Genomic DNA, 57,671 nt, shown 5'->3' with positions numbered 1-57,671 from the left:
AATCCTTGGTACAACTCATCATCATAGAAGTACTCTAAGAATTTTAATGCTGCTTCTTTTTTCTTACCAGATAGCTCAGCATTTAGAGCGATACCGCCACCCGCTGCACCAGAAATTTTTGCAGTATCTCCTTCTCCGCCAAAGCTTGGGAACGGAGCAACGCCGATATTATCAATATTTTCTACACCTTCTAGGATTGGTCCAATTGCCCAAGAACCTGCGAAGTGCATGGCAGCTTTTCCACTATTAAATATTGTTCTAGATTGTGCTTCATCAATAGTATTGAAATCTTCATTAAATGCTTTAAGCTTCGCCAAGTCTTCAATTACGGATAATGCTTTTACAAAGTTCTCATCCGTAAAGGACCCTTTACCACTCAAAGTGTTTGGTAAGAATTCACTGCCTGTAAAACGATCTGCAATGGTTGAAATATAAACGGATTGTAGAGGCCAAATGGATTTATTCCCTAATGCAATTGGTGTTACCTTTTGGTCATTTAATGCCTTGATTAGATCTTTTAACTCATCATACGTTTTTGGAAAATCTTCAAATCCTGCTTTTTTCACTGCATCTTTATGATAGTAAATCAAGCTAGTTTCACTAATGTTTGCAGGAATCGCGTACTGCTTTCCGTCGACTGCATAATCCTTCAGGATACCTTCCGGAATTTTCCCTTCCCACGTATCAAGAATTTCATTTAAAGGAAGTAACACCTTTCCTTCAACTAGAGGCTGAATACGTGCACCAGGCCACACGCGGAACATATCCGGCAATTGCTTTCCTGCTGCCTGTGTTCTTAGCTTTGTTTCATATTGATCATGAGGAATACTTTCAATTTTAACGTGGATACTATCTTTGTTTTCTTCATTGAATTGAGCAATGATATCTTTATAAACCTTATATTCCGGACGATTTTCAGTCCAGTCATTCCAAACGGTAAGTTCGGTAACCTTACCTTCTCCAGAAGACTTCTCTTCTCCACCGCCACATGCGGTTAAAAATAGTAATAACAAGCCTACGACTAATATGCCTAGCTTCTTCATTGTTTTGTTTCCCCCTTAAGAAAATAAATCGCTTACATTCTCTATTGTAAGGGTTTCCATTTTTTAAACTATCCGAAAAATTTTAAAAAACATCCGATAATTTACGCTTTTTATAAACATTTTCATTTTCGGGGTTAACATACACAATTTCGTAACAACTTCCCCCAAACCACCATGTCCTTTTGCCCACTTCAAACCTATATAGAGGGTAGAAAGGGTGGTGCATTATAATGAATTTAAAATCAGGCAAGATTGAAGGATTTGAACAGTATTCTCAGTTTACGAGTCTTAAGGAGTTTAATACACATATCGAGATGTGGTTAGCGGTAAAGAAGGAGGATTTCTCAAAAGGAGAATTAGTCGCGTTGAAACGGCTGGTTCGTTTTTCAGCTAAGGTCCCTGGCGTTTCGAATGCAAAGATTGGTACGGTATTAAAAGCCATTAATGAGGAATATCAGGGGAACGGAATCTCTCGCTCAACATTTAAACGAATGACCCTGAAAGCGAAAGAATTGGGAATCATCACCATCCATGAAACCGAACGGAAAAATGGTTCACAGTCTAGCAATCTATATTGTTTTAATCGTTTTCCAAAAAGTGAACCACCCAAACCAGAAAAATTGAACCACCAAAAAGAAACTAGTATTCCTTTAAAAACTAATAATAAAAAGAATAATAAACGTAACGAAGCACCGATTGAATTAGATCATACTTTTGTTAGTGATAAAGTTCCCCAAGCATTTGTTCAAATCATAAAGTACTTCTTCTCTGACGCAAAGACAATTGAGGAATATTGGCGTATGGTTCATATCGCTGCTTTTCGATTTGACTGTGTTCAGGATACAGAGGAAATACTTGCGATTGCCATTCAGTCCTTGAAGCAGCTGATTCGAAAACTAAAATCCACCAAACAAATCGTAAAACCAATCGCTTTCTTTTATGGAATCTTAACCAACAAACTAAAAGAATTCTATTTAGAAAAACTTTTCGAAAAACAAACGGATAGCCGGCCATTTCGAAAGGTGCTTCCTAGTGGAGAAGTCTTGAACTATGATTGGCTTCATGCAGCGGAATGAAGGTAGGGAGTCTTTACACTCTTTTCTACCTATACCCTATCTCGACAAGCTTCGCTTCGCCTAATTACCGCCAATCTCTAGTTACCAGCTGATGACGGGGATCTAATCAAACGTTTGGTTAACACAAAAATTCCTACACAAACGTTTGATTAGATATGGGAATCCCCTTTTGGTAAACGAACCTATGGCAGTTTAGCAGAAGATTTTTTGTCGATGAAACGCCAAAGCCTTTGATAATGATCCACAGTAAAAATCCATAATAACTAGTAATCTACACAGAGCGACACGTTACGATGCCAATTAATCGTTTGTGTAAAACCGGCACCACCGTAGATAAATCAAGAGATTCTAGTAGAAATTGGGTAGAATCGTGTCGGTGGAAATATCTATGGTCTCCTGGAAAGCAAATCTTACGATTTACTATTGGACCGGCACATGTGTCCCATCGTGGTGAATCCTTACCAATGCGTATGTCTCTTTCCCACTAAGTCACCTCAAAAGGAAGATTGTATTTGGTTTAACCCCGACCATATTGTTAAAACCAAAGCAGCTGGTACGAAAACCATCATCGAATTAAGCAATGGCCATACCATTTTGGTCGATTCAAAACTCTTCTCTTTTAATAACAAAATAGAAATCGCCATTCAGTTAAAGCAGCTCTCATCACAACGAGGCAACCACCCTACTTCTATGACTCTTTACCTCAAACCCAAAAAAGGACTCAATTTTACTAAAAATGATACCGGCATTTACAATTTTATTGAATTAGAGAAAACTGCAGCCTAATCATCGCCTAGGAAAATCAATAATTTGACAATATAAGGAGAAACCCATTTGACTAATCATAAGCCCATTTATGTTGGTATCATTATAAAAGCGTAGAGTGGAAAAGTGTATCTCACAAGAGGAATTGTCCTTTCGCAGTTCAACCACACGACCCTATATTAGTATGCTTAAGAGAAATAAAAAAAAGCCCAGTCTTGAAACCATCTTCGCGATTGCTGCCGCATTTGAAATAAAGGCTTCCGAATTTATTAAGGAAATTGAAGATCATCATGATCAAAATCAAACAGAAATCACAAGCCCCAAAACCGTTGAAGTCATAAGGCGAAGTAGTTATTAAATTGTGTATTCTTTATGACATGATAGGATTATTTAACGCTTACATGAATAGTTGTGGGTGAGATGATTTATGAGAAACAGTATAGAAAAAGTCGTGCCCCATTGTATTTTTTGCAAAAAGGAATTGAAAACGGATGAATTTGTTTATATGGATGGGATAATGGACACGTTCATGCTCGTTGCTCGAATTGGAAAAGGGATTTCATTCAAGGCAGGAAAATATGAGGAAATTGTCAGTAAGTATCCCCACTATTTTGGTAATTTTAAAGTGCAACAGTAAAGGAGCAGGTTCTGCCTGCTCTTTCTTTTTACGCAATTGGTAAGATTCCTCTTTGTGTAATTCTCAAAACCTCCCGCAATCCAACCCAAAAATAATCGGCACCATTTTTTACTAAACCAGCACCCATCCATACAGTGAGACTTTACACTCCTTTCCACCTATCCTCTCTCTCGACAAATCTCGCCTCTTCTTCAGCAAACAAATCCCCAGTTAACAACAAATAGGATGAATCTAATCAAACGTTTAGTTAGCACGAAAATAACTACACAAACGTTTGATTAGATTCGGGAAATCCCTTTTGTTAAACGAACTCATGTCAGTTCAGTAGAAAATTTCTTGTCGATGATACGTCCCAGTCTTTGACAATGGTCTAGAATAAAAATCCATAAAAACTGGTAATCCCCACAAAGCGACACGTTACGATGCTAATCAAACGTTTGTGTAAAGCAGTCATCAACGCAGATAAATCAAGAGATTCTGGCTGAAATTGAGCAGATTCTTGTCGATGGATTTATCAAGTTATTATGTTTCCTGTATATCGCCTTGCTAACGGACTGGCAGCATCGGTTATGGTCCTCGCGGTTCAACCATGGCTTTTTGTAACTCCCAAATAATAATCAATATCGACCTCATTTTGTGATGGCTGGTAAAACATATTCCGTAAAGGACAGTTCACCATATAGCGTCAAACAGCGAAAAACAGGGCATTCCATAAAAGGAATACCCTACTGGTGTGACCTAAAGATATCTAAACTTCAAATCTTCTACCATTCTGCAATAGATTTCTTTACATCGCCGATAGTTGCCGTTTTGAATGGCCAGTAAACATTCTTTCAGGTAATCCTTCCAAATTCGTGAGTAAATTGCGTTCCTGTCCACCTTTGTATGGATACGATTTACAAGAACAGGTGCTATACGATAGTACTCCTTACCATCATCCTGTTTGACAAGCAAGTTGTCCCGAAATGCGCGAAGGATCCTCAGTTCATACCCGTCGTCTGCGCGGCCTAGGGAGTCGCATTTGAAAGTCGATCTACTCATACTTGATGAAGTGCTACTGACAGATTAATCAACAGAAGATTCTCCAATTCTATTAGAAAATAAAAACGCCTCTGCCATACCGGCAGCGGCGTATTCACCCACTCCACAATATTGAACCGTCCACTGTGGTTAATTCTAAGCCCTCAGATATTTCCTAAACGGTATTAGCCATTTGTATACCTTTCTTCTTCCTAATCGAGTCCGTTTTATCCACCATAAATACAAGCCAATATTCAACACGAGTCCGGGGAGAAAAATTACGAATAATGGTAACAGTTTATGCTTTGAATACATAGTAACTATCCATTTATCAGGTAAAACATCTGGGTAGGCAACTTTATGAATCGTTTCTGTATAAGCTCCCACTTTCTGTGGTGCGATAATCGTCGTGTTGTAATCGTAATGCTGATTTGACATAAAATTGAGTATAGGTGGATTAGTCACAATACCTTTATTTTCTGGTTCCAAAAAAACTAGAAAAGGCATCCACGTTTTATTTTCAAGGCTTATTTCTTTGGTAAATTCCTCTCCCAGTGTAGGAGATGAAAGTCCCTTTGTACTTACAACAATAAAAGAAATATGATCAGAATTAGAGCTTTTTACGGTAACTCCAACAAAAACAGCATTCAGAAGTAATATTGCACAGCACGCTATAAATACAGGATCAAAAAAAGTAGAAATATGTATGATACGTATACGTTTGCCTTTTTTGCCTTTATAATGTTTAGTTTTTTTGGAAAAGCCTTTAAACAAATATCCAATCAAGAATAGTACTACAACCATTGAAATGAATATGAATATGAATATGTTAAATTTCTCAGAAATTGTACCCAAACGCGGTATGATAATGGGACTTCCGTTGATTGTAAATACTTTCCCTATTATTTGACTTTGCTCAACAAAGGGTTCTCCAACCTTTTGGTCTGTAGCGGGATTGTTATCACCTTGTGTTATAAATGTATGATTTTCCTTAACCTCTACTATTCTATGTGTAACATAGGGTTGCTTTAAGAACTTTGGTTTAAATGTAATAATGTCATTTACCCTGTATTCCCTGGTAGAAATTAAAATATATCCATCATTAGTCATTATGGTGGGCTCCATACTTTCTGAATAAACATACCCAAGGGTAATAGGCAGTTCACTTCCAATAAATCGTGAGGTTATGATAAATATAAGTCCTAAGATAAAGAATACATAAAATGCTTTGCCTATTACATTCGTTAGTTTATCCAAATTCCCACCTCAAATGAAAATAAGGAACTTCAGGTCAAAGTATGACCAAAAGTTCCATATCAGTTTATTCGATTTTTTTAGACTAGCTTTCTAATTATGGCTGTACTGGAGCAGTCGTACCAGCATTAACTTTTACAGTATGGCTCCAGTCCTTTCCTGGACTGCCATAACCGTTTCCTAATTTAGTATTGACATACACATTTACATCAAAGCTTTGGCCTGGGGCAAGTAATACATAAGCGTTCTTTCCTACACCATTTACGAAGTTCATACCAGTGCTATCTAAAAGGTTTTTGCCATTAGGTTGAGTGTTTCCGTACCAAGCTTTTACGTTCGTAACGACACCATCAGTATCAGCAATTCTATATTGAAGACCCGCATTATGTTGTGAACTCCAGCCATCCGCTTCTAACCAAACGTAAATGGACTTTTCACTTTTATTCGTTACTGTGAATACGTCATGAAATTCTGATTTTGCCTGAGGGTTAAAACCTTCCCCACCACTAGAAGTATTCTTGAAATTAAGAGTCAACTTCCCATCTCCAGCTTCTTTTGCATACAAGCCATCACCACTTAACGCCACAAGTGCTTTCGAATCTGTTACAACCCCCATGCTAGAAGAACGATCTGCATTGAATACATCAATCGCTCCTGTTCCCATCGCTGCTGTTAGAGCCGCTACAATAAGTAGCAAAAATCCTACAAAACCTTTCTTTTTCATTTTTACTTCCTCCCCCGAATTAGATTTACTTTACAAATAAATTGTATAAAAAACTACGAGGGGTAACATCATACTGCATGGTACTTCTATTGGAACAATAGTGTAATCCTCTAATACTACTTAAGTAGTATTGCCCGCATAATTTGGCAGAAGGACATACTGACATTCCTGGAACGGTTTACAAATAGGTGATTAATGCTTGACAATTTCTAGATTTTTAACATAAAGTGCCGCTTGTGTACGATCATGCAAACCGAGCTTCGCAAGGATTTGGCTCATATGCTTCTTTACCGTATTCTCAGATATGAACAATTTATTGGCGATTTGCTGATTATTTAATCCCAGGCTTAGCTTTCTTAAAACTTCCCATTCCCTAGATGTCAGTTTGTCATTATAATTGTTTTCATCCTTTTTTAGCTTGTAATCAAGTAGTTCTGGGTCATAATACTTTCTTCCACGACCTACTACGCGTATAGCATATATAAGTTCTTCCGGTAATGATTCCTTTAGGACATATCCTTCTGCGCCAAGTTCCTCAGCCATCATAAAATCTAAATAGGAAACAGATGAAGTTAGAATGATAAATTTACTATCTATATTCAGTTCCTTAACTGCACGGATAATGTCTAATCCAGACTCTTTTCCCAGCCTTAAATCAATCAAGACGATATCGGGATGTTTCGTACGTATCAGCTCAATCCCTTCCAACGTGTTGCTACAAACTCCTTTTATTTCAAAATCACACTCTAGGGTGAGTACAGAAACAAGTCCTTGGACCACTAGAGGATGGTCTTCAACTATTACAATATTCATATTAACTATGCTCCCTTCTCATTTATGATTTTACTATTCGCCTTCCCATTTGGTATGGTTACCGAGACCACAGTCGAAACATCCATTTCACTATGAATTTCAAACTTACCTCCCATTTCATTCGCTAATCTATTCATATTTTCCAATCCTAACCCATAGCCTTTTTTTATTTCATAATTAGTTGCATCAAAGCCTTTACCGTTATCCGAAATACTTAGCACCGTGCTTAAATTCCCTATAGTTAGCCGAATAAATAAAAGAGTACATTTCCCATGGCGGATGGCATTACCAGTTGCCTCACAAATTATTCGATATAACCCTCTCTTTTCGGAAATACCGAGTAATTGTTCGTCCCCCTTGAAATCAAAATCAATGGCTATGTCGTTTAATTTAGAGATGTTATTAAGGTAACTAACAGTATCTTCTTGAAAGCTACTGCGCCCTTCTTTTCTCGAGCTTAGCCTATATATAGTAGATCTTAATTCTTTCATGGCTACTCTAGCAGAATCTTGTATTAGCAATAACCTCTCCTGCATTTGAGTAGTAGTCATGTTTTTCCAATTATCAATTACATATTGGACAGAATATGACATGCCAAAAAGTCTTTGTGTAACACTATCATGCATCTCATTAGCGATCCGATTCTGTTCCTCAACAATCATTAATCTTTCGGTCATATCTTCAAAATGAAACCGTTCAAGTATGATTGCGCTTAAATCTGAAACAAATTCAAGTTGCTGGCCATATTCAACTATATCTGATTTAATGTTATCTATTCTGATTCCAATCATCCCATATTCCTTTGATAAGGACTTTACAATGACTACAATAAATCGATAATCACCTATATCCAGCTCTACTTTATTATCTAAATGCAAATTATCCTTCCATAAATCACTAAGACGATTCATAAGAGCCCCTTTGATAGTAGTTGAAAGAACACCCGTTGTATATTGCATCTCCTCATTTTCCTCGTCCAATTCAATCCAGTAAAATACAAAATCTGATCTTGTAAGCTTAGCGGTATAATCTACAAAAGTTTGATATACATCTCTCGGATTATGCTGGGTAGCTAAGGCCTCAACAACCTGATAAAGCGACATAATATGTTCCATTGTTTCTTGCGTCCTTTTATTACTCTGCTTCAAAAGGATATTTGCCTGTAATGACTCATTTCTCTGACTCTTCAATTTATTAGTTAACCCTGTCATTAATTGGACAGCAAGTGTGATAAGGATAAATATTAAAATTAACTGTGAATGCGTAGATAAAACCTCTAATAACTTCATGCCTTTTTCATTAAAAAATAAATATGAGATGCCGGCGGAAATAGATAAATAGCCAAATAAATTCAACCAGCAAAAATACGATGATGAAAAACCAATTGATATTAAAATAGGATTTAATGCATACCAAACAAATGGGCTATTTAACCCCCCAGTCGGTAATAACATAAATATGATTCCAACTGTTTCAAAAATCACAAACCCTTTTGAACTCTTTGAATTGATTTCGTATCCCTTATATACCTTCGTAATTATCACAACCGAGATATATAAAAGTACTATAACAACGAGCTTAAATATCCAGTGTGACGGCGGATCCCCCAAAAGATAAAATATCGATGTGAAGAACCAAGAAAAATATCTAAATGTATGGAATACCCTCTGATGCTCAGATTCAAATTCATGGATACCTGACTTCTTCAGAATATAACTAAGCATGAGAATAACCCCTTCCTGCATAGGGGTTGGAAATGCTTGTTTGATAAATAAAGAGATACCCTTCATCAATCACATAATAAACTTTTATACCTCTGTCACTATCCTCGAAAGTAAAAATCAAAGCATCCTTCTCATCTGAGATTTTCAATAACGATGAGAAGGAATCAACCACGGCTCTCTTATTGCTATCAATGGTTGTAATACCTGACTGTAATACAGTAACCATTCTAGCTTTATATTTCTTATCAATTTTCTCTTTCTCCGAACTGATGATAGGATCGTTCGCCTTAAATTGATGGATAAATTTGAGTCCTGCTGCTAATAAAACCAGATATATAACTACAGAGGCAACTTTTACTAAAAACAAAGATACTTCCATGCCAAAAAAATAAAATACAAGCTGTTTGGGGGATTTACTTAAGATAGGTGTTGTTGTTTTAAAGCTTGTCTCATTACCTACAGTAATCTGTACTTTTGAATACTCAATATTTGTGTGTGCATTATGATCGATAGGTATTTCCTTATCGTTATATATGACTTTTCCCGTAATCATAGGCATAATTTCAAAGATATAATTTGCGGGAATAATATTTATACTTTCTTCTACCTCATTCATTAAGCTCACCAATTGTTTTAAATTAATTGGGTAGTCTTCATCCATTAAATTTATACTTGTTCCTTCTAATTCAAAACTATCTTCTTTGCCCAATATCATTTGCTTATGCCAAAGGTCAGCTGCAATCAAGTTTAAACCTACTTCTTTTGAACCTTTTACCTTGATAGGTTTATCCGATATTATATTAGAATTAATATGTACAATTAAATCATTTGTAACTTTCGTGAAACTTCCATTTTCAACATTAATGATTCCACCTTCTGGATGTAAGACAAATGGCTCTACATCTGCTTTAAAGCTAAAGACGGTTTCTTGGATAATATTATTTTCGGTGTTGGTTTCTGTGGTCTCCTCTGGAAGCAATAATATATAAAAAAATAGACCTGTTGTTAACACGCTTAGACCTACTAAAATACTGTAAATATACTTCTTTTGTTTTTTATTTTTTAGCTTGAAGGCCATTTTTAAACCCTTGGACACTTTTTTCACCTCCGTCTCATTAATGATATTATTGCTTTTCCCCTTCAATTTGATCTTCCGCCTCTTCATTGATTGTCATATTTACTAGTACATTTTTTTGAACAGCCATATTACCATTGTTCCACCTGAAGTAAAACGTTGCATTTGATTCCGTTGTTAAATCATTGGGAATCATAAAGCCATTTCCATCCGTTCCGTTAGTTAAATCCACTTTCGTATTTTCACCTATGTCCAATAAAATCGCATCCTTCAGTAACTGGAAATCTAAATTTTCCAAAAATATTTGTTCCAGGTATATTGGTTGGTCCATATTATTTTTAATGGTTAGGTTATGATCTACATCCGTGATGGCCATTGTTTCTTCTGTTCTTTGAAATTTCATCTCTTTTGAGTAATAGTTAGTAGATAATTTCAAAACATCAATATTTAAGTTTATTAACTCGGGTAATACAATAAAAGCATTCTTTGAATCTGCAATCTGCATGGAGACATCCCTATCAGCATAGAACTGTGAGACTCCAGACGATTTGATGACAATTGAAATCATACATATAATGGTAACCACAAATACAATTATCACTCTCAAGCCCATTCTAACCTCCTCATCTTTGATAAATGTGTAATCATTCAAGAATACAGTGAAAGGATTCAATACAAGTCAATTTACATACTACTATTTTACTAGACTGACAAATTAACAGAGGATAATATTAATATGAAAGTAGGGTTAAAGACAATTCATAAATAAGTAAATACTACTACTTTAATGCTACCCCTATAATATTTTCCATTCAATTGGTTTCTTTGTCTAATTATGGTAAATTTTCGACAGTGTTTTAGTTTTTATTGGTATATTTTTTATCAATTTGTAGATTTATGTTCATAAGCGTAAAATAGAGGACTTCTACTACATTCTGTTCCCAGTTCTCAACATTTCTCTCCACCATTATTACTTTTATACATTCAAGCTTTTAAACTTTAGTTGAGCGGGGGACTCACACCGAAATTTAAAGTTTCCTCTACAGGCTCCACAACAGAAGAAATCTTTTTATTTGCCGCAACCGGTTTAATTCCATCCGAACAAAGATTAGAAAATAGCGAGCAGCTTAATCTACATACGCTACCAATGGAAGAATTGAAGACATTGATTTAAAAGGGCGAATTCAAGGATGGTGCAGGTCTAGCAACTGTTTTACGCTACAAGTTTATAACCGATTAACAATAAAAAAAGCGTAAAGGTAATCTTCTACGCCTTTTTCTGTATCTAATTTCAAAGAAAATCATTGGATGGTACCAGTTCACTGATTTTCTCTTCATCTTTCGCCACACTTTACCGCGTTAAAATTACTCGATTAAGGACAAGATTACCTACTCCCACCAATTAAAAAGCTGCCAGAACCTTCCCCTGGTGTTGCCTCATCGTCTACGCTCCATATGACACAAAGTTCAATAATATGACAATATTTGTATACTATGGTATATGGAATGAGGAGCTATTTAACGGTGTAATAGATATGTAAGAGAAATTGTTTCAGGAGATAAATAGGAGAGGTTGGGGAAAACAGTTGAGAAAAATGATTGATCTTGATTACAAATTTATTGATAACGATTTGGCTTTTATGATGGGAGAATATGATCAGCGCGGGAAGTTATGTGCAAGAATGGTAACGCAAGAAAAATCCTTTCTGGTAGACAGATCGTGCCTACAGATCATTAACGATTCATTAAATTGCATAGGATATGATTTAAAAGGAGCCATCAGAGGGACTAGGTCTATACTCGGTAATCGGATGATGTGTCCAATCATGGTTAATCCATATCTAGGCATATGTCTCTTTCCCACTAAGTCACCCGTGAAAGATGATTGTATATGGTTTAACCCCGACCATATTGTAAATACCAAAGCATCCGGTAATAAAACCATCATTGAACTTAGCAATGGACATACGATTTTGGTCGATTCAAAACTCTTCTCATTTAATAACAAACTGCAAATCGCCAATCAATTAAAGCAAATCACATCTCAACGAGGCAACCACCCTACTTCTATGACTTTTCACCTCAAACCAAAAAAAGGACTCAGTTTTTCTAAAGATGATACCGGTAGTTACAATTATATTGAATTAGAGGAAACCGCAGCCTAATCATCACCTATGAAGATCAATAATTTGACGATAGAAGGAGAATCTCATTTGGTAAATCATAATCCCCTTTATATTGGTATCGTTTTAAAAAAACGCAGAGTGGAAAAGTGTATCTCACAAGAGGAATTGTCCTTTCGCAGTTCAACCACGCGAACCTATATCAGTATGCTTGAGAGAAATCTAAAAAAGCCCAGTCTTGAAACCATATTCGCAATTGCTGCCGCATTTGAAATAAAGGCTTCCGAATTTATTAAAGAAGTTGAAGATCATCATGAGGAAAATCAGACAGAAATGATTGGCTAGTTTGAAAAGGCAGGAAAAGATATTGCCATTTAAAATTGTCCAATGAGTAATACTTGGCATTTAGAGAAACCATCCCTAAGCTGCCGCAGGGGGTGGTTTTCAAAACTATTAATCGATCAAATCCTCATGAAAGAATAACGCATGTTGGTGGGAAAAATGCTGATGGAACTAGATGGAGAATTACACAAGAGAGTGCCATCCAAGGTATTGAGGACGGGAAATGGGCCTTTTATGTAAGTGTAGGAGGAAGAACAGTTGATGTTATAGTTGCCAAAAGCCAATATGGCCACAAATATTTAAAAACTGTTCCTGATGGAGTTCAACCAAATAACTTATTAAATTTGGCCGTATGTACTCTATAACCCTATCAAAATTCACTTAAGTAAGGTGGGTAGCCCTTGAAAGGGCTACCCATTTTTATATTGTATATGTAGTTTAATTATTTTCTGAATGGCCCCTGTGCTGATAGGTTAAACAACAAAACAATACCACCCCAAGGAAAACCTTTGGATGGTACGTTAGATTGTGCCTGGCACTCTGTTTGATTTCAGTACTCTTTCCTAACAGGCTATCAATCTTCGACGAAATCCGTGTGGTGACAGGCACCGAATTTTTTCACTGTCTCTTTTATAGAGCTATCAGTTAATTCCCTTTCAAGTAAGATCAATGGATTTACAATTTGCACCATTCAACTTTTCCATTATCTGTGTTATAGTCTAATACTGACTTCTAACAATTCAGTGAATAAATATAAAGATATTTCCTAAACAAAATAAAATGAAATTTAAATGAGGTCGAATAGATGAGTATATTAACGGTTAAAGACCTAAACCACGGATTTGGCGATCGTACGATCTTTGATAATGTTTCCTTCCGCTTGTTAAAAGGAGAACATATCGCTTTAATTGGGGCAAACGGTGAAGGTAAATCGACGTTTATGAATATCATTACAGGACAACTTCAGCCTGATGATGGAAAAATAGAGTGGGCTAAGAATCAACGAGTTGGTTATCTTGATCAACACACTGTACTGCAACAGGGATTGACAATCCGTGACGTACTAAATACGGCTTTTCAATATCTCTTTGACGTCGAATCGAATATTAATACCATTTATGAAAAATTAGCTGACGTTACTCCTGAAGAAATGGAAAAGTTGTTAGATGAAGTTGGTACATTACAAGAAATATTAACAAATAATGATTTTTATATTATTGATTCTAAAGTAGAAGAAGTGGCACGGGGACTTGGTCTTGATGATGTAGGATTAGGAAAAGATGTTCATGATTTAAGCGGTGGGCAAAGAACAAAGGTTTTATTAGCCAAGCTTTTACTGGAGAAGCCAGATATTCTTCTTTTAGATGAGCCTACAAACTATTTAGACGAACAACACATTGAGTGGTTAAGACGTTACCTACAAGAATACGAGAATGCCTTTTTATTGATTTCTCATGACATGCCATTTCTCAATAGCGTAGTAAATGTCATCTACCATTTGGAAAATAAAGAATTAAATCGCTACATCGGTGATTACAACAATTTCCTTATTGTCTATGAAGCTAAAAAAATACAAGTTGAAGCTGCTTTTAAGCGACAACAATCAGAGATTTCTAATTTAAAGGATTTTGTAGCCCGTAATAAAGCAAGGGCCTCTACTAGTAGCCTGGCCATGTCCAGACAGAAAAAACTCGATAAAATGGATGTTATTGAATTAGCACAGGAACGACCAAAACCTGATTTCAACTTTAAAGAAGCAAGAACCTCTGGTAAATTAATTTTTGAGACAAAAGAATTTGTCATTGGTTACGAAGAACCGCTATCAAAACCGTTAAATCTTTATATAGAGCGTGGACAAAAAGTGGCCTTAGTTGGTGCCAATGGGATCGGTAAGACGACACTCCTTCGTAGCATGCTTGGAGAAATAAGATCCCTTTCTGGTACACTTGAACGTGGTGAACACCAGTATATTGGCTATTTTGAACAAGAAGTGAAAACGGAAAATCAAAACACGTGCATCGAAGAAATATCAAATGAGTTTCCTCATTTAAGCCAAGGACAGGTACGCGCTGCTCTTGCAAGATGTGGTTTAACTAGAAAACACATTGAAAGTAAAATATCGGTTTTAAGTGGTGGAGAAAAATCGAAAGTCCGGTTATGCAAGCTCCTTAACCAAGAAAGCAATATCCTTATTTTCGATGAGCCAACCAACCATTTGGATATAGATGCAAAAGCTGAGCTTAAACGAGCTTTGAAATCGTATAAGGGAAGCATGCTCCTTATCTCTCATGAACCTGAGTTTTACCAAGACGTGGTAACAGATATTTGGGACGTAGAATCATGGACAACTAAAGTTTTATGAACTTGAACGACACGAGCTTGCCATTTCTGACCAATCCCGACATAAATCGGGCAGTGACAGGTACCGGTAATTACAATCGCGACTTCATTTTTCTAGTGCAATCAAAAATTTTGCGCAAAGATCCTGCCCACAGAAAACATCAAAGCCCAACTAGCTCCTTTCCGCTAGTTGGGCCTTTTTACGCGCAAAACTTCCGATTTTCCCCTTAAATAACCGTCCCCCTTGCCCCCTTTAAATAAACTTGATTATATATTCGGCCTGGAAAGTCTCTCCGGCTCCAAGCTTATTCACTCCAAACTTCCCCTTTATGTTTCCTGTCGTATCATATTTATCTGCGATGCCGTACCAAGGCTCAATGCAAACAAACGGAGCGATCGTCCCATCTGTTTCCATATATTTCGACCAAATCCCAACAAAAGGAAAACCTTGTAATAGTACTTCTACACCATGACCTGATTGATTAGATACCAATTTGACTTTATCGATATTGCTGTAAATAAGAGCATCATTGGCAAATAGAGAATTTTTGAGTTGAATCTTTGAAAGATCATTCACTGTCCCTTTCTCATGAATGAGGGAATTGTTTAACTCATATTCCATAACATTCTTATTTGCGGCAGGTGTAAAGTTCAAATGGTAATCTTCAATGGTTTCATTTTCTACTAGTGGAACCTTAAATGCAGGATGTGCACCAATTGAAAAATACATCTCTTCCTTGTTTACATTCAGGATTTGCCATTGAACCATCAGCAAGTCCTCCATGAGACGATATTGGATCATCGCTGTAAATTCGTAAGGATACACATGAATGAAGCGTCCTAGAGACTCAAACACAAAAGAAACGGTTGTTGGTGTCTGCTCAGCCACATCGAATTCAATATCACGCAAAAAGCCATGCTGCGACATATTGTAGGTCTGACCATCCAGTTGATAGTGGTCTTCCTTTAAACGTCCCACAATCGGAAATAAGACAGGCGAGACCCGTCCCCAGTATGCCTCATCCCCTGTCCACATATAATCCAGCTTATTTTTCTTATGGGTCACTTTACGTACTTCTGCTCCGTGTCTGGCAATTTCAACCTTCAACCAATCATTTTCAATGACTATCATCTTTTTCCCTCATCTCGATGAACTGGCATTCCATATTCATATTATCCTAATAAGACCTATTATAAGTCCTATTTATAATGATTTGACACAATAAATTCTGCATGACAGTCTAAGCTAAATGGTCAATATATATGTTAAAGTTGTGTGGGACCAGACCATTAAATAAGATTTAACACTTTAACACTTTAAACTTTAGTTGAGTAGGGTCTGACCCCAATGTCCCCGAAGGTGTGCTCTCTAATTATACAAAAAGTGTAGTGGTAAGCACTCTATCGTTTATTGGCACGCTTTTGTCATCGGGTGATAAGAACGATGCCATTCGTGATACATTTAAGTGTCCGTAAGCACCTTCAGGTGTAAGTAACTATCTTTTTATCTGTGTGGGAATTCTGCATACAGATAAACTGGAAATTCGCTGGATGGTGCCTGGCACCTGAATCTGGTAGTCAAGTGCCTTTCTTGACAGGCTCCCAGGGTTCTGAGACACTGCAAAAAGATGGGAAGGAGAAAAGGAACCAGAGTAATTTAATTATCACTGATTCCTTTTTATAAATCCGGTTTTATAGTGTCTACTTTTAAGGTCGCAACGCAATTTTTAGTCGGGCCTTTTCACGCGTAAAACTTCCGATTGACCCCTAAAAGAACCGTCCCCATGGTTCTTAATTCGGCCCAATATACGATCCTTTCTCAAACATCATAACTAATTCATTTTCTTTTAATATTTTTCTGCCAATTTCACGATTTAAGGAATTTAACTTGGTAGCTTTATATAATCCATTTATTGTTTTTTGAAAAAGTATTTTACCACCATCGTAATCCGCGGTTAAAACGGCTTCCCCTTTTTTTATTGATTCCAAAGTGTCTTTCATTCCTGGATGCATGGTTGGCTCTATAACATCTATATTTTTTATCTCATCAATACTTTTATTAAAAGAGTCCATATCAACTTGTAGTTCTCCTTCATCATAAGTAACATGAGATTCAATCACGCCCATTTGTTTGCGTTTTGGAATCTCTCCATTTAATTCCCAACTCATATATTCAAAAGCTCGATTTTTAAAAATAAATGCTTTCAATTTCGTAAACTCTTCATACGTTATAAACTCACCATGAGCTGAATGATTACGCATTTCGTTAAAGTCTTCTAATTCTTTCCCAACCTCAGGCATAAACTTAGTTAAAATAGGGAAAGTATTTTCTTTAAAGTATTGCGCAAGGTCTCGCCACATCATTCGCTTCTTTGTGAGTTTATTATTATGCTTGTAAACGATATTCCGTAATTCTTGTTCGAGTACACCAAAATAATTCATGACTAAGCCCACATAGGATATGAGGTCTTTGGATTTTTTTAGTGCATCTTCTTGAGTTAGTGCTGTAGCAATTGTTTTTAGGGACGCATCTGAAAATCCCGATAAACTCACTTTCAACTTTTTGTATTCGTTATCCAATGCATCCATACTAACAAATTCGTAATGTATTCTGGAACTCTTTCTTTTAGATTCAACAAACTCCCAGCCTACCAACTCATCACCCGTATCAATCTTTAATTGTACTAAACCTACATTCCTATCGTCGGATAAACCCTGTAATAAAATTTGTTTACAAAAAGAAGCTACAATTTTAAATGCCCCAAAATCTAAAGTACCGTATGCATAATCGAGTAATGAAGAACTAACAGTTCTATCCAAAACAATTTGTTGTTCGATATCTGTCAAACCCTCGCTTTCAAATTCCATAAATACCTCTATAGTTGAGACACTTTTAATTTCGTTTATTTTATTTTCTATCAGATTCATATTCTTATAGAACAACCAATACAGTTCCCCATAATAGGCTTTTAATAATCGGTCATTAGGATTACTATTTTCTAATTCTCTTATGATTTGCTCCAATCTATAAATGCAAAAAGAGCGTAACCCTTTTGGAATTGGATGATGGGGCATGGCCATTTCATCTTGAAAAATAGGTTCAAATGTAAATTCATGTATGAGATTATGCGTTCGATTACTTTGAGAACTTCTATTTATAGAAGGTTGATTGAAATTGAATTTCTTTATCTTTACAATGTCCTTCCCCATACAGCATATTTTAAATTTTTTACCTGAGCCGCATGCACAAGGTTTATTCTTACTGAGTTCCATTTTTTATTCCCCTTTAACGTATAACTACATTCTCATTTTTATATTATTAGGACCCTATCATAATCAATAAAAAAAGAACCAGGGCTCTGTCCCTATAGTCATTTAAACCCTTCCCTAATTTTTAGGACCGAGGTTTTTGTCTGCTATACCTAATAACCATGCAAAAAATCCTATTACAATGGTGACTGCCAATAATCCCATTTCAAAAAAATTATAAATGGTAAACTGGCCCGTAAAGAATAAAATAATAATGATTATTGTATTGAAAATAAATAAGAAACCCAGCAAATTGATTAACGAACGGTCGCTTTTTTGAACAGTCTCATAGGCTTCTTCTGATATTTCACCTGCCTCCTCGTAAAAGAGTCTTATCAATATATTTTTGATTTTATCTATAATCCTCATCCCCATCCTCCGTTGATTAAGATTTATATGCAACCCTTACTTCAATTTTAGTACATTTCTCCTAGTCATTCAGTTAAAGTTTAAGAATTGTTAAGGGAATCCAAAAAATAATCCCATCTCATTATTTGAGAAGGGATCATTCATAATTCAATACCTTAGAAACGTTGCCTGGTGTCACTCATCGAGTTTTATCGAAGATTGATAGGTTGTTAGATACATAAAGAGTGTTAGAATGGAGTTCTCCCACTGTTTGGATATGGATTAAAACTACCTTAAACCCTTTTGAAAAACGAACTCTGAGTTGTTTTCTGAGAAATTTTTTGTCGAGGTCAAGTCCCATCTCACTTATCTAGGGGAGTAATTGTCTGAAAAAGTTAAGTTTTTTGAATATTTCCTCCAAAACTGACAATAAAAACTAGGAAAATACACATTCACACACCAACTTCTACTATGTAAAATACCACTTAGACGTTTGATTAAAAATCCCTTACACCCTTTTAAGACAAGGACCTTTAACTGTTAACTATTAAAAATCTTGTCGATGAAAAATCCCCTCTTAGCGGACTATACTTGTCCCAAATCTTTCGGTCACCATAACGCTTTATGAAAAGCCATCATAGTTTTCCCATTGTCCAATCAACAATTAAATGAGAATCTACTAATAGTAATCCCATTCGGTATTTCCTCTGACAATATTTTGTTGCTTAGGACCAGTCTAACTTGCAGAAATTAAGTTATATAGTATTTAAAAATTATTTAATAGTTCCTAGCTCCCGTTTTTCTCTTTCTTGCGTCTAATAATAAGATAACTAATTAATAGTCCAATCACCGCCCCTATGGAATCAAATAATACATCCCTGTACGCTGCCACCCTTCCCGGCATAAAAGACTGATGCCATTCATCCGATAGAGCATAAAGAACAGTTAGGAGCCATGCAAGGATATATGAAGACCGAAAGGTTTCAAGTGATTTAAACAGTAAGAATGCTAGAATCCCAAAGACAATAATATGTGTAACTTTTCTTACAATTAGGTTTAGCTCATTTATATCAACAGGGTTATCACTCTGAGCCACGATAGTCTTAGTTTCATTTATGACGGCCTTTCGAATTACTTTTGCAGTGTTCTGCCCGGTGAAGTAGGGCAGCTGTGTAAAGAAGAAGATGGATACCATCCAAGTAATCGCTGCCACTATCCACCATTTCCTCTTTCCCATTAGCTACCCTCCCCCAAAATCATATTAAGAAATTTCATTACTAGTGAATCCCATTAACTCCAGTAAATCCTTTGAAATCTTCTCAGCTTCATTTTGATGATTACTATCATGCCCATACCTTTTTAATTTTTCAATCACTCGTGGATCAACTTGATAATCGCCAAAATCATCCCATTCTATCGTTTGACACAAATGGTGTTGTTTTAAATAATGGATCGTATTTTGGTCTTCCTTCATCGATGGTCTATTAAGAATCAATAGTGGTATATTGGCACTTACTGCCTCTCCTATCATTCCCCAACCAGCTTTTGAAATCACTAAATCAGATGCTGCGATATAGTTCTGTGATTCCAAATAACTCTTCGGTATTTGGAATACTTTAGGACGTTCTACATGTACATTTGAAGATACTAGAAAAACACAATTTGGACTTTCCCATATAGGTAATCGTTCTAGTATTCCTACATCTATTTTCATTCCTAAGCCTAAAAATACAATTTGCTGATTTCCCTCAGGATTAACAAGATTTCTGATAATATTAACCTCATTTATATCTATTTCTCGAGAAAAAAATCCATATTCATTTGTTTTAATGCTCCATTGTTCCTGACTTCCAGCTAAAGAAAAATAGTAAGACATTTTATTATACGCTTCTTTAAATGGAACTAACTCTCTATCATCAATTAAGTCCTGGTAGGCAGAAAACCAAGTAAAATTCGACAATCCTACAGAAGGAATACCCAAACTTTCAGCAGCACCAAACGGCAAGGGAGATATATCTGATACCACTAAATCAACATTACTTAGTTTCAAGAACTCTCTTTCATGTTGATTATATTCTTCCAAATTTGATACGAAACATTTATACTCCTTCAGTAATTGTGTTTTATCTGGAAAAATTGAATCCTTTTCAAGAAAGTACCCCACATCTGTTTTAATGTTTCTATAACTAACACGCTCTGAAAGTAAAGATTCCTTGATAAAAGAGAGCGCAAAGGAATTACAGACAATAATTTTCAATTCAGGTTCTTTAAGAAGTTTCCTGATAATAGCTATACTTCTTGAAGCATGCCCATATCCATAATCAGATATATAATAGGCAATGGTTTTCACAATTCTCCACCTCAAAACAAAAAAGGAAAAGAACATTTATTCTCTCCTTTAACCAATTAATTAATTTGAATAACCATTAGGATTCTTCTTCTGCCAATTCCATGTATCACGGCACATCTCTTTAATTCCTCTTTGAGCAGACCACCCTAACTTGGTGTTAGCTTTGGAAGAATCTGCATAACAAATTGCAACATCTCCTGGTCTCCTATCAACTAATCGATACGATATCTTTATACCTGATTCTTGTTCAAAGGCAGAAACAAGCTCTAATACACTATATCCAGTACCTGTTCCTAAATTATATGCTTCCACACCGTTAGAGTACATAACCTTTTCAAGTGCCTTTAAATGTCCATTTGCAAGGTCTAGCACATGGATATAATCTCTTACTCCAGTACCATCCACTGTTGGGTAATCACTTCCAAACACTTTTAGTTCGTCTAACTTGCCTACAGCTACTTGAGATACAAATGGCATTAAATTATTGGGGATTCCATTTGGGTCTTCTCCAATCATACCACTTTCATGGGCACCAATTGGATTAAAGTAACGCAATAACGCAATGCTCCAGTTATTATCAGAAACATACAAATCTTGTAATATATCTTCAATCATAAGCTTAGTTCGTCCATATGGATTGGTTGCACTAAGCGGAAAATCTTCTGAAATCGGAACACTTTCAGGCATGCCATATACAGTAGCAGACGAACTAAACACTAAATTTTTTACACCATATTTCCCCATAACATCAGCCAGAATTATTGTCCCAGTGATATTATTATGATAGTAATGTAGTGGAATCGAAACCGATTCTCCAACTGCCTTTAAACCCGCAAAATGGATAACTGCTTCAATATTATTAGTTGCAAATACTTCCTCAAGAGCACTTTTGTCCAGAAGGTCAATCTCGTAAAAATAAAATTCTTTATTGGTTATATCTTTTATTCTCCTTAAAGACTCGGAATTACTATTAGAAAAATTATCAATAACAATTAATTCATAACCATTATTCAACAATTCTACGCATGTATGACTACCAATATATCCTGCTCCACCTGTGACTAAAATAGCCAATTAAATTCCCCCATATCTTAAGAGTTAAAGTATATAAAAAATATCTATAGAAGAAACACTCTTTTTCAAGTGTTCTATCTATAGGCATCATATTACAACCGCCTATCCCTCTTCAATTTATAAGATCACTTTAGCTTTTGATTTTTGGAAGTGGTTAATGACATCATCCCATTCAAAATACAAACGAGTAAAGTCTTCATCACTTATACCCATACCTGTTTGAACTTCAACAAATTCCAACTCAGAAAATGCTTTAATACCGTGTTTCTTCCCTGCTGGAAGGTGAATGATATCCCCGGCTTTTACCCGAGTTATATAGTCATCCAAAGCCAATTCGCCTTCTCCGCGGACAATGGTCCAAACTTCATCACGTAAATTGTGATAATGATAGCTTGAATTCTTTCCTTTATGAATACAAATCCGTTTGGTTACCATTTCATTTCCGTCATCATATTTCGCATAATCAAGCACACGTGACCAGCCCCAAATTCGCTCTTCATACATGGGAGGCTGTTCAAATCCGCTAATCAATTCCTTAATTCTCGGGCTTGAAGCTTTATCCGCAACTAGGATTCCATCAGGACTTGCAGCAACGACAAGATCTTTTACGCCTATAACGGTAACAGGAATATCAAGCTCGTTTATCAAATGGGTATTTTGCGAATCATCACTTAATACACCCTTACCAATTTGGCAAGTAGCCATTTCCTCTGTTAACGTATTCCAAGTTCCAAGATCCTTCCAATAACCATCATAAGGAAGTGCCACAATATGATTCGCCTTCTCTACTACTTCATAATCAAAACTAATCTTAGGCAGATTTTTATACTGGAGTGATAGTTTATCATAATGAAGTGGTAAATCTTTTTCTATCAAAATATCAAGTAAGTACTTTAATTTAAATGCAAATACCCCACAATTCCAAAGTGCATTCAAGTCAATAAGAGTTTGTGCCTTTTCTTCACTTGGCTTCTCAGTAAAATGATTCACTGTAAAATAGGAATCACCTGTTACAGTATCCTTTGGAACAATGTAGCCATATTTAGCGGACGGATAAGTTGGTTTCACACCGACCAATGCCAAATCTGCTTTAGAATCTAGTAAAACATTCTCAATTTCTTTTACTTTTTCAAAAAAGCCATCCTCAACATAAGGATCAACGGGTAATACCACAACTACTTCATCTTCTGATACATTTTGAATAGAATAAAGATAAGAAGCAGCTAATGCAATAGCCGGGAAAGTATCGCGACGTTCAGGCTCAATAATTAAAGGTACATCACTTCCTAATTGTCTATGAATCATATCTCTTTGCATTTTAGAAGTAGCAATGACAGAAGAATCAGCAAGACCGACTGTTTCCAGTTGACCCCATACACGCTGAACCATTGATTGCTTTTCTTCATTATTACTTTCTAATACTTTTAAAAACTGCTTGGATCTTGTATCATTTGATAATGGCCAAAGTCGCTTACCCGATCCTCCGGATAATAATACAAGCTTCATAATGTCCCTCCATTAAAAAAACAGGTCACTTGGACCTGAGTCGATTTATCATACTTAAATTTGCTACTATACTATGCAAGAGAGTATTCTAAATTATTTACAGTTTCTCTACCAATGGAATCATAAGTCAGGTTTACCTTTTTAACGCTTACCAGATCATAACAGTTTCTTCCATCAAGAATGATTGGTGTTCTCATTAGTTTATTGTATTTTGTTAAGTCAAATTCTTTGACTTCATCCCATTCTGTAAAGATGAAACATACGTCAGCCTCATTAATGGTATCTTCTATCGTATTGCAGTAAGTAATTTCATCTGGATATATTTTCTTAAAGTTATCTACACCTACAGGATCCCAAGCTTTTATATTTGCGCCATCCTCAAGCATAATTGGGATATTCACGAGTGTTGGTGCTTCCCTTAAATCGTCAGTTCCTGGTTTGAAAGTTAAACCTAGAACAGCTACATTCAACCCTTTGAAACTATCAAAATACTTGCGGGATTTTTTTATCAATTTAAGCTTTTGATTTTCATTCACATCAATTGCTGCCTTAATAGTCTTTATTTCATTATCATGGAAGTTTGCTAGCCAGTGAAGCGCTTTTGTATCTTTTGGGAAACAAGAACCACCATAACCTATACCAGCATTTAGGAAACGATTCCCTATTCGACCGTCGTATCCCATTCCACGAGCAACATCTTCTATATCAGCTCCAATGATTTCACAAAGGTTTGCTATTTCATTAATAAATGATATTTTTAAGGCAAGAAAGTCATTGGAAGCATACTTGATCATCTCAGCACTTTTCCTATTTGTAACCACAATCGGTGCGTCAAAATCCTTGTAAACCTCTTTTAATACTTCTCCTGCATATGGTTCTTCTACTCCTAAGACAATTCTTGAGGCATGTAGTGTATCCCTAACAGCAGTACCTTGTGCCAAAAACTCAGGATTAGAAGCTACATATACATTTACATCGTGTACTAATTTAGATTTAATCATTTCTTCAATCTTATCATTGGTACCAATTGGTACTGTAGATTTAACAACTACTACACAATCTTTCTCAATACTCCCAGCAATTTGCTCAACTACACCATATACATAACTTAAATTAGCAGAACCATCCCTTTTTTCTGGGGTTCCAACACCGATGAAAATAACATCTGCATCTTTATATGCTTCTTTAAACTCAGTTGTAAAATTCAATCTTTCTATATTTTTAGCAAGTAATTCTTCAAGGCCTGGTTCATAGATAGGGGAGATCCCAGCCTTCATTAAAGCAACTTTTTTATCATCTATATCTACACAAGTAACAGAATGCTTATGTTCTGCCAGACAAACACCCGTAACTAAGCCAACATATCCAGTTCCAGCAACAGCAATTTTCATCTTAGTCACACCTTCAATATAAATTTCTTTTTTAATGAACTTTGATACTTGATTAGCAATTAAGCGCAATAACTATCACAATAATAATAATATATTCAGCCCTTACTAATAAACCCAATATGTTCCTTCATGTGAACCTAATGAATGAACTAAAAATAAATGTATCACTATCATCATGCATAACAGTTAAAGGCACAGAGAACAATCAATGCTAAAAGCAAGACAACTAGCTTAAGATTAATAGCCTTTATTCTCTTTATTTATAAACTTAAAAAAAGTATATTAAACTCTAGTGTAGTGTATAAACAGAAATAATCAACCAATACAATACCGGTTGACTCTCCCCTCTATTCATAGCGTGATGCCTTACCCTAACAAAAAAATCCTACTAATCTATAATTCTCGACAAAAACTGGATAGTGACAGGCACCCATATTTAAGATATTACCTGCTTTACTCGAGTTAAATGAAACTAATGATATTCGCTTTAACCTCAAGCAATCCTCCATACTCTTCCTACATTTGTGTATTAGTAATATGCACTAATACTAATTACTCTTGAATTCCTGGTTAACAACAGATATTGCTGCTCCGATTACTTGATGCATATCATAATACTTATACATACCAAGTCTACCACCGAAAATAACATTAGGAGTCCTTTTTGCTAATTCATGATATTTATTAAAAACCTCATTGTTCTGTTTATCATTCATTGGGTAATATGGTTCGTTCCCTATTTCCCATGTTCTTGGATATTCTTTTGTAATAATTGTCTTTGATTGATTACCAAATTCAAAATGTTTATGCTCTATAATGCGTGTATAAGGTGTTTCAGCATCTGTATAGTTAACAACTGCGTTGCCTTGATAGTTATCTAGATCCAATACACTATTCTCAAATTGCAAGCTTCTGTATTCCAATGCACCATATTGATAGTCAAAAAATTGATCAATCATTCCAGTATACACAATTTTTTTAGCATCTTTTAAATATTCATCTTTGTTTTCGAAAAAGTCTTTCTCTAATTCAACATCGATTAAGTCACTGTTTAGCATTTTTTCAACAATTTGGGTATATCCTCCTATTGGTATACCCTGATATCTATCATTGAAATAATTGTTATCATAAGTAAAACGAACAGGCAAACGTTTAATGATAAAAGCAGGTAATTCAGTTGCTTTACGCCCCCATTGCTTTTCAGTATAACCTTTAACTAATTTTTGATAGATATCTGTTCCAACTAATGAAATTGCTTGTTCTTCTAAATTCTTTGGTTTATCAATACCAAATGCTGCTTTTTGATCATTAATTTTTTCCTTTGCTTCATCGGGTTTTACTACACCCCACAATTTATTAAATGTGTTCATATTAAAAGGCATATTATAAATTTCACCATTATAGTTTGCTATTGGACTATTTGTATACCTATTAAATTCTACAAATTGGTTGACATAATCCCAAATCTCTTTATCATTTGTATGAAAAATATGAGCCCCGTACTTATGAACATTTATACCCTCTATTTTTTCTGTATAGATATTTCCAGCAACATGATTTCTTTTATCAATAACCTTTACTGTTTTACCCCTTTTTGCAGCTTCAAAAGCAAATGTGCTACCAAATAAACCTGCACCAACAATTAAATAATCATAACTCACTTTTTTCCCTCCTATATTGTTCTTCTTTATAAAAGATATTTTTTCAATTAAAAACTCCTCAGAAATACAGTACGAGGAAAATAACAGACTTATAAACAATAAAATATATTCATTTTCTAAAATCACATGCTTTATTTACTTATGGGAACATAGTATAAGATATAAACAATTTTGGGTATCGGCTTAGAAAAGGATTTTGCTGAAAAAATATAAAAATCGGAAGTCTAATTTTTTTGATCATTTTTTTTCTTAATATACTTATCAATTACTTGACCTTTCAATTCAATTACAAATGGCTCTTTGAAGATATTTAAAACGCTAGCATATACAGCAAAAAACAAAACAGAGGAGATAGCTAAAGTAAAGAAATTAGAAAGACCTAGTCCCATAACCCATATCGATGCCAGTGTGGCTAATACTAATCCTAAAAGAATCGATTTATAATGGATTTTTGAAAACATTGGCATTATAATATCTTTAAGTGCAATATACTGTGCAATAAATACAACAATTTCTGCAACTAATGTACCAATAGCTGCACCTGTTGATGCAAGATTGGGTATCAAGATTATGTTAATTATCAAATTGACAATTGCACCAGCAATCACTGAAAATAACACAACTTTTTCTTTTCCCTTTGGAACAAGTATCTGAATACCCATAATGTTGGTCATACCAATAAACAGTAGCGTCGGCATAATAACCTGCATAGGAAATACAGCACCTTCATATGCATTCCCGGATAAGAAAAAAATACCGGAACGAGCAAATATCATAAAATACAATGTCAACGGTGCCGCCAATATGATAACAAAATTCAGTGTTTTTTGGGTAATCCTTAAAAATTCATCCTGAAATCCGTGTTCAATATAAAAGGATGCCCTGGGTAAAATTACGGTACCCAAGGAAGTGACTATACTAACCAAGATCATTTTGATCTTTACCGCTGCATAATAGTATCCAACTTCCTCATCATTTTTTATAAAACCAAGCATTATTTTATCAAGGTTTGTATATACCGTCGTTGCCATAGACATTGCAAAAAAGACAAATATTGGTTTCATATGCTTTTTAAAATTATAATTTCCAACTGGGCGCATGCCAATATATTTACGAACATTAATAAAATTTAGTAAATTTGATCCTACTGCAGCTAGTATAGATATACCACCATAAATTACATAATCACTTTGCTGATGAATCAACGCAAACATTGCTATCAAAGCCACAAATTTAAAGATCATAGATCTAATTGTAATGTAAGCATATTGTTCAAGTGCTTTATAAAGCCATTCCACACCGATTGTATTAAATAAAATTGTTGAACTAACAATTAAGAATAGAATTTTGGACTCTTGGAGTCTCGGTACAGTAGATAAGGCAATAAAAAATGCAATATAGGCTACAAAGCTCATAATGATATTAATAATGAAAATTTCCTGTACGTTTTTTGTTAATTCTTCCTTATTATCCCTTATCTTTGCGCATGTTCTTATACCATATGTAGGAATACCCAGCTGAGCAAACATTGCAAAATAAGAAATAACAGAAATAGCAAATGTAACTTTGCCCATACCCTCTGGCATAAGTATTCTTGATACATACGGAAATGATATTAAAGGGAATATAAATGACGACATTGTTAATATACTATTCATAATAAAATTAAATCTTATAGATCTTAGATTTGCTGATTTCATTTATAACTCCTTATTATATAAATACCACATCATTCTCTATTTCCTTACATAACTATTCTTTATGCACTTCTAATGTTTCAACCATTACAACATGTACCTATAAAGATGGATTAGAAATTCATATAGTGAATAAACAAGTAATTTTACCGTACATTGTACATTATTCCTTTAAACTAAAACCGATAAGGCAATTTCCGGTATTAATTACGAAAAAATTCCCCCACTATTGATAATTTTCTAAAAAAACATATCTGAACTACACCGAAATTACCATAATAATACTACTTTAATTTTCCTTATTACTTTAGATATCATTATATTTTGTTACAATTACAGGATTAAAGAAAAACCCTGCTAATAAACCTTTAGTCATAACATATAATTTTTTACGTCTAAATTCACAGTTTTTCCTAAATAAAATTTGCATAGCTAATTTAAATGTACCTTTGATAAATGAAAATAAACCGCCATATTTTCTGCATATATAAATCCTATTTCTGAAATTATAATAATATCTATCCAATCTATTCTTCGATTCTTCAATAATATTTGTACCTTTATTTTCAGCCATTTTGTGTATTACAACACTATCAAGATCTACATACCCTTGCTTAACTCCATTTAATCTTGTTGTGTATTCTAAGTCATCTCCGTATATGAACATTTCAGCTATCGGAATACCCACATTTCTTGCAACACCAAGATTAATGAAACATCCAACAAATGAACAAAATGTTACTTTAATTAGATGCTTATCAATTATCTCATTTTCACCTAACCACTTTGTATCAATTTTTTGTGCATTCATAGTACAAATGGATCCATCTGTCCACCTTACTACACTAGATAAAAAAGAAAATTGATTTTTAATAGAATTCGCCTTAGATACTAAAGATTCTAATGATGATGGTTGAGGTATTGTATCATCGTCCATAACCCAACAATAATCATAAGATTTCTGCAGTGCCGTTTTAATTCCAATCGCAAAACCTCCAGCGCCCCCTACATTCTTACCTGTATTATGATAAAAAACTTTATTAGAAAGGAACTTCTCACAGACTTCCTTTGTCCCATCAGTGCTATTATTATCAATAATTAATATATCAAAGTCTAGATAACTTTGGTTTTGTAAGGCATGTAAGCATTCTTCTAAAAATTTTTTCCTATTATACGTCACAATTAATGTAAGTATTTTCACAGAATATTTCTCCCATTCGCTGTTTTACTTTATTTTGTATTTCGTTTGATATACTGAGCATTTGCACACAAGGTTAACAGGATATAGAAATAAACACTCGAACTCATCACTTCGCTTATCATTGAAATACTGTATGCTACAATTGCAGAACTCAGAATACTTATTGCCATCTTCTCTGTTGTATTTTGCAATTTTGTTATTGCAGCATATACCATATTAATAAATAATGCTAAACCAATAATCCCACCGTTAAACAAAATATCCATAAACTGATTATGTGTTCCTGTTGTATATCCAATTAAAATATTGAAACTTTTTTCAACACCCAAACCGTGACCTATTCCCCAATAACCAGGCATTTGTGCTAAAACACTATCCCAAATGAATGTTCTGCCATTAAGGGTTAAAGATTCATGCAAAATATCTTCAATAAGCCAAGAAAATTTATTTTGAATTTTAGTGAAAATTATAAGTACACTAGTTAATATGGAACCCAAGAAAACGATAAATATAGAGCGTTTTATTACTTTTACAAACTTTAGAGATAGTATTATTACTATTGCAAAAACTACAGTACACAACAATGATGTGGAAACGCGATTAATTATAATGAAGTATAAAGAACTAAATATGCTTATCGGAACATATAGTTGCAATTTTTTTCTTTTACTAATTAGTAAACCAAATAAGGATACTGCATATGCAAGGTAGGCAATATCTCCAATCCTTGTTCTTATTCCAATTAGATAAGAAATACTAGCCTCACTATTTTCTGCATAATCGATACCATTTTGAAAGAATGTTATTAAGTTAACCAATAATATCATCGACAACACACTTGCAATGCACTTTACTGTATAGTGCATATCCTTTCGTATCCAAAACTGTAGTATAATACATGTAGATCCATATAAATAAAACTGCATGAACCATACACGTATATCACCAGAGTTCACAAATGTAGGCACTAAAAGAAATGTAAGAAGTGCCAAAACTGAAACAATAAAGCGGTCCAACCGAACCCTCTTTGTAAGTATTAGATAGGTAGCATAAATTAATGCTAATATCTTACCTAATGAATAAAGATCATGGGCAATTGGCACTCCATATGCACCCAAAGGCTGGCACAGTGCCGTTATAGTTAATGCAAATATTATTTTGCCAACATTTATTTTATATTCCATATACATCTAACCACACTAACGAAAAGTTTGTTTCATTCATTAATTAATTTAAAATATTTATTTATTTCACTTGCATTATCATTTTTTTCAGAAACCAAATTCAAATTAAGTTTCCTTTGTAAATCCTCTGATTGCAATACTTTGATAAGACCCTTAGCAAGAAATTCGCTATCTAATTTACAAATAATTCCTGTTTCTTCATTCACGATTGAATCATAGATTGTATCATATGCAGCAACAACAATCGGCTTGTTCAATATTTTTGCTTCATCTAGCGCAATCGACTTTCCTTCATATCTTGATGGTTGGAAAAATACATCACAATTTTTTATATAGGGATATGGATTTTCCCTAATCCCAAGCAAAACCACATTATCTTCCAGGCCTTCTTTTTTTATATTCTGTAAGATCTCTTCTTGTAGTTCCCCTGTTCCTAGGATGTACCATACAAATTCAATGCTTTTATTTTTCAAAATTCTACATGCCTTGATTCCTATATCATATCCTTTTTGGTGTACTAATCTGCCAATAGAAAGAAGTATCTTTTTTTCATTGGCATTCTTAAACTCATCGGGATAAAACTCATCTGCCATCTTTCTAATAGATAAACCGGAAGAAATATTTTCAATCACCTTAATCTTAGGTAGCAAATCAGGAAAGTATTTTTTTAAGCTATCGGCACAAGAATTAGATATCGTAACGATGTAATCTGCTTTATCCAAAAATCTTTTTTGAAAACTTACATTATAGCCAAGTCGATCAAAATCATTATGCATCCACACGATTTTTTTCTTTGCACTAATATTTTCGATTGCATAATATGTTGTTGTGCCATTTAAATAGGCCAAAACAACATCATATTCCTTTTGCAAACTGGAAAGATTTTTCCCTTCAACATACCAAAGTAGTTCATTTTCAGACATTTCATTATGCTTTGAGTTTATCCTTTTTCTTACAGTCCAACTCAATTTTTTAATTAACTCGCCTAAACCAATATTATTTGCTTTGATTAGTTGTTTTAGTGGAGTTGAATAAATAACTAAATCTCGAGGTGCATTAACTATATTTACAAATGAAGGAATCTGACTTAAATTAAAAGAAGCATCTATTTTATCTACCACCATTAAATCAAATACATATTGATTATTTTCAAGTATACTTTTATCGATAGAATTAAAAAATGACACAAGGCTTTTTTCAGCACCACCCATTTTTAATCCTGTAATCAATACTAATATTTCTTTCACATCTTTTTCCATCCAATCTACATTGAATTTACTACCAAAAAATCAATAAAGTATAGCTTGAAATTGTCTTTAATGATTACTACATTAATTGTAGTATATTTTCCGCAAAATCTTTATAATTTTTATTCGCCTGATAATTTATAAACCAATATCTACGCGCTGATCTACGTAAATGCGTGTATTCATTGTCTGACATCCGAATAATACAGGCTATTTTATCTGCAAGTTCTCTATCTGAAAAATTCTTGTTTAACAAATAGCCGCTCACGTTATTAACAACAATTTCAGAAGTTCCACCAACATCCGTTGCAATTGTAGGGATTCCAAATGAGATGGCTTCCATAATTGATACTGGCAGCCCCTCTGATGTACTAACATTAACAAAAAGATCTGCAGGATTCTGGCGATAATATTCATAAACCTGTGTATTTGCAACTGAGCCCTTAAAAACTACTTTTGAAACTTTCAATCCATTCGCTTTTTCCTTCACTTTATCTAGTAATGGACCTCCCCCGATATGAGTCCAGGCTATTTGATACCCTTCGCCTTCCAGTATTTTCAGAGTGTCTATAATCCTGTCCACCCTTTTAATTGAAGTTACTCGGGAACAGGAAATAAGATGAAACCATTCTTTTCGGTCAGAAACGCCTTCCCCATGATCATAGGTACCTAGACGAGCTGTCGTAATCTTGTTTCCGTAAGCGGGGAACTTCTTCTCCAAATAATGAGTGCCATTATCTGAGCAAGGAAACACTTTATCTAAATTTTCTAACAAGAATTGACGCCGAGGCAGGTAGCCTCTCTGATGAATGTCCTCATAAATATCGAATCGGTGTGCACGGGAAACAGTTTTTACAGGAATGCCTATCTCCTGGAAATAAGTTTTAATCTCTATCGCTATCCGCGCAGTGATGTAAAACCAATAACTATATACGAAAACTTGATCAGTCGCTTGAAAGTCATTCTTCTTCAAATAGTGTATGATTTTCATTGCCTGATCTCTTGCAGCATTGTCAAAGTACGCATCGAGAAAACGATGTTTTAACCTTCCATGGTACCCCCACATTGTGAAAATGGCTTTTGAGGCACACTTTCCTTTGCGGAACTTTGTATTACTAGATTCAAAAAGCTCTGTAGTAACATTTTGTTCATCGATTTTCCTCGTTTGTGGATCTCTAATCATAGCATCAGTTGGAAAAATGAAAATCCGATCGAACTCTGCAGAAATTTCACTTATTTCACTTTCGAGGAAGCTTTCCCCAGCTCTATATGGAAATTTCGTATCAATTAATATAAGATATTTCATTACTTATCCCCTTTTGGCCTTTAGGATATCTGCTCCTCTACAAATTTTAGTAAGCAGTCACGCATACCACGTTTCTTTTCTTCAACATCCTCTGACCTAATTTTGTATTGGTCTATTACATCATTATAACTTGGTATATTATTTCCATCGTTTATAAAAAATGCAGGATTAGTTATTCCAAATCCACTATAATAATCGTCGAATTTATAGCCACTTCCTGGAATTGAAGACACCTGAATTCTCATATTTGGAATATTAAAGCTATCAGCACAAACGCAACCATGTAGGGAACTTGAAATAATAATGCTACATTTTGCAATATCTTTTATTACTTTAATGGGATCCTCACGTAGATCAATAATTTTAATTGACGGAAATTTTTTCTTGAAGCCTTCATATATTCCATTATTTTGAAAAATATGTTCTTCTTTATAATGTGGGATTATACCAACTTCAAATTCTTTGTCCGGAATTTTTCCTAGTAAATCTGCCGTTAATATTCCTCCATCACACAAAACAGGATTTATTTTTCTACCAAGTGATTCTTCTATCACCTTCTGTGTTAGAGCTCCTCTCACTGCAATAAAATTGACATTTTTACGAACTAGTTCCAATTTCCGCCCACTAAAATTCTGTAAAAGTCCAGTACCCCAGACTGCATATGGTGAGCTTACAGGTCCGCAAATCAATTTTTTGGCTGAGTCTTTGATATTATTTTTTATACCTGAATATTTATTACCCCAAATTGCACCACCACAACTACCAATTCCCATCACATCAAACTTCGAAACTGATTCACAGTGTTCGATTTCACGTCCGGTTACCATTGGTACAATATATTCATTTAGCAGGTCACCCATATTTGGTAATTTGGCATAATATAATTTGACTGGTTTCATTTTGATAGTTCCTCCTGTGTATCCCTAACGATTCATTTATATCTTGACATTTTCATTAATTGTAAGGCTTTTTAATATTTTTTCACAAGTGCTGTCCCAATTAAAAATATTGATAATTCTCTCTTTTGATTGAATACCCATATTTTCATCTAATTTTTCCAAGGACTTAATCATTGTTTTCAAATCATCACAAAGGAATCCAGTGACACCATTATCAATAATAAAATTCGGACCAGGTGCATGTCGTGCTACTACTGGACATTCTTGATACATGGCCTCTAGGATACTCATCCCAAAAATTTCATGTTGATTCATATTTATTAAACAATCAATAGCTTTATAATAAGAATGCATTTCTTGATTTGGGACAGCCTCCAAATATTTAACTCTTCCTTCTAATTTATACTCTCTGATTTTTGAAAACAAAATCTCTTTTAAACTACCCTTTCCTATCAATAGTAAAAAATACCTATCATCAAGTTTATGCATTAATTTTAGAATATCCAACGGTTGCTTATACTCTTCTAATCGCCCAACAAAAGCTAAAATCTTTTTTTTAATTGGTAAACCCAGCATTTTTCTCAAAGCGTTCTTGCTTTCTAACACTTGAGGAATAACATTAAAATCAAGACCTACTGGTAGGACTTCTATATTCCTTACGCCCATTGTTTTCAGTTGATCTTTGACATGTGGTGTTTTTACAAAAGTAGAGTGTTCACTAAAATAGCCTATATTTCTTCTAGAAAACGAATTCATAAGAATACGTTTTAAGTAATTCTTACTATCACTAAACACAGTACCTATATAATTATAAAAATTGATTTTATGCTTTTTACAAAATTTCATTACATGTGGTGCATAAATCTGATTATCACTTTGCAATTGCAAAATATTTATCTCATAATCTAAAAGTACAGAGCATTTGAAGAAACCATGATTTACAATATTCTTTGCTGGTACATGAACAATCCGAATATTTTCAGAAACAATTTCTTCATTTCTCTTTTTCAGTTCAGAATTTAGTAAAAAAATGAATACCGAATATCCACGTTTAGCCAAAGCCTTCGCTAAGCCAACCTCTTGAAGATTATAGTATCCCTTTTGACCACTTGAACCACAATATAGACGTAATATTCCAAAATTCTTATCAACTCGATTAATTGTAGTAGCATCTTTCAACATGTAAAATTCTCCTTTGATACAATCCTTTGTACCAACCAGAAATTAACTTTATCTTTGTACATCAGCTGTGATTTCTTCTTTATAATCACAAAACACTTTTTTAGTATGAAAATATTTTTACCAAAAATAGGATGAGCAAACGAAAGCAATTTCAACTGTCTCCTTTTTTTGCAGGTGGTTTGGCTAAAACCTTTTCATAGATATTTGTTAAATCCTTATAATTCTCTTGTGCAGTGTAATGCTGTTTATAGTATTCATAAGTACTCTTGAACAAATCATCTTTCTCAATTCCCATTGCCATCACAATCTGAACAACATCAGCGATTTCTTCTGATGAGTAAGGGTCAAAAGTAAATCCCGTTACTCCTTCAATAACTAGACTTTCCACGTTGCCTATAGCGCTACCCAAAACTGGGGTTCCACACCCAAACGCTTCTACAATAGTCATTGGGAACCCTTCATACAATTGAGTTGGTAATATAAGTGCCATACTCTCAGCAATATGCAGAATTGCACTTTTATTTTCTACAAAGCCCAACATTTTGACGGACTTCTCAAGCGAATTAGCTATTATGAATTCTCTACACCATTCTTCTTCTGGGCCAGTTCCGCATACTAATAGAATTGGCGTAAATTCACTGTTAACGGACAGTAACTTCCACGCTTTCAATAGTTTGTCTATACCTTTAGTTTTATCAAGACGACCAGCAAAGATGAACTGATTCTTCCTGTGACATTCCTTTCTGTATTTATTTTTCTTCATCTCAATTATCCTTTCAGCCTTTTATTGATTTTCCAATTTACATTATCTTTTAAAAAAATATATATATGCTTTCTTCCTTTTATAAGAGTTTTATCTGTAATCAAAAATAAAATTCATTTAAAATGGTGCCTCTTGGTAAAACTAAAATTATAAAAAATTATTAAACCTATTAAAGCTAAGTAGTCATATAAAAAATAGAGCTATTTTTCTATATTCTAAGTCTTTTATTCTATATTTATAAAATTTGGTTTAATAAAAACCTTTTCCGGATCGATAATCTTCTTTTTACCTTTATTCAACTCAAGAAGTTTTAACATATTAAATTCAGTCAAACAAATATAATTCAGTTTCTTGTAGGTACCAAAAAAACGATGTAATTTTAGTGTGACAACACATGCAATCGTTTGTAATTTGCTTTGTCTATAACACGAATACTTAATTGCACACTTTAGCCCTTTGCTGGTGCAATCCTCACAGATATTACCATTTCGATAAAATGTTGCAGCTGGACAAAGCATTCTAAAGTTGTGTATGGTCTGAACCACTGGGACCTTGCATGCGAAAGCAGCATAATACACAGATGGAGAAATCAAATTCAGTGTGTTATGAACATGTACTATATCTATATTTTGCTTTTTTATTACTTCTTTGACCTCTCTATACGTTTTAATAGAGAACACTGTTGTAAAAGGTAAACACAGTTTCTGAAACAAATTCAAATCTTTCAATTCGGAATTGTTCCTACTATAAAATACTACCTCATGTCCCTTTTGTTTTAACAACTTCGTCTCATTTGCGACAACAGTATCTTCCCCGCCAGGGATTTGATAATAGTTGTGAACAATTAAAATTTTGGGCTTTGATATTGTCTTTTCCATTTTCATTTACCTTCCACCATAACCAACCAGATAAACTTAGTATTAGTTTGCAAATATCTATTAAACAGCCTCTTCGGCTCTTGAATTAACCGATATACCCACTCCAAATTATTATTCTGCATCCACTCTGGCGCTCTATTTATATTGCCAGCAATGTAATCAAAACCAGCACCTACTCCAAGCATTAAGCCGTCCAATAAACCTTGGTGTTCTGCCATCCATTTTTCCTGTTTAGGTGCACCTAGCCCGATCCACACAAAATCAGGTTTAGTCTCATTAATTTTTTTTATAACTTCCTCGTCTTCCTCAGGCGCTAACGGGCGAAACGGAGGACTATACATTCCAGCAATTTGAATACCGGGATATTTAACAGTTAACTGTTTAAAAAGTTTATCGAGTGTTTCTTCAGTGGATCCGTAAAAAAAATGACGGTAACCAATTTCAGCAGAAACCTTAAACAACTCACTCATCAAATTGGGACCAGTGGTTCTACTCATATTTTTATGTCCACGCTTCCGCCCAATCGTACTGAGTGGTCCACCATCTGGAATTGCCATTAGACCACTGTTTTGAATGTCACAATATAACTTATCCTCATAAGAAGTAACAGTTGTATGAACATTGGAAACACAAATGTAATCACCTGCAAGCCGGTTTCCAGTTACACTCTTTACGTTTGCTCTTAAATAATCTAGCAACCACTCAATATTTATTGCAGCTATTTCCACACCAAGAATATTACAGGTGGGGATTTTTGACTTGTCCACAATACGCTTGAAAACAGGTGTTTTATTGTAAAACTTTATCCAAGAATCATTTTTTTTTTCCATCGTACTTCAACCTCCTGTCATATACTTGTGCCGAAAAATAAAAAATACGTTGAATAACTGTCCGCCCTAAAAAAGCATACTTATGTTATTCGTAAACTCACAAAAATATATAGGCTAGTGGGTTTAACCAAGAAATATTTATTTAATCTTTCAAGAACAAAAATTTACTTTTTCCATACCAATCATTTTAAAGGTTTTTTAATTTATACTAAGAAATAAATTAATCAAACATTTGTTTAATCTTATCTTCTTTATTAACCTTCATCATATCCGCTTCAACCATAATACGGACTAGTTCTTCGAAAGGTGTCTTTATTGGATTCCAACCTAATAATGTTTTTGATTTAGTTGGATCTCCTAATAATTGTTCAACTTCAGCAGGTCGGAAGAATTTGGGATCAACCTCAACAATCACTTCTCCAGTAGCTTTGTTAACACCTTTCTCTTCAACGCCTTGACCAGTCCACTGAATCTCAACACCAACATGCTTAAACGCTAACTCAACAAACTCACGTACAGTATGCATTTCACCAGTCGCAATCACAAAATCCTCAGGCTTATCATGTTGAAGTATTAACCACATACATTCAACATAATCTTTCGCGTAACCCCAGTCACGTAATGAATCCAAGTTTCCTAAAGTTAATTTCTTTTGTTTGCCTTGTGCTATACGAGCTGCTGCCAAAGTAATTTTCCTGGTTACAAATGTTTCTCCACGACGTTCTGATTCATGGTTGAATAAAATACCGTTAACTGCAAACATATTGTATGATTCACGGTAATTCTTTGTAATCCAGAATCCATAAATTTTTGCAACACCATATGGTGAGCGTGGATAAAATGGAGTTGTTTCTTTTTGTGGAACCTCTTGGACTTTTCCGAAAAGTTCAGAAGTTGATGCTTGGTATACTCGTGTTTTCTCAGTTAATCCTAGAATCCGTACAGCTTCAAGTATATTTAGTGTACCTTTAGCATCTACATCTAATGTATATCCAGGCATATCGAAAGAGACACGTACATGGGATTGTGCAGCTAAATTGTAGATTTCATCAGGCTGAATTTCACCAATAATCCGAGTAACGTTTAATGCATCTGTTACATCCCCATAATGAAGGTGGAAATTTGAATGATTTAATAATGCATTTGCTTCTTCTTCTGAAAGAAGGTCTTCTAAGCGTTCTTGGTTATAAGAAGAACTGCGACGAATCATACCGTGTATTTCGTAACCCTTCTCTAACAAAAGTTCTGCTAAATAGGAACCGTCTTGCCCCGTTACACCTGTAATTAATGCCTTTTTCATTTTGTCCTCCGATATATGTTTACTTTACTTTTGATAGTTCGTTTTCTATGAACCATTGATACGCTTTTTTTAGTCCTTCATCTAATGAGATAGAAGCTTTCCAGCCTAATGTGTTCAACTTTGTTACATCTACTAATTTTCTTGGCGTTCCATCCGGTTTAGAAGTATCAAACTTAATCTCTCCAGTAAACCCAACTACCTCTTTAATTTCTTCTGCTAATTCTTTAATCGCAATGTCTTCGCCAACACCAATATTGACAAATTCATTACCAGAATAATTGTTCATTAAGTAGATACTTGCATCTGCAAGGTCATCTGAATATAAAAACTCCCGTTTCGGGGTACCAGTACCCCATACTTCAACAAATGGAGCATTGTTTTCTTTTGCTTCGTGGAACTTACGAATTAATGCCGGTAATACGTGAGAAGTATGTAAATCGAAGTTATCATTCTCCCCATACAAATTCGTCGGCATGACAGATATATATTGTGTTCCATATTGACGATTATAAGATTCACACATCTTAATCCCTGCAATTTTTGCAATGGCATATGGTTCATTCGTAGGTTCAAGTAACCCCGTTAATAAGTACTCTTCTTTTAATGGCTGAGGTGCCATTTTTGGATAGATACATGTGCTACCTAGGAATAATAGCTTTTCTACATTATTGCGATAAGCTGCGTCTATAATGTTAGTTTGAATTAATAAATTGTCACGAATAAAGTCCGCTGGATATTCATTGTTTGCAACAATCCCACCCACTTTAGCAGCAGCAAGAAATACAAATTCAGGTTTTTCTTCTGCAAAAAAGCTGTCAACTGCTTTATTATCTCTTAGATCTAATTCTTTGCTCGTACGATATACAAGGTTATTGTACCCTTGTTCCTTAAGCATTCTGACTATTGCTGAACCAACAAGGCCACGATGGCCAGCTACATATATTTTTGAATCATTCTTCATCATTTATTTCTTACCTCGTTTCTAAAATGCGTCTTTTGAGCCAAATAATACTAGCACCGTTTTGAAAATAATTTTAATATCAAAAAGGAACGTTCTTCTTTGGATATATTGAAGGTCTAATTCAACCATTTCATTAAAACCAAGACTATTCCTTCCACTAACCTGCCAAAGCCCCGTACACCCCGGAGTAACCACTAACCGCTGCTTATCATAAGCAGAATATACCGCCACTTCTCTCGGGAGAGGTGGGCGAGGACCAACTAGACTCATATCCCCTTTTAGTACATTAAAAAGCTGCGGTAATTCATCAACACTCGTTTTCCGAATGAATTTTCCCACTTTTGTAATTCGTGGGTCATCTTTCATTTTAAACATAGCACCGTTTATTTCATTGTATTTTAATAGTTCAGCAAGCTTCTCTTCTGCATTTGACACCATGGAGCGAAACTTATACATTTTAAACTTTCTTCCATTTAGACCTATACGGTTTTGTGAGAAAAAGATTGATCCTTTTGGATCTTCTATCTTTATTAGGACTGCAATAATCACAAACAGTAAGCTTAAAAGGATAATTCCGCATAACGAACCAAAAATGTCTACCAATCTTTTTGTAAAAAGATAAATCTTTCCGTCATTGACAATCGTATTTTTCTTTTCTATATAAACAACTTCTTGATTTGCTAGATTGGACAACCTTGACACTCTCCCTCTTTCTATAAAATGACTTTATCTTTATCTAAAGAAGAAACTAGGTTCTTCAAGTAATCTATCATGTCATCATGGAGGTCTTCGTGTTGCAAGGCAAATTCAATGGTTGTTTTAACAAAGCCAAATTTTTCTCCAACGTCATAGCGTGTACCTTCAAAATCATAGGCAAACACTCTTTGAATTTCATTTAACCTTTGGATCGCATCTGTTAACTGAATTTCGCCACCTGCTCCTTTTTCTTGACGATCGAGGAACATGAAAATTTCTGGTGTTAAGATATAACGTCCCATAATCGCTAGATTAGAAGGAGCCGTACCTGACTTTGGTTTTTCTACAAAGTTACTCACTTGATAACGACGTCCTTCTTGCGATGAAGGGTCAATGATTCCATAACGGTGTGTCTCGGAATCTGGTACTGTTTGTACCCCAATCACAGAGGAGAAAGTATCTTCATATTGATTGATTAACTGTTTTAAACACGGTGTATCACTTTGAACAATGTCATCCCCAAGTAATACCGCAAACGGCTCATTGCCAATAAAGTTTCTCGCGCACCAAACGGCATGTCCAAGTCCTTTTGGTTCTTTTTGACGGATATAATGGATGTCTGCTAGGTTTGTTGGATACCTTACTTTCTCTAATAGATCAAATTTTTCTTTTTCGATGAGATTTTGTTCAAGCTCCATCGCATTATCGAAATGATCTTCAATCGCTCTTTTTCCTTTACCTGTAACAATGATAATATCTTCAATACCAGAAGCAACTGCTTCTTCGATTATGTACTGAATCGTTGGCTTATCGACAATTGGTAACATCTCTTTCGGCATTGCTTTTGTTACTGGCAAGAACCTTGTTCCTAAACCAGCAGCTGGGATTATGGCTTTTCTAACTCTTTTCACTATTGGTCCCTCCTCTATATGATCTTTCGATTATCTAAACAATTTAGCAAAAAAATAAATACCTAATGGAAATACAAGCGCTGACCAAGCTTATCCTTTCATTAGATATTTATGTTTTATATATAAAATCGGGCATCTAACCCGTCCTCACACCATGCTTTTGACGACAGGCGTCTAAGGATTGAAAGATTTCTCCCCTCCCACAGCATGATCGAGTACTCCCAAGGATATCGGACAGGGTAGCATCGCCGCCTCAGGCTGTTCAGCCTGAAAGATGTATGTTATTTTAAAATAATCTTATCGGCTTAATCGGATTTAAAATAAACCGAGTAATTTTTTCCTTTTTATACGTTCTGGATCTTCCTTATAGACATGCTTGCCTTCAATCATCAGCGCTGCATTGTCATCAAAGTAGTAAACCATTTCATTCCCGTACTTCTGTTCAATCACAGCAAACGCTTCTCTCATTTTAAACGTACGGTTTTTGATATTATGAGCATCCGATGCAATCAAGTGCGTTAAGCTTGCTTCCACTAACTGCAAAGAAAAGTTCTTAATTTTTTTACCAAAGTCACCACATACACTTGCCGCTGTGATTTGTGTTAGTGCACCCTTCTTTACTAACTGATAAAGTAAATCTGAACGTTCAATGATTTCCTGATTCCGTTCCGGGTGAACAATCACGGGTATCAATCCGTTCACCTGCAGCTCGTAAAACAATTTCTCGGTATACCTAGGAACATGGTTGGAAGGGAATTCTACTAATACATATGGTGTATGATTCACAGGAAGAATTTCTCCTGCTAGATATCCTTCGATCATTTCTCCATGGATCCGGACTTCCTGACCCGGCAATACTTTCAATTCGATGTTTTCATTATGTAGTTGTTGGTTTAACTCTTCGACTCTAGCAAGTATTTGTCGCTTCGGATTTTCATAGGCATTATTCAAATGATGCGGCGTCGCCACGATCGTATGAATCCCCTGTTCAACCGCTTTTCTTGCCATGGCAATGCTATCAGCAAGAGATTGCGCCCCATCATCGACACCTGGCAATATATGACAATGTAAATCGATCACGGTAGCACAACCCTTCCAATTATCTGTTAATTTAATGTGACATAATTCATGGTAACACCGTCGAACGCTCTGGTAAAGGGGGGGAATTTGTCGAAATTTAGTTATTTTGAACTATAATAATAGTAATAGTCGTTATCCTTCACTTCTTTATGGTTTAACACAACGCCAACCAATTTACTTTGTGCATTCGACAGTAATTCCTTCGCCTTTTTCGCTTGGTCAATTTCCGTCTTGCCACTATAGACAACCAAAATCGAACTATCTACCTTATTCGCAAGGATTTGCGCATCTGATACGGCTAACAATGGCGGTGTATCAAAGATGACATAATCAAATTGTTCTTTCGCTTCCTCTATAAACTGCTCCATTGATTTCGAGCTCAATAGCTCGGCAGGATTCGGTGGTACTGGACCGCTTGTTAAGATATACAGATCCTTTTCTTCTGTTTCAAGAACGGTGCTACCGAGTGTAGCTTGCTTCGTCAAGACAGTGGTGAATCCAAACAGGTTATTGACACTGAACGTGCGATGAACCGTTGGCTTGCGAAGATCGGCGTCAACGAGTAACACTTTTTTGCCAAGCTGTGAAAAGGCCACTGCTAGGTTTGCAGCTGTTGTTGACTTTCCTTCACCTGGTCCAGAAGAGGTAACCATGATTGCTTTAAGCTCTTTATCGATTGAAGAATATTGGATATTTGTTCGAATCGTTCTGTATTGTTCAGAAATCGGTGACTTGGGATCAAGCGTTGTAATCAGCTTACGGCTAGGATCCATTGGTCTAAACTTCTTATTTCTCTTAAACGCCAAGATTCTCACCTCTTCCTGCTGTTCTGCTCCCTGCTGCTTTGCGCTTTTTCAACTCTTCCATCTTTTGATCGTCAATCGTTGCAATAACCCCTAAGATCGGAAGCTCTAAGATTTTTTCAATATCTTGTTCGTTTTTAATCGTGCTATCAAAGTACTCCAGTAAAAACGCCAAACCAACTGCTGCCATTAAGCCAACCACAATCGCAATTGCTATATTCATAACAGGCTGTGGTTTAATCGGAGCTTGATGATCAACCACTTGTGCTTGAGCTAGAATACTAACATTATCGACACTCATGATTTTCACAATTTCATTTTGAAAGACTTGCGCCGTTACATTCGCTATTTCTGCCGCCACATTCGCATCCGGATCTTGGACCGATATGTTTACAACCTGCGAATCCTTCTCACTGCCGACGTTAATTTTTCCATTTAAATCTGTTGCTGTCATATCCAAACCAAGTTGAACGATTACTTTATCAAGAATCGCTGGACTTTTAATGATAACATTATACGTATTAATCAATTGAAGGTTAGTTTGTACTTCGTTGTAGTTGTATACTGCTTGGTCACTTTTTGCTTGGTTGACGAGAATTTGTGTCGAAGCTTGATAGATTGGGGTAAGAAAAAAGTAACTAATGACGCCACTGACTAAACCAGCTGTCATCGTAATAAGTATGATCATAACGAGTCGTTTTTTTAATGTCTCTAGTAACTCTTTTAAACTAATAGTTTCTTCCATTATGTCCTCCTGTAAATGTTGAATCAAAATAAGGTTATTATACCATGTATCAATGTCAGTACATGTCGATTTTTGACGAACGGTGGATATTTATTTTTATCAATCCTACCAAAATACGAAATCTGTAATATTTTGATGTTTATTTCGGATCACTAGTTCTTTTCGACTATTTTTTCCAAATAGGATTGTAGAATTTTGTAAATTACTTACACCATAATACCATGTTTTATGTTAGAAAATGTTGTTTTTTTACAAATGGAATAAATTCCATGTAAAATTTTGCTATAATGATAGAAGAAAAGAATCTGGGGGTAAACAAATGAAGTATTTTTTCACAGTCATTTGGGGAATTATCTGTGTCAGCGTACTCGTGTATGGTCAATTCCACTGGAACCAGCAAACAACAGCTGTAAAAGCCGTTCAACCCGTCATCACTGTCGAGCCTTATGAGCAAGAAGTCGATACGTACATGGAACTTGCTGCAAAATGGCCTGAAACTGCAAAAGAGCAGCTAAAACAATCCTTGGAATCCAAACAGCCTTTTAAAGTTCTTTTTGTAGGTTCGAGTAGCAGCGAATGGGAGAAAGTCGTAACACAAGCGTTAACAGCGAACTTTGGCAGTAACGTGATCCAGACTGCCCACTATACATACGATCAGACAACAAAAGAAATAGTCGCTGAAAATAAACAGCTTGAGTTGGCAGCTGAAAAAGCACAGCTGGTGGTCATCGAGCCATTTTTATTAAACGATAATGGGCCTGTGAAAATCGATGCCACGTTAGCGAACCTAACGAAAATCATGGCAGCTATTAAGGCGGAGAATCCTGACACCACCTTCATTCTGCAGCCATCGCATCCCATCTATCTTCCGAAATATTATGCTGACCAAGTGGCCGCCTTAAAACAATTTGCACGAGAAAACAACATCACCTATCTTGATCATTGGAAAGCCTGGCCGGCAACAGACAATCCTGACATTAAGAAGTATTTAATTGAGGGCCAAAAGGGCCAAGAGGGGCCAAATGAACAAGGCTACCAGGTTTGGGGGCAATTCCTGTTAGATTATTTTATCAACAAAAAGGCAAACTAGATTGATATCCTAGTTTGCCTTTTTTCTATATATTAGGAACCTTTAGCTTTAAAAGGTCATTTTTCAAATCAGCAAGTAGTTGTTGCACCGTCATGCCATGATCACTCATGCCGCGATCATAAGCTTTTTTAACAATGTCAGAGAATTCATTATCCGATATCTCTTCTTTGCTATTCTTTTCCCCCATTTGACAATATTCTCCTTTCTTCGATACTTCTTCGCCTATTCTACTAAACTTCCTATTAGTTGTAAATCATGTGTTTGATTTATTTTTAGAATATTCCGTGTCTATTTTTGTTAAATTCTGCATAAATAGGCAAAATTCTATGGTAGACTAGTAGATAGAAAGCTGAATAATGACAGGAGTGATGAGGAAAAATGAAGAAAAAAGTCGCAACGGCAGTCGTAACTGTCGCCATTCTCTCTGGCGCCTATGCAGGAATGGCTTCAGCCAATACCTATTCCGTGCAAAAAGGCGATACTTTATCGAAAATTGCCAAACAGTACCAAACAAGCGTAAGCGATTTAAAGCAATGGAATGGACTTTCGTCCGATTTGATTTTTATCAATCAAACACTCAAGGTAGCGAATGTAACCTTACTGGCACCGGCACCTGCCGCACCGGCTGTCACCGTCACTTCCTACACCGTTGTAAGTGGCGATTATCTCGGCAAAATTGCCAAGCAATTTGGAACCACCGTCCAGGAATTAAAGAAAGTAAACGGTTTGTTGTCCGATTTGATCTATGTTGGACAAGTCCTTAGCGTATCGGCACAAACACCAATAGCACCGCCGCAAGCGCCGACAACACCTGCTCCTCCTGCACCACCAACGCCGACTGCCCCAAGTAGTGAATATATCGTGAAAAGCGGCGATACCCTTAGCAAAATCGGCTTGCAATTTGCAATGACGGTTCTTGAATTAAAGACCGTTAATGGATTAACATCTGATCGGATTTATGTTGGCCAAAGGCTTACGGTTTCTGGTGCTGGTGCTGGTACGACTCAACCGCCACAGGTGACAGATTTTGCTGGGACCCTTGTTAACACAGCCAAGAGCGTAATTGGCACTCCTTATGCATGGGGTGGTTCTACACTAAGTGGCTTTGATTGCAGTGGTTTCATTTATTATGTTGCCAACCAAAGTGGCAAGAGCATCGGACGCTATTCCGCTGCAGGCTACTACAGCCGTACCTACTACGTCGACCAGCCGCAGCCAGGCGACCTCGTCTTTTTCCAAAATACCTATAAACCAGGTATCTCCCACGTCGGCATTTATCTCGGTGACAACCAATTTATCCACGCTGACGAGAAAAAAGGCGTATCGATTTCGAACCTGGGCAGCCCTTATTATACCGAGCATTTTGATGGGTTTAAGAGATTCTATTAATACTATACAGTTGGAAGCCAGGTATTGTGCCTGGCTTTTTCGTTGTTTCATCGTGGCAGGCAGGTGAACAATTGTCTTTGGCAGATAGAAAGGCCAATCTGCAAATATTGACCTTGTTGAAACGATTACCGTTTTTCATGCATGTATTTCATCCATTTTTTCTGTTTATGATTACTTACTAAGTAACCGATAAGACTAGTAGCGGATACTCCCGACGACAGGTTGCGAATGAAATCATCTGAGGTATAGATGCCCGCTACAATTCCGATCATTCCAAGCAGTGTTACTAGAAATAAACGCTTTTTATTATTTTCATAGATGGTAAATTGAAATTGCCTTCGTTGTTCGATTTCTCTAAGATCTGCTAGTTTTTGTGGAGCATCGAGAAATTCAGTTACGGAATGGATCAGCTTAAAAGCAGGCTGTGACTGAATCCATTGCCATACCCACGACCATTTATTTTTCCCTTGTTTATTTAGCCACTCCATGAATACTGGTTTACCTAAATCGAGCAGCTCCTCCTCTGGAGCCAAATTACGGATAATCCCCTCAATGGTGACAAACGAACGTCCTAAAAAAACAAATCTTGTGGGAACCTGGATCGGCAGGGCTTGAATCATATCATTCATTTCTATTTTTAATGCGAGTAGGTCCATTTCCTTTAATTGTTCGGGTTGGAACGAGGCCAATTCGGCTAATAGCTTTTCGATCGTTCTCGTTTCAGCATCCGGAAGCAAAAATCCTAATTGCGCTAAGCTCGCCACCGCTTGCGAATAATCTTTAGAAAGAAAGCTCTCAATCAATTTTTGAAAATGCGCGGCGTCCTTTTTGGTGATTTCGCCAATCATCCCAAAATCAAGTAAGATGATTTTCCCTTCCTTCGATACCAGAATGTTTCCTGGATGCGGGTCGGCATGGAATCTGCCAGGCTCGAGCCATTGAGGAAGAAACACTTTCATCAGCTGCTGCGCAAGCTCTTTTCGGGTAGTATTTTCTATAGATTCGAAATCGGTGATGCGTGTGCCATCCACCCATTCCATTACCAGTACATTCGACGTGCTGAGCTCGGAATAGACCGAAGGAATTTGGACAACATCCATGTCCTTAAATCTCTCCCGAAAAAACAAAATGTTGTCAAGTTCCTTTGAATAATCAAGCTCCCGCTCAATCACATCTTTTAATTCCTTAAATAGCACGTTAAAATTAATAAACCCTTTTGGAATGGGAACAAGGTGATCCGCAAACCAAATGATGATCGCTAAAACACGGAAATCCGTTTGCACAATGGTATCGATATAAGGACGTTTTACTTTAATTGCGACCTCTGTTCCATCATGCAGCACACCTTTATACACATCCCCAATGGAGGCGGAGGCAATGGCTGTTTTTTCTATTGAAAGAAACTGTTGCTGGAGCGACTGACCCCATTCCGCTGCAAGAATCCCCTCAATTTCACTCCAATTTGATGGCGGAACGTTATCGGTCAGATCCTCGATTTGACTAATAAAGGCTTTCGGAAGCAAATCTGCTCGGGTGCTTAAAATCTGTCCCACCTTAATCAATAAGCCTTCTAACTCAAACAATGTTTTTCGATACCGTTCTCCTATTTTCCCCCAAAGGATGTCCCACTCCGCTTGCGGCTTTCGACGAATTTTAAACCAATAGATTTGTAGAAAAATAACAAAGGCCATCGAAAGCACCTTGGCCATCCGCACTAGCTTATTTCTTGTTTTCATTTCTATCCCCCATTGTGATAGGATCGCCTGTCTCTATGAGAATGCTCTACATGTACTTTTTAAATTAGGAATGGGATTTTTGCCAAATCATCTACGATAAAATCTGCTTCCACTTCGTTCCATTGAGAGTCTTTTTTCCATATTCCTTTCATGCCAACATTACGGGCCGCTTTCACATCATTTTCAGGATGATCCCCTACAAAAACACTTTGACTCGCTGAAACTTTCAGTCGCTCTAGGGCCCTCTTAAAGAGTTCGGGATCTGGCTTTTTTATCCCTTCCCATTCTGAAATTAAGATCGTATCAAAATACTCTTCGATCCCTAAAGCCTTTATATTATCCAGCTGGAACTGCCCCCAACCATTTGTAATCATTCCTACTAGTAGATTCCTACTCTTCAACTCTTCTAACATAGTGATGAGATTCGGAAATGGAACACAATGATTTTTAAAGTCTTCGATATAATCCTGAAGCAGTTCCTCCCACGTGAGCTTAGTAATCCCAAATTCCTTGACCATTTGCTGGTACACTTGATCCTTCCACACATACCCGCGCTGATCCAACTCAATAAATCTCTCCACATAGTTCTCTCGTGGAATATGCTCCATATTCAACCGCTCGTATTGCCGATTAATAAACCTTTTTACAGATTCGTCCCTGTCTAACAACGTACCATCTAAATCAAATAAGACCGCTTTAATCACGTTGACCACACTCCCTCGTTCACCTATTCTTCTATTTCGTTAACATAAATTCCTGCTGGGGTGGTCAAATGCTCGAATACCGCTAACTGAGATCGAGGTGGCTGTCTGTTTGTTTTGTATCCAGTTGCCATTTTTGACGTGAGGAAGTACCTTGCGTCACCTAATCTGACAGTTTTGCAGGAAATCGGACCTTTTTAACGAATACTTATCTGTAAAAATGGAAGGAGCGGGTGGAGATGAATAAAAGACATGAAGTCTTATTTACACAGTTAGAAGGCTATCGAAGTGAAATTTTAGGCGTACTAGAAAATGTTACAGAAGTGGATGCTGAGTGGGTTCCCAGGAACTTCAACAATAATATTCGCTGGAACCTTGGCCATATTTATCTCGATCAATATCTATGGATCCAAGCGGTGACAAAGGAAGTGGGCGATGTTCCTGAACCCTTTCACACATGGTTCGGGTATGGAACGTCACCAACAGACTTTACCCCTGAAACACCTTCATTTGAAGAGTTAAAGAGCCTGTTAAAGGAGCAGCCTGCGCAAATAAAAGCGAAATATGGCGAGCGCCTAGAGGAAGAATTCCCGCCAACCGAAATGGGAATGCACACCATCGAGCAAGTCTTAATCCGAACCATCTTTCACGAAGGCATGCACCTCCAGACTATTCTTGATTTGAAAAAATGTAGGTAGTGTATAAGATACCTTAGCCAGGCTGTTGCCTGGCTTTTTCAGCGTTTCGCGCAGTGGTGGAATTGATTTGGCAGATAAACAAAGGGTTTTGGCAGGTAAAATGGAAGTTTGGCAGGTAAGCACTTCGAAATGGCAGGTGAAGGGAGACTTTTGGCAGATAAGATTTTTTTAACTTAGGCTATGTTAAATTCTAATGTTGATTTGTGACCATATGAAAACCGCCTTTGTGGAAAGGCGGTTAATTGAGCTATCGTCTCCCGTTAGCGTAATCACCTTAAGTAAAAAGGTCATCTTACCTTCTGGTAAACGAGACCTATGGCTCCAGAATCAAAGGTCTTGTTTTCAATTAGCTTTAGATTGATCTTTTCCTTGAGACCTTGGAATAACGGCAATCCCTTACCGATCAGGACGGGAGAAACTGTAATTTTATACTCATCAATTAAATCAAGCTGCATAAGGTGGTGTGCCAGCCTAGGACTGCCGAGGATGACCATATCCTTGCCTGGCTGCTGTTTGAGGTTAATGATCTCTTCCTCGATATCTTCTTTTATGAGTCTGGAATTATTCCACTCGACATTCTCCAGCGTCGTGGAAAAAACGATTTTTGCTGTCTTCTCGATCCACTCGGCATGATTCCGTTCATGCTGCGAAGCTGATGGGTTCGAAGGCACAGATGGCCAGTAACTGTGCATCATTTTATAAGTCCCACGTCCCCAAATAACAGTGTCGGCAGTACTCAGAATTTCTTTCGCGTGTTTCTCCAAATCATCATCGTAGGAAACCCAGCCAATGTCCATTTCACCATTCGGCCCTTCTACAAAACCGTCAAGCGATGCGTGCAGAAATAGAACGAGTTTTCTCATTTTCAGTTCTCCTTTGTTCATGAGGGATATCTATATTATACATTAACTAGATTTTAGCATAATTCAACTTGGGTTGTTTCTTATGGATTGCTAATCCCAAACCTGCCCGTGAGCTTAACAAGAATAAGCAGGAATCCGAAGCTTTATGTTCGTGTCGGTGACAGTGCTCGGCACATTTTCTCAGCGAATAGCCCTCAATCATGCATTCAATAAAACGAACGCACACATGTGGCATTCTCGTTCGTTGAAGAGGTGTGTTAGAGATGAGGAGATTTTTTTGGCAGGTTAGACTTTTTTAGCTTAAAAAAGGTAATAAAAATGGCTTCCACCGCCAAGGGATTATGCTAAATCGGCTTCTGAATATCCATTTATAAGAAACACAAGTACCTAAGCCAGGCTGCCGCCTGGCTTTTTCAGCGTTTGGTGTAGTGGTGGTATTGATTCGTCAGGTAAACAACGGGTTTTGGCAGGTAAAATGGAAGCTTGGCAGGTAAGCGCTCGAAATCGGCAGATATGGAAATCCTTTTGGCAGGTACAATGTTTTCCCTCCAACCAGGAAAGCTTCATTTAACTCCGCTCTTGTGCCTTTTTTTGAAAATGTAAAAAGAAGTCAGTAATCAGCTTTGACACGACAAGAATTACGATATAGATCAAAAATAAGTGAAAGTAATTTGCGCCCCTGTCCAACACGATTAAATGGTGTAGGGCCATTAACGGCTTTACGATAAACGAAAGAAATAAACTCAAAAGCAGTGTATAGAGGTAATAGTTTTTCTTATTATTTATGGTCCATTGGTATACCAACATAAATAGGACGGGCACAAGCGACGAGTCCAATCCGAAACTATTGGGGACCGGCGGTATCATTTTATAGGGATAGGTCCAAAACGTCTGGGTGGACCCCCATTCATCAAAGTAAAAGAACCAAACATGGACATTGAACCCATAAAAACCAATCTGCAGTGCTCTTTTCCAGTCAATCGTAAAGAAAAGAATCACAAGCGGCGCCACAAAAGCAATTACATAAAACCAAAATTGCCATGTATCAAATGCAGAATACTCTTGCCAATAGTGGAGCCAGTTTCTCGCTCCCTCTCGTTGTTCTTTTATTAACTTATTTAAAGCCTCGCGATGAGCATCACTCATAGGAATCCCTACCTTGATTATATTTTCCCTCTTAATTTACCCATTATTTTTCAAAAAAATAGACTTCAAAAAATTTCCTTTTTCCAAGAAAAAAAGGGATTAACAAACAGGGATTTGGGCTATCAAAGTAGAATGGTACCTAAAACGAGGAGGTTTAACATGTGGAGAAATTCGGGATATACGGCAAATTGATTGCCAAAGAAGGCGAACGAGAGCAGTTGGCGACGATTTTATTAGAAGCTGCGGAATCGATGGACACTCTTGGTGATTGTGAATTATATCTTGTGAGTGTAGCACCGGCGGATCCAAATTCTGTGTATGTTTATGAAGTGTGGAGTAGCGAGAGTGCCCATCAAGCCTCATTAACATTGGAATCCACCCAAACCTTAATCCAGCGGGCGAAACCTATCCTGGCGGGCATGGAGAGGATATCTACATTTGTTCCAAGAGGCGGCAAAGGAATGTAAATAGGTATGCGGAACAAAGTTTAAGCTCTGTTCCGCATTTTTACGATAGCTTTAATTGATTCACCATAGACGAAACGAGCGTATCTAATGGGTTGATGATGGTCATAGAAGCCTCGCGCTCAACCTGCTGTGCGGCTGCAACCATTGAAAGTTGGGCAACCGAAACAATCCGCTGCTGATTTTGTTTTTTCAAAGCATTGGCCACTTCTCGTTGGTACTTCTCCTTCTCGCCACGCATAAATATTTCGAATGAATTTTCAATGACGACCACCTCGATATCCAGCGTTTTCAGATGATGCTGTGCATAATGCTGCAGACGAGTCATCGTACCTGAAACGGTATTAGGATTCGTAAACAGGATCGTTTGCGGCTCATCAATCTTGCAAATGGCTTCAAAATACGGTTCATCGATCTTGATGATCGGGACGTTGAGTGTTTCCTCTTTTAACAATGCAATGTAGTTGGTACACGTAATTAGAACAGCATCCACACCCGTCTTAACGATCCATTCTACTTGATCCTTCACTTTCCTTTCCGCTTCCGCCTCCGTGAAACTTGGATCGGAAGTCACTCGCTGCATTAAACCTGGATCAACGAAATGACTTAACTTGAAGTTATAAGCAGATAGTGCGGTTTCGATATAGTCGATATTTGAATAATGGGCGTGTAAACAGCCGATTTTTTTCTTCAACTTCTCACTCCTTAATGAAGTCCGGTGACTATTTTTTTATATAATGCAGTTCAGCAAATTGCTTGTACCGTCGAACATCGACCAGGGTCAGTTCGTTCTCCTGCTCGCCTGGCACAAACATTGGTATCCCCCGACCAATGATGACGGGCGTGATTTGAATTATAAACTCATCGACTAATTTTGCTTGCAACAGCGGCTGCAGCACCGCTCCCCCGCCGACAATCCAAATCCGTTTGCCGTCTTGCTTCTTTAGGGACTGGGTGAAGTCGACAATATCTTCATTAATAAAATTCACATGTTCTGAAGAGCCTTTCAAAGTGCGAGAAAAGACATAGCATTCCTTATCTTCATACGGGAATTTATCTGGCGATAGGATGGCGATTTGATCGTATGTACTCCTACCCATAAGAATCGTATTAACACTCTCAAAGAATTCCTCATACCCAGTCTCATCTTCCCCTTCCGTCCCAAACAACCAATCCAATGAGTGATTCTCGCGTGCGAGATAGCCATCCAAGCTAATTGCACCATAAAATACTAAGTTACTCATAGTAAGCCACCTCTGAATTCTTCATATTTCTACATACGTCAAATAACCATCATTTAGTCGAACCGCTGCATTCGGTTTTGCCGATACATGGTTGAAAAGTTTTTTGCTTACCCGCTTACATATTCTTTCTATCTCAGTATTTTAAATTCCTTCTAGTATATTTAACGATTGAGTAACGTGCCAAAAATGTGATAAGTTATTAGAATATTAAATTTTTTAGGAGGATCAACAAGTGATAAATTATAATGGTCGAAAATTTGTTTCCGTTGAAAATACGGCAAACGGAGAAGTTTCTTCTAAGACATTTTTTGAATACAAACAAGAAGGGAACATCCTATCAGCTTCCTATTGCGGAGGAGAAATTGTAAAAGGAACATTAATTGGTTTCGTTCAGGCCGATGGTCGTTTACAATTTAGATATAACCATGTTAATGCAAAAAACGAAATAAGGGGCGGTCAATGCTACTCTATTCCAGAAACACTTCCAGATGGACGAATTCGATTACATGAAAAATGGAAATGGACCGATCATGATCAAAGTGAAGGAGTATCCATTGTCGAAGAAGTGAAATAATCTCCATTGAGGCGCTGCTTCAGAAAGAATTTCAATTCTGCATGCTACCAACTTTCTCCTCTTTTCTAGTTCCACAACAGTGCGGGTTTTCTAAAGAAGGGGTATAATAATTTTACTCAGAGTGGCTCAGTGCTGTTTCTTACTTTCGGAGGTTAAAATGAAATTTTTTATAAAGTTAAATACGATTAGTGCCTTATACGCATTAGCCTTGTTTCTCGCAATCGAACTCATCATCAATGTATACCGTATTAGTGATATAACTGGCTGGGATTGGGATCATGTTTATTTTATCATTGCGATTATTAATGTGATTGGACTTCTCCTTTCAACACTTATCTTTATTACCTTAACAAGAAAATGGATGATCGGCAGCAAACACAGCTATTGGCCACTCATTCTGTGGCTACCCTACTTTATCCTTTTATTCGCGATAATTAGAGGGTTACTTCCTATCCAATTCGGAGATACACTTTTTCCGAGATATAGTCTTTTAATTATTGGATCTTCCTTGCTATTCCCGGTTTACATATTATTTATTAATGTTTATGCTTCACCCTTACGTATAGATGAGGATGATGTACCGGAGGGAAGGTTCTGATGGCCTTTTTCCTGATTTATCCGTTATAAAGCCATGAGATCCGTCCGACGGTTCTGATGGCTTTTTTTGCATGATTTATCCAGTAGGGAGCTACTGAGCCGACTCGTCCCTCTTACTTCAGGAGTAACCCTTTTTCCGAGATTTAGTCTTTTGATTTTTGGGTCTTGCATTCTTTTTTCGGTTTACATATTATTTATCAATCAATTCTATACACCCGTTAGTATAGATGAAGAGGAAATATGGCAGCCCTAATGGAATACCATGAAAAGCTCCCTACTACTCCTCTGGTTGCGGGATAAAATTACTTACTATTCACACTATTTATGGTAAATTAATCTTAACCACTATTTCACGAAGGGGCCGATGCTAATGGAGAATTTTTATTTGTTCGTCGTTATGTGTATTTTGCTGATTCTTTTACCTGGCCCTGATACGGCGATTGCCACAAAAAATACCCTTTCTGTCGGAAGAACGGGTGGGTTTAAAACGATGCTTGGTACTTGTTCTGCACTACTGATTCATACGTTGGCCGCCGTTGCCGGACTTTCAGCCATCATTGTGAAATCAGCCTTGTTATTTTCTTTCTTCAAATACGCCGGCGCCGCCTATCTTGTGTATTTAGGAGCCAAGACATTATGGGCACTATGGAACAAGCAAGTCACTCCAGAAATAAGTGCCGAGAGTAGGTATGAAGGCAAATCTTGTTTTAAACAAGGTTTTCTTACCAACCTCCTCAATCCAAAAGTAGCTGTCTTTTTTCTAACCTTCCTGCCTCAATTCGTCGATTCAGGCAGCCCAACTCTAATTCCGTTTCTAATCATGGGAATCACGTATACGTTTTTAACCGCCATATGGTTTTTCATTTATATTTATCTACTTAATCAAATTGGCGCTTTTATGAAGAGGCCCAGGACCCAACGTGTGATGGAAGCCGCAACCGGTACGATCCTGATAGGTTTTGGGATTAAACTAGCTTTAGAAAAGGCTCAGAATTAGGTATATTCGTCATCAGTTGCATAGACTTTAAGTGGGGGTTATGGAACTTGACTAAACAATTGATGCTAGTATGCAGATTATTTTTAGGAGTCGTTTTTTTAGTAGCGGGGTTGAACGGGTATTTTGTCATCCTTGGCCTTGAACCCTTTATCGCAACAAGTCCCGACGCCATGGCATTATTCGAATTTAACTATCTACTAATTGTAGAAAAAACCCTCGAAGTGATATGTGGAATTTTACTATTAATTAACCAATTTATCCCGTTGGCCATTGCTATTTTATCACCCATCGTCGCCAATATCTTCCTGCTCCATTTGTTCCTTGACCACTCATTACTTCCTTTAGCAGTTCTACTTGTCCTCACTCTTGGGTATTTGTTGTTTTATTACAGAAGGAACTTTATGAGTTTACTAGAGAGAAAACCAAACGCTTTTTAATCTGTTTCTCTATTGCAAAGATGAAGCCTGCATTTGTTTTAATGCGAATGCAGGCTTCATCTGTTCATCAATATGTAACTTTAGAAGCGAACTTGCCCTCCCCATTTTTTTGGATTCACATTGACAGGAATGGAACAAAAAGGTACTATAAATTTAGCTACTATGCATAACCAAGTAGTTGTTTTTTGAATGGCTATCTTGTTTAACAATGTAGTTATTTTTTTCATCAGCTACCTTGCTAAACAACATAGTTATGATGGTACCTTATAACAAAGAAAAGAAAAGGAGCTTATACCATGTCCTTAAGAAGCCAATTACTAAAGGGAATTTTGGATGGTTGCGTCTTAGCCGTTATTGAAGCAGAACCTGTTTATGGCTATGAATTATCGAAGAAGCTTCAGGACTTCGGATTAAGTGATGTTAGCGAGGGTACGATTTATCCCGTATTGCTCCGCTTACAGAAAAACGGCCTTATCAAGGGGGAAATGCAGCCCTCCGATTCTGGCCCAAACCGAAAGTATTATCATTTAACCGAAGAAGGTAAAGAGTCGCTAGACATGATTGTTACAGAGTGGAAACAGATGGTTGAACCAGTTAATTCTTTATTTAAGGGGAGGAAATGACCATGAAGGCCAAACAATTAATTGAGGAAAATAACCGCAAACGTGAACAGCTCACGCCAGAGAACGAAAAATACTATGGGGACATGCTGATTTACATTCGGCTGCAATTATCTCTGTCCGAGCAACAATCCGAGGAAGTATTGATGGAAATGCTGGATCATCTCCTTGATGGTCAAATCGAAGGCAAGTCGGCGTGGGACATTTTCGGTGATGACCCTAAAGGCTATGCGAATGAAATCATCGAGAACCTGCCGAAGGAGCAAAAACGAGAGGTTGTTCCATTTATTATGGGGGTTGTTCTTAATCTAGTAAGTTGGATGTTAATGATCCGGGGAGTGGTGATTGTCGTTATCTCACAATTCAAGGATGTGGATTCTAGCGTTTATATCTTCTCCTCTTTGGTGATGTTTGCATTTATCTTAGCTTCCGTCGGGTTCGGGGTATGGTTTATCTTTAGGACCATCCAACATTCCTTGTTTAATGAAAAGGCTAGTGAAAAGAAAGATACAGTCAAGGTTGGAATTTTCGGAGCCATCTCGATGGGGCTCGTCATCGCATTAACTAAATTTATTCCAGACTTTGGTCCCGCCTTTGACTTTCCTTGGTTGGCGTCAATCATAACAGGCGTTGCTCTATGGGTAATCGTATTTACGTTGAAAAAACTTGAGGTTGGGCTGAGGTAGGTTTCGGCACATAAAACGTTCGGTTTGGCACATAAAAATGATTTTTGGCACATAAAACAAAAATTCGGCACATAAATCTCCGAATCGGCACATAAGCAAGGTTTTTCTAAAAATAGGTCATTTTGTTTGGATCTGGATTCAGGAAGATCACATAGAAATTGGCTCTGAACT

General features: G+C 36.4%; 59 protein-coding genes (1 of these 59 cut by a window edge). 18 read left to right on the top strand and 41 right to left on the bottom strand.

Features of this window, described 5'->3' with window-relative positions; translation table 11 throughout:
* Positions 1 to 1,043 carry the 5' portion of an extracellular solute-binding protein gene (locus V7124_RS04050; protein WP_335486311.1) on the bottom strand. Its footprint begins 238 nt before the window's first position, so 1,043 of the gene's 1,281 nt are visible here — the first part of the coding sequence; its start codon is at positions 1,041 to 1,043; the stop codon falls past the left edge of the window.
* A gap of 230 nt (positions 1,044 to 1,273) precedes the next feature.
* On the opposite strand from V7124_RS04050, the gene V7124_RS04045 reads away from it, so the two are divergent.
* The 4 genes from V7124_RS04045 to V7124_RS04030 all read left to right on the top strand — a co-directional run bounded on the left by V7124_RS04045 (position 1,274) and on the right by V7124_RS04030 (position 3,521).
* Positions 1,274 to 2,119 carry a hypothetical protein gene (locus V7124_RS04045; protein ID WP_335486308.1) on the top strand — a complete coding sequence of 282 codons (846 nt, stop codon included), beginning with the start codon at positions 1,274 to 1,276 and terminating at the stop codon, positions 2,117 to 2,119.
* A 435-nt stretch (positions 2,120 to 2,554) separates the two neighbouring features.
* Positions 2,555 to 2,905, top strand: a complete 351-nt coding sequence (locus tag V7124_RS04040; protein WP_335486305.1) for a competence protein ComK — start codon at positions 2,555 to 2,557, stop codon at positions 2,903 to 2,905.
* 97 nt (positions 2,906 to 3,002) lie between these two features.
* Positions 3,003 to 3,242, top strand: a complete 240-nt coding sequence (locus tag V7124_RS04035; RefSeq protein WP_335486301.1) for a helix-turn-helix domain-containing protein — start codon at positions 3,003 to 3,005, stop codon at positions 3,240 to 3,242.
* Positions 3,243 to 3,311: 69 nt separating this feature from the next.
* The gene (locus V7124_RS04030) at positions 3,312 to 3,521 is read left to right on the top strand and encodes a hypothetical protein (RefSeq protein ID WP_335486298.1); all 210 of its coding nucleotides are present in this window, start codon (positions 3,312 to 3,314) and stop codon (positions 3,519 to 3,521) included.
* Between the two features lie 738 nt (positions 3,522 to 4,259).
* Here the strand turns inward: V7124_RS04030 and V7124_RS04025 are convergent.
* The 7 genes from V7124_RS04025 to V7124_RS03995 form a co-directional block, all read right to left on the bottom strand.
* Complete coding sequence (locus V7124_RS04025; RefSeq protein ID WP_335486295.1) at positions 4,260 to 4,562, bottom strand: hypothetical protein; 303 nt, start codon at positions 4,560 to 4,562, stop codon at positions 4,260 to 4,262.
* 135 nt (positions 4,563 to 4,697) lie between these two features.
* A complete protein-coding gene (locus tag V7124_RS04020; protein ID WP_335486292.1) occupies positions 4,698 to 5,798 on the bottom strand; it encodes a signal peptidase I in 1,101 nt (366 codons plus the stop codon).
* Positions 5,799 to 5,892: 94 nt separating this feature from the next.
* Complete coding sequence (locus tag V7124_RS04015; RefSeq protein ID WP_335486288.1) at positions 5,893 to 6,519, bottom strand: hypothetical protein; 627 nt, start codon at positions 6,517 to 6,519, stop codon at positions 5,893 to 5,895.
* Positions 6,520 to 6,711: 192 nt separating this feature from the next.
* Positions 6,712 to 7,332: a response regulator transcription factor gene (locus V7124_RS04010; RefSeq protein ID WP_335486285.1), complete on the bottom strand. Its 621-nt coding sequence runs from the start codon at positions 7,330 to 7,332 to the stop codon at positions 6,712 to 6,714.
* 5 nt (positions 7,333 to 7,337) lie between these two features.
* Positions 7,338 to 9,056 carry a sensor histidine kinase gene (locus V7124_RS04005; RefSeq protein ID WP_335486282.1) on the bottom strand — a complete coding sequence of 573 codons (1,719 nt, stop codon included), beginning with the start codon at positions 9,054 to 9,056 and terminating at the stop codon, positions 7,338 to 7,340.
* Positions 9,049 to 10,152, bottom strand: coding sequence for a hypothetical protein (locus V7124_RS04000; protein ID WP_335486279.1), 1,104 nt, complete (start codon positions 10,150 to 10,152; stop codon positions 9,049 to 9,051). The genes V7124_RS04005 and V7124_RS04000 overlap by 8 nt, the downstream gene beginning before the upstream one ends.
* 28 nt (positions 10,153 to 10,180) lie before the next feature.
* Complete coding sequence (locus tag V7124_RS03995) at positions 10,181 to 10,744, bottom strand: hypothetical protein (protein WP_335486276.1); 564 nt, start codon at positions 10,742 to 10,744, stop codon at positions 10,181 to 10,183.
* Between the two features lie 982 nt (positions 10,745 to 11,726).
* Here V7124_RS03995 and V7124_RS03990 point away from each other — a divergent pair.
* The 4 genes from V7124_RS03990 (at position 11,727) to V7124_RS03975 (ending at position 14,958) form a co-directional block, all read left to right on the top strand.
* Positions 11,727 to 12,296 carry a competence protein ComK gene (locus V7124_RS03990; protein WP_335486661.1) on the top strand — a complete coding sequence of 190 codons (570 nt, stop codon included), beginning with the start codon at positions 11,727 to 11,729 and terminating at the stop codon, positions 12,294 to 12,296.
* A 9-nt stretch (positions 12,297 to 12,305) separates the two neighbouring features.
* Positions 12,306 to 12,599 (top strand): helix-turn-helix domain-containing protein, encoded by a 294-nt coding sequence (locus tag V7124_RS03985; protein WP_335486272.1) that lies wholly within the window; start codon positions 12,306 to 12,308, stop codon positions 12,597 to 12,599.
* Positions 12,600 to 12,652: 53 nt separating this feature from the next.
* On the top strand, positions 12,653 to 12,961 hold the full coding sequence (locus V7124_RS03980) for a DUF3892 domain-containing protein (RefSeq protein WP_335486269.1): 309 nt from the start codon (positions 12,653 to 12,655) through the stop codon (positions 12,959 to 12,961).
* Positions 12,962 to 13,401: 440 nt separating this feature from the next.
* Entirely contained in the window at positions 13,402 to 14,958 is a 1,557-nt protein-coding gene (locus tag V7124_RS03975) for an ABC-F family ATP-binding cassette domain-containing protein (protein ID WP_335486266.1), read from the top strand.
* Positions 14,959 to 15,189: 231 nt separating this feature from the next.
* Here V7124_RS03975 and V7124_RS03970 read toward each other — a convergent pair whose 3' ends face one another.
* The 26 genes from V7124_RS03970 to V7124_RS03845 all read right to left on the bottom strand — a co-directional run bounded on the left by V7124_RS03970 (position 15,190) and on the right by V7124_RS03845 (position 44,258).
* Positions 15,190 to 16,068: an aldose 1-epimerase family protein gene (locus V7124_RS03970; RefSeq protein ID WP_335486263.1), complete on the bottom strand. Its 879-nt coding sequence runs from the start codon at positions 16,066 to 16,068 to the stop codon at positions 15,190 to 15,192.
* Positions 16,069 to 16,727: 659 nt separating this feature from the next.
* On the bottom strand, positions 16,728 to 18,209 hold the full coding sequence (locus V7124_RS03965; RefSeq protein WP_335486260.1) for an SEC-C domain-containing protein: 1,482 nt from the start codon (positions 18,207 to 18,209) through the stop codon (positions 16,728 to 16,730).
* Positions 18,210 to 18,323: 114 nt separating this feature from the next.
* The gene (locus V7124_RS03960; protein ID WP_335486257.1) at positions 18,324 to 18,614 is read right to left on the bottom strand and encodes a hypothetical protein; all 291 of its coding nucleotides are present in this window, start codon (positions 18,612 to 18,614) and stop codon (positions 18,324 to 18,326) included.
* 766 nt (positions 18,615 to 19,380) lie between these two features.
* Positions 19,381 to 19,830, bottom strand: a complete 450-nt coding sequence (locus V7124_RS03955; protein ID WP_335486254.1) for a VanZ family protein — start codon at positions 19,828 to 19,830, stop codon at positions 19,381 to 19,383.
* Positions 19,831 to 19,854: 24 nt separating this feature from the next.
* Positions 19,855 to 20,943: a glycosyltransferase gene (locus V7124_RS03950; RefSeq protein ID WP_335486251.1), complete on the bottom strand. Its 1,089-nt coding sequence runs from the start codon at positions 20,941 to 20,943 to the stop codon at positions 19,855 to 19,857.
* Between the two features lie 60 nt (positions 20,944 to 21,003).
* A complete protein-coding gene (gene galE, locus V7124_RS03945) occupies positions 21,004 to 22,017 on the bottom strand; it encodes a UDP-glucose 4-epimerase GalE (RefSeq protein ID WP_335486247.1) in 1,014 nt (337 codons plus the stop codon).
* 117 nt (positions 22,018 to 22,134) lie between these two features.
* Complete coding sequence (locus tag V7124_RS03940; RefSeq protein ID WP_335486244.1) at positions 22,135 to 23,523, bottom strand: sugar phosphate nucleotidyltransferase; 1,389 nt, start codon at positions 23,521 to 23,523, stop codon at positions 22,135 to 22,137.
* A gap of 71 nt (positions 23,524 to 23,594) precedes the next feature.
* Entirely contained in the window at positions 23,595 to 24,914 is a 1,320-nt protein-coding gene (locus V7124_RS03935) for a UDP-glucose dehydrogenase family protein (protein WP_335486241.1), read from the bottom strand.
* A 548-nt stretch (positions 24,915 to 25,462) separates the two neighbouring features.
* Entirely contained in the window at positions 25,463 to 26,575 is a 1,113-nt protein-coding gene (glf, locus tag V7124_RS03930; protein ID WP_335486238.1) for a UDP-galactopyranose mutase, read from the bottom strand.
* A 224-nt stretch (positions 26,576 to 26,799) separates the two neighbouring features.
* Positions 26,800 to 28,275, bottom strand: a complete 1,476-nt coding sequence (locus V7124_RS03925) for a flippase (protein WP_335486235.1) — start codon at positions 28,273 to 28,275, stop codon at positions 26,800 to 26,802.
* A gap of 304 nt (positions 28,276 to 28,579) precedes the next feature.
* Complete coding sequence (locus tag V7124_RS03920) at positions 28,580 to 29,473, bottom strand: glycosyltransferase (protein WP_335486232.1); 894 nt, start codon at positions 29,471 to 29,473, stop codon at positions 28,580 to 28,582.
* Positions 29,474 to 29,502: 29 nt separating this feature from the next.
* A complete protein-coding gene (locus tag V7124_RS03915) occupies positions 29,503 to 30,657 on the bottom strand; it encodes an O-antigen ligase family protein (protein ID WP_335486228.1) in 1,155 nt (384 codons plus the stop codon).
* A 32-nt stretch (positions 30,658 to 30,689) separates the two neighbouring features.
* On the bottom strand, positions 30,690 to 31,916 hold the full coding sequence (locus V7124_RS03910; protein ID WP_335486225.1) for a glycosyltransferase: 1,227 nt from the start codon (positions 31,914 to 31,916) through the stop codon (positions 30,690 to 30,692).
* A gap of 67 nt (positions 31,917 to 31,983) precedes the next feature.
* Positions 31,984 to 33,210 carry a glycosyltransferase gene (locus V7124_RS03905; protein ID WP_335486222.1) on the bottom strand — a complete coding sequence of 409 codons (1,227 nt, stop codon included), beginning with the start codon at positions 33,208 to 33,210 and terminating at the stop codon, positions 31,984 to 31,986.
* Between the two features lie 20 nt (positions 33,211 to 33,230).
* Positions 33,231 to 34,109 (bottom strand): polysaccharide pyruvyl transferase family protein, encoded by an 879-nt coding sequence (locus V7124_RS03900; RefSeq protein WP_335486219.1) that lies wholly within the window; start codon positions 34,107 to 34,109, stop codon positions 33,231 to 33,233.
* 36 nt (positions 34,110 to 34,145) lie between these two features.
* Positions 34,146 to 35,291 (bottom strand): glycosyltransferase family 4 protein, encoded by a 1,146-nt coding sequence (locus tag V7124_RS03895; RefSeq protein WP_335486215.1) that lies wholly within the window; start codon positions 35,289 to 35,291, stop codon positions 34,146 to 34,148.
* A 151-nt stretch (positions 35,292 to 35,442) separates the two neighbouring features.
* Complete coding sequence (locus V7124_RS03890; RefSeq protein ID WP_335486212.1) at positions 35,443 to 36,054, bottom strand: glycosyltransferase; 612 nt, start codon at positions 36,052 to 36,054, stop codon at positions 35,443 to 35,445.
* A gap of 224 nt (positions 36,055 to 36,278) precedes the next feature.
* The gene (locus tag V7124_RS03885) at positions 36,279 to 36,938 is read right to left on the bottom strand and encodes a glycosyltransferase (RefSeq protein WP_335486209.1); all 660 of its coding nucleotides are present in this window, start codon (positions 36,936 to 36,938) and stop codon (positions 36,279 to 36,281) included.
* Positions 36,935 to 37,762: a WecB/TagA/CpsF family glycosyltransferase gene (locus tag V7124_RS03880; RefSeq protein WP_335486206.1), complete on the bottom strand. Its 828-nt coding sequence runs from the start codon at positions 37,760 to 37,762 to the stop codon at positions 36,935 to 36,937. The genes V7124_RS03885 and V7124_RS03880 overlap by 4 nt, the downstream gene beginning before the upstream one ends.
* 220 nt (positions 37,763 to 37,982) lie before the next feature.
* Positions 37,983 to 39,062 (bottom strand): GDP-mannose 4,6-dehydratase, encoded by a 1,080-nt coding sequence (gmd, locus tag V7124_RS03875; RefSeq protein ID WP_335486203.1) that lies wholly within the window; start codon positions 39,060 to 39,062, stop codon positions 37,983 to 37,985.
* A gap of 19 nt (positions 39,063 to 39,081) precedes the next feature.
* Complete coding sequence (gene fcl / locus V7124_RS03870; RefSeq protein ID WP_335486658.1) at positions 39,082 to 40,023, bottom strand: GDP-L-fucose synthase; 942 nt, start codon at positions 40,021 to 40,023, stop codon at positions 39,082 to 39,084.
* A 21-nt stretch (positions 40,024 to 40,044) separates the two neighbouring features.
* Entirely contained in the window at positions 40,045 to 40,683 is a 639-nt protein-coding gene (locus V7124_RS03865; RefSeq protein ID WP_335486655.1) for a sugar transferase, read from the bottom strand.
* A 53-nt stretch (positions 40,684 to 40,736) separates the two neighbouring features.
* Positions 40,737 to 41,630: a UTP--glucose-1-phosphate uridylyltransferase GalU gene (galU, locus tag V7124_RS03860; RefSeq protein ID WP_335486200.1), complete on the bottom strand. Its 894-nt coding sequence runs from the start codon at positions 41,628 to 41,630 to the stop codon at positions 40,737 to 40,739.
* Between the two features lie 315 nt (positions 41,631 to 41,945).
* Positions 41,946 to 42,710 (bottom strand): tyrosine-protein phosphatase, encoded by a 765-nt coding sequence (locus V7124_RS03855; RefSeq protein WP_335486197.1) that lies wholly within the window; start codon positions 42,708 to 42,710, stop codon positions 41,946 to 41,948.
* A gap of 101 nt (positions 42,711 to 42,811) precedes the next feature.
* Entirely contained in the window at positions 42,812 to 43,483 is a 672-nt protein-coding gene (locus tag V7124_RS03850; protein WP_335486652.1) for a CpsD/CapB family tyrosine-protein kinase, read from the bottom strand.
* A gap of 22 nt (positions 43,484 to 43,505) precedes the next feature.
* Positions 43,506 to 44,258: a YveK family protein gene (locus V7124_RS03845; protein WP_335486194.1), complete on the bottom strand. Its 753-nt coding sequence runs from the start codon at positions 44,256 to 44,258 to the stop codon at positions 43,506 to 43,508.
* Between the two features lie 319 nt (positions 44,259 to 44,577).
* Here V7124_RS03845 and V7124_RS03840 point away from each other — a divergent pair, with 319 nt between their 5' ends.
* Entirely contained in the window at positions 44,578 to 45,348 is a 771-nt protein-coding gene (locus V7124_RS03840) for an SGNH/GDSL hydrolase family protein (RefSeq protein WP_335486191.1), read from the top strand.
* 25 nt (positions 45,349 to 45,373) lie between these two features.
* Here the strand turns inward: V7124_RS03840 and V7124_RS03835 are convergent, their stop codons facing one another.
* Positions 45,374 to 45,535 (bottom strand): hypothetical protein, encoded by a 162-nt coding sequence (locus V7124_RS03835; RefSeq protein ID WP_335417366.1) that lies wholly within the window; start codon positions 45,533 to 45,535, stop codon positions 45,374 to 45,376.
* Positions 45,536 to 45,726: 191 nt separating this feature from the next.
* Between V7124_RS03835 and V7124_RS03830 the strand changes: the two genes are divergently transcribed.
* Positions 45,727 to 46,737, top strand: coding sequence for a C40 family peptidase (locus tag V7124_RS03830; RefSeq protein ID WP_335486188.1), 1,011 nt, complete (start codon positions 45,727 to 45,729; stop codon positions 46,735 to 46,737).
* A 125-nt stretch (positions 46,738 to 46,862) separates the two neighbouring features.
* Here the strand turns inward: V7124_RS03830 and V7124_RS03825 are convergent, their stop codons facing one another.
* Positions 46,863 to 48,473, bottom strand: coding sequence for an ABC1 kinase family protein (locus V7124_RS03825; protein WP_335486185.1), 1,611 nt, complete (start codon positions 48,471 to 48,473; stop codon positions 46,863 to 46,865).
* Positions 48,474 to 48,532: 59 nt separating this feature from the next.
* Positions 48,533 to 49,177, bottom strand: a complete 645-nt coding sequence (locus V7124_RS03820; RefSeq protein WP_335486182.1) for an HAD family hydrolase — start codon at positions 49,175 to 49,177, stop codon at positions 48,533 to 48,535.
* Positions 49,178 to 49,413: 236 nt separating this feature from the next.
* On the opposite strand from V7124_RS03820, the gene V7124_RS03815 reads away from it, so the two are divergent.
* Positions 49,414 to 49,872: a DinB family protein gene (locus V7124_RS03815; RefSeq protein WP_335486179.1), complete on the top strand. Its 459-nt coding sequence runs from the start codon at positions 49,414 to 49,416 to the stop codon at positions 49,870 to 49,872.
* A 287-nt stretch (positions 49,873 to 50,159) separates the two neighbouring features.
* Here V7124_RS03815 and V7124_RS03810 read toward each other — a convergent pair whose 3' ends face one another.
* Entirely contained in the window at positions 50,160 to 50,735 is a 576-nt protein-coding gene (locus V7124_RS03810; protein WP_335486176.1) for a dihydrofolate reductase family protein, read from the bottom strand.
* 567 nt (positions 50,736 to 51,302) lie between these two features.
* Complete coding sequence (locus V7124_RS03805; protein WP_335486173.1) at positions 51,303 to 51,881, bottom strand: CBO0543 family protein; 579 nt, start codon at positions 51,879 to 51,881, stop codon at positions 51,303 to 51,305.
* 161 nt (positions 51,882 to 52,042) lie between these two features.
* Between V7124_RS03805 and V7124_RS03800 the strand changes: the two genes are divergently transcribed.
* Positions 52,043 to 52,348: a putative quinol monooxygenase gene (locus V7124_RS03800; RefSeq protein ID WP_335486169.1), complete on the top strand. Its 306-nt coding sequence runs from the start codon at positions 52,043 to 52,045 to the stop codon at positions 52,346 to 52,348.
* A gap of 40 nt (positions 52,349 to 52,388) precedes the next feature.
* Here V7124_RS03800 and V7124_RS03795 read toward each other — a convergent pair whose 3' ends face one another.
* Together V7124_RS03795 and V7124_RS03790 are read right to left on the bottom strand one after the other, a co-directional pair.
* Complete coding sequence (locus V7124_RS03795) at positions 52,389 to 53,039, bottom strand: hypothetical protein (RefSeq protein ID WP_335486166.1); 651 nt, start codon at positions 53,037 to 53,039, stop codon at positions 52,389 to 52,391.
* A gap of 28 nt (positions 53,040 to 53,067) precedes the next feature.
* Positions 53,068 to 53,589: a dihydrofolate reductase family protein gene (locus V7124_RS03790; protein WP_335486163.1), complete on the bottom strand. Its 522-nt coding sequence runs from the start codon at positions 53,587 to 53,589 to the stop codon at positions 53,068 to 53,070.
* Between the two features lie 232 nt (positions 53,590 to 53,821).
* On the opposite strand from V7124_RS03790, the gene V7124_RS03785 reads away from it, so the two are divergent.
* From V7124_RS03785 to V7124_RS03760, 6 genes are all read left to right on the top strand, one after another.
* Positions 53,822 to 54,163 (top strand): n-acetylglutamate synthase, encoded by a 342-nt coding sequence (locus tag V7124_RS03785; protein WP_335417390.1) that lies wholly within the window; start codon positions 53,822 to 53,824, stop codon positions 54,161 to 54,163.
* 157 nt (positions 54,164 to 54,320) lie between these two features.
* Positions 54,321 to 54,761, top strand: a complete 441-nt coding sequence (locus tag V7124_RS03780; RefSeq protein WP_335486160.1) for a hypothetical protein — start codon at positions 54,321 to 54,323, stop codon at positions 54,759 to 54,761.
* A gap of 369 nt (positions 54,762 to 55,130) precedes the next feature.
* Positions 55,131 to 55,757 (top strand): LysE family translocator, encoded by a 627-nt coding sequence (locus tag V7124_RS03775; protein ID WP_335486157.1) that lies wholly within the window; start codon positions 55,131 to 55,133, stop codon positions 55,755 to 55,757.
* A 47-nt stretch (positions 55,758 to 55,804) separates the two neighbouring features.
* Positions 55,805 to 56,194, top strand: coding sequence for a DoxX family membrane protein (locus V7124_RS03770; protein ID WP_335486154.1), 390 nt, complete (start codon positions 55,805 to 55,807; stop codon positions 56,192 to 56,194).
* A 296-nt stretch (positions 56,195 to 56,490) separates the two neighbouring features.
* Complete coding sequence (locus tag V7124_RS03765) at positions 56,491 to 56,817, top strand: PadR family transcriptional regulator (protein ID WP_335486150.1); 327 nt, start codon at positions 56,491 to 56,493, stop codon at positions 56,815 to 56,817.
* A gap of 2 nt (positions 56,818 to 56,819) precedes the next feature.
* Positions 56,820 to 57,500 carry a DUF1129 family protein gene (locus V7124_RS03760; protein WP_335486147.1) on the top strand — a complete coding sequence of 227 codons (681 nt, stop codon included), beginning with the start codon at positions 56,820 to 56,822 and terminating at the stop codon, positions 57,498 to 57,500.
* Positions 57,501 to 57,671: the final 171 nt, after the last annotated feature.

The organism is Neobacillus niacini (assembly GCF_036961885.1).
GTDB lineage: Bacteria > Bacillota > Bacilli > Bacillales > Cytobacillaceae > Neobacillus > Neobacillus niacini_H.
Note: the sequence above shows the minus strand (reverse complement) of the source record. Positions and strands in the feature narration are given on the sequence as shown.

What these genes read in the sequence shown, in the direction of transcription:
- V7124_RS03995 (WP_335486276.1), bottom strand. Translation starts at nt 10,744, where the DNA reads ATGGGCTTGAGAGTGATAATTGTATTTGTGGTTACCATTATATGTATG.
- V7124_RS03905 (WP_335486222.1), bottom strand. Translation starts at nt 33,210, where the DNA reads ATGAAATATCTTATATTAATTGATACGAAATTTCCATATAGAGCTGGG.
- V7124_RS03900 (WP_335486219.1), bottom strand. Translation starts at nt 34,109, where the DNA reads ATGAAACCAGTCAAATTATATTATGCCAAATTACCAAATATGGGTGAC.
- V7124_RS03825 (WP_335486185.1), bottom strand. Translation starts at nt 48,473, where the DNA reads ATGAAAACAAGAAATAAGCTAGTGCGGATGGCCAAGGTGCTTTCGATG.
- V7124_RS03840 (WP_335486191.1), top strand. Translation starts at nt 44,578, where the DNA reads ATGAAGTATTTTTTCACAGTCATTTGGGGAATTATCTGTGTCAGCGTA.
- V7124_RS03805 (WP_335486173.1), bottom strand. Translation starts at nt 51,881, where the DNA reads ATGAGTGATGCTCATCGCGAGGCTTTAAATAAGTTAATAAAAGAACAA.
- V7124_RS03935 (WP_335486241.1), bottom strand. Translation starts at nt 24,914, where the DNA reads ATGAAAATTGCTGTTGCTGGAACTGGATATGTTGGCTTAGTTACGGGT.
- V7124_RS03790 (WP_335486163.1), bottom strand. Translation starts at nt 53,589, where the DNA reads ATGAGTAACTTAGTATTTTATGGTGCAATTAGCTTGGATGGCTATCTC.
- V7124_RS03830 (WP_335486188.1), top strand. Translation starts at nt 45,727, where the DNA reads ATGAAGAAAAAAGTCGCAACGGCAGTCGTAACTGTCGCCATTCTCTCT.
- V7124_RS04040 (WP_335486305.1), top strand. Translation starts at nt 2,555, where the DNA reads ATGTGTCCCATCGTGGTGAATCCTTACCAATGCGTATGTCTCTTTCCC.
- fcl (WP_335486658.1), bottom strand. Translation starts at nt 40,023, where the DNA reads ATGAAGAATGATTCAAAAATATATGTAGCTGGCCATCGTGGCCTTGTT.
- gmd (WP_335486203.1), bottom strand. Translation starts at nt 39,062, where the DNA reads ATGAAAAAGGCATTAATTACAGGTGTAACGGGGCAAGACGGTTCCTAT.
- V7124_RS03780 (WP_335486160.1), top strand. Translation starts at nt 54,321, where the DNA reads ATGAAATTTTTTATAAAGTTAAATACGATTAGTGCCTTATACGCATTA.
- V7124_RS04005 (WP_335486282.1), bottom strand. Translation starts at nt 9,056, where the DNA reads ATGCTTAGTTATATTCTGAAGAAGTCAGGTATCCATGAATTTGAATCT.
- V7124_RS03885 (WP_335486209.1), bottom strand. Translation starts at nt 36,938, where the DNA reads ATGAAAATGGAAAAGACAATATCAAAGCCCAAAATTTTAATTGTTCAC.
- V7124_RS03925 (WP_335486235.1), bottom strand. Translation starts at nt 28,275, where the DNA reads ATGAAATCAGCAAATCTAAGATCTATAAGATTTAATTTTATTATGAAT.
- V7124_RS03970 (WP_335486263.1), bottom strand. Translation starts at nt 16,068, where the DNA reads ATGATAGTCATTGAAAATGATTGGTTGAAGGTTGAAATTGCCAGACAC.
- V7124_RS03955 (WP_335486254.1), bottom strand. Translation starts at nt 19,830, where the DNA reads ATGGGAAAGAGGAAATGGTGGATAGTGGCAGCGATTACTTGGATGGTA.
- V7124_RS03810 (WP_335486176.1), bottom strand. Translation starts at nt 50,735, where the DNA reads ATGAGAAAACTCGTTCTATTTCTGCACGCATCGCTTGACGGTTTTGTA.
- V7124_RS03760 (WP_335486147.1), top strand. Translation starts at nt 56,820, where the DNA reads ATGAAGGCCAAACAATTAATTGAGGAAAATAACCGCAAACGTGAACAG.
- V7124_RS03890 (WP_335486212.1), bottom strand. Translation starts at nt 36,054, where the DNA reads ATGAAGAAAAATAAATACAGAAAGGAATGTCACAGGAAGAATCAGTTC.
- V7124_RS03765 (WP_335486150.1), top strand. Translation starts at nt 56,491, where the DNA reads ATGTCCTTAAGAAGCCAATTACTAAAGGGAATTTTGGATGGTTGCGTC.
- V7124_RS03910 (WP_335486225.1), bottom strand. Translation starts at nt 31,916, where the DNA reads ATGGAAAAAGATGTGAAAGAAATATTAGTATTGATTACAGGATTAAAA.
- V7124_RS03815 (WP_335486179.1), top strand. Translation starts at nt 49,414, where the DNA reads ATGAATAAAAGACATGAAGTCTTATTTACACAGTTAGAAGGCTATCGA.
- V7124_RS03845 (WP_335486194.1), bottom strand. Translation starts at nt 44,258, where the DNA reads ATGGAAGAAACTATTAGTTTAAAAGAGTTACTAGAGACATTAAAAAAA.
- V7124_RS03775 (WP_335486157.1), top strand. Translation starts at nt 55,131, where the DNA reads ATGGAGAATTTTTATTTGTTCGTCGTTATGTGTATTTTGCTGATTCTT.
- V7124_RS04025 (WP_335486295.1), bottom strand. Translation starts at nt 4,562, where the DNA reads ATGAGTAGATCGACTTTCAAATGCGACTCCCTAGGCCGCGCAGACGAC.
- V7124_RS04015 (WP_335486288.1), bottom strand. Translation starts at nt 6,519, where the DNA reads ATGAAAAAGAAAGGTTTTGTAGGATTTTTGCTACTTATTGTAGCGGCT.
- V7124_RS03965 (WP_335486260.1), bottom strand. Translation starts at nt 18,209, where the DNA reads ATGGAACTCAGTAAGAATAAACCTTGTGCATGCGGCTCAGGTAAAAAA.
- V7124_RS03850 (WP_335486652.1), bottom strand. Translation starts at nt 43,483, where the DNA reads ATGGATCCTAGCCGTAAGCTGATTACAACGCTTGATCCCAAGTCACCG.
- V7124_RS04030 (WP_335486298.1), top strand. Translation starts at nt 3,312, where the DNA reads ATGAGAAACAGTATAGAAAAAGTCGTGCCCCATTGTATTTTTTGCAAA.
- V7124_RS03975 (WP_335486266.1), top strand. Translation starts at nt 13,402, where the DNA reads ATGAGTATATTAACGGTTAAAGACCTAAACCACGGATTTGGCGATCGT.
- V7124_RS03895 (WP_335486215.1), bottom strand. Translation starts at nt 35,291, where the DNA reads ATGTTGAAAGATGCTACTACAATTAATCGAGTTGATAAGAATTTTGGA.
- V7124_RS03960 (WP_335486257.1), bottom strand. Translation starts at nt 18,614, where the DNA reads ATGAGGATTATAGATAAAATCAAAAATATATTGATAAGACTCTTTTAC.
- V7124_RS03880 (WP_335486206.1), bottom strand. Translation starts at nt 37,762, where the DNA reads ATGGAAAAAAAAAATGATTCTTGGATAAAGTTTTACAATAAAACACCT.
- V7124_RS03940 (WP_335486244.1), bottom strand. Translation starts at nt 23,523, where the DNA reads ATGAAGCTTGTATTATTATCCGGAGGATCGGGTAAGCGACTTTGGCCA.
- V7124_RS04010 (WP_335486285.1), bottom strand. Translation starts at nt 7,332, where the DNA reads ATGAATATTGTAATAGTTGAAGACCATCCTCTAGTGGTCCAAGGACTT.
- V7124_RS03915 (WP_335486228.1), bottom strand. Translation starts at nt 30,657, where the DNA reads ATGGAATATAAAATAAATGTTGGCAAAATAATATTTGCATTAACTATA.
- V7124_RS04045 (WP_335486308.1), top strand. Translation starts at nt 1,274, where the DNA reads ATGAATTTAAAATCAGGCAAGATTGAAGGATTTGAACAGTATTCTCAG.
- V7124_RS03985 (WP_335486272.1), top strand. Translation starts at nt 12,306, where the DNA reads ATGAAGATCAATAATTTGACGATAGAAGGAGAATCTCATTTGGTAAAT.
- V7124_RS03835 (WP_335417366.1), bottom strand. Translation starts at nt 45,535, where the DNA reads ATGGGGGAAAAGAATAGCAAAGAAGAGATATCGGATAATGAATTCTCT.
- V7124_RS03990 (WP_335486661.1), top strand. Translation starts at nt 11,727, where the DNA reads ATGATTGATCTTGATTACAAATTTATTGATAACGATTTGGCTTTTATG.